General features: G+C 50.0%; 49 protein-coding genes and 8 pseudogenes. 25 read left to right on the top strand and 32 right to left on the bottom strand.

The window, feature by feature from the left end; translation table 11 throughout:
• The first annotated feature begins 334 nt into the window (after nucleotides 1-334).
• Nucleotides 335-1531 carry an NnrS family protein gene (locus AB5Z09_RS17720; protein WP_368195871.1) on the top strand — a complete coding sequence of 399 codons (1197 nt, stop codon included), beginning with the start codon at nucleotides 335-337 and terminating at the stop codon, nucleotides 1529-1531.
• 16 nt (nucleotides 1532-1547) lie between these two features.
• Here the strand turns inward: AB5Z09_RS17720 and AB5Z09_RS17725 are convergent, their stop codons facing one another.
• Nucleotides 1548-2117, bottom strand: a complete 570-nt coding sequence (locus tag AB5Z09_RS17725) for a helix-turn-helix domain-containing protein (protein WP_368195872.1) — start codon at nucleotides 2115-2117, stop codon at nucleotides 1548-1550.
• 119 nt (nucleotides 2118-2236) lie between these two features.
• Here AB5Z09_RS17725 and AB5Z09_RS17730 point away from each other — a divergent pair, with 119 nt between their 5' ends.
• Together AB5Z09_RS17730 and AB5Z09_RS17735 are read left to right on the top strand one after the other, a co-directional pair.
• A complete protein-coding gene (locus AB5Z09_RS17730; protein WP_368195873.1) occupies nucleotides 2237-3412 on the top strand; it encodes a benzoate/H(+) symporter BenE family transporter in 1176 nt (391 codons plus the stop codon).
• 122 nt (nucleotides 3413-3534) lie between these two features.
• Nucleotides 3535-4599 (top strand): DUF3103 family protein, encoded by a 1065-nt coding sequence (locus tag AB5Z09_RS17735; RefSeq protein WP_159164398.1) that lies wholly within the window; start codon nucleotides 3535-3537, stop codon nucleotides 4597-4599.
• 69 nt (nucleotides 4600-4668) lie between these two features.
• On the opposite strand, the gene metF is transcribed toward AB5Z09_RS17735, so the two are convergent.
• Nucleotides 4669-5559 carry a methylenetetrahydrofolate reductase gene (gene metF, locus AB5Z09_RS17740; RefSeq protein ID WP_005340191.1) on the bottom strand — a complete coding sequence of 297 codons (891 nt, stop codon included), beginning with the start codon at nucleotides 5557-5559 and terminating at the stop codon, nucleotides 4669-4671.
• Between the two features lie 329 nt (nucleotides 5560-5888).
• Between metF and AB5Z09_RS17745 the strand changes: the two genes are divergently transcribed.
• Nucleotides 5889-6689, top strand: coding sequence for a GNAT family N-acetyltransferase (locus tag AB5Z09_RS17745; RefSeq protein ID WP_368195874.1), 801 nt, complete (start codon nucleotides 5889-5891; stop codon nucleotides 6687-6689).
• 72 nt (nucleotides 6690-6761) lie between these two features.
• Here AB5Z09_RS17745 and AB5Z09_RS17750 read toward each other — a convergent pair whose 3' ends face one another.
• From AB5Z09_RS17750 to AB5Z09_RS17805, 12 genes are all read right to left on the bottom strand, one after another.
• Nucleotides 6762-8231: an ABC transporter substrate-binding protein gene (locus AB5Z09_RS17750; protein WP_368195875.1), complete on the bottom strand. Its 1470-nt coding sequence runs from the start codon at nucleotides 8229-8231 to the stop codon at nucleotides 6762-6764.
• A gap of 8 nt (nucleotides 8232-8239) precedes the next feature.
• On the bottom strand, nucleotides 8240-10219 hold the full coding sequence (locus AB5Z09_RS17755) for a methyl-accepting chemotaxis protein (RefSeq protein ID WP_368195876.1): 1980 nt from the start codon (nucleotides 10217-10219) through the stop codon (nucleotides 8240-8242).
• 222 nt (nucleotides 10220-10441) lie between these two features.
• The gene (locus AB5Z09_RS17760) at nucleotides 10442-11035 is read right to left on the bottom strand and encodes an OmpW family outer membrane protein (protein WP_139403468.1); all 594 of its coding nucleotides are present in this window, start codon (nucleotides 11033-11035) and stop codon (nucleotides 10442-10444) included.
• A gap of 458 nt (nucleotides 11036-11493) precedes the next feature.
• Nucleotides 11494-13167: a diguanylate cyclase gene (locus AB5Z09_RS17765; RefSeq protein ID WP_368195877.1), complete on the bottom strand. Its 1674-nt coding sequence runs from the start codon at nucleotides 13165-13167 to the stop codon at nucleotides 11494-11496.
• A 121-nt stretch (nucleotides 13168-13288) separates the two neighbouring features.
• Entirely contained in the window at nucleotides 13289-16117 is a 2829-nt protein-coding gene (gene uvrA / locus AB5Z09_RS17770) for an excinuclease ABC subunit UvrA (RefSeq protein WP_368195878.1), read from the bottom strand.
• 89 nt (nucleotides 16118-16206) lie between these two features.
• A complete protein-coding gene (gene csgH / locus AB5Z09_RS17775; protein WP_368195879.1) occupies nucleotides 16207-16521 on the bottom strand; it encodes a curli-like amyloid fiber formation chaperone CsgH in 315 nt (104 codons plus the stop codon).
• A 110-nt stretch (nucleotides 16522-16631) separates the two neighbouring features.
• Nucleotides 16632-18221, bottom strand: a complete 1590-nt coding sequence (locus AB5Z09_RS17780) for a curlin (protein ID WP_368195880.1) — start codon at nucleotides 18219-18221, stop codon at nucleotides 16632-16634.
• A gap of 34 nt (nucleotides 18222-18255) precedes the next feature.
• On the bottom strand, nucleotides 18256-18777 hold the full coding sequence (locus AB5Z09_RS17785) for a curlin (protein ID WP_368195881.1): 522 nt from the start codon (nucleotides 18775-18777) through the stop codon (nucleotides 18256-18258).
• Nucleotides 18778-18964: 187 nt separating this feature from the next.
• Nucleotides 18965-19804: a CsgG/HfaB family protein gene (locus tag AB5Z09_RS17790; protein ID WP_005355003.1), complete on the bottom strand. Its 840-nt coding sequence runs from the start codon at nucleotides 19802-19804 to the stop codon at nucleotides 18965-18967.
• 7 nt (nucleotides 19805-19811) lie between these two features.
• Nucleotides 19812-20213 carry a curli assembly protein CsgF gene (locus AB5Z09_RS17795; RefSeq protein ID WP_019445195.1) on the bottom strand — a complete coding sequence of 134 codons (402 nt, stop codon included), beginning with the start codon at nucleotides 20211-20213 and terminating at the stop codon, nucleotides 19812-19814.
• Nucleotides 20214-20224: 11 nt separating this feature from the next.
• The gene (locus AB5Z09_RS17800; RefSeq protein ID WP_368195882.1) at nucleotides 20225-20668 is read right to left on the bottom strand and encodes a curli production assembly/transport protein CsgE; all 444 of its coding nucleotides are present in this window, start codon (nucleotides 20666-20668) and stop codon (nucleotides 20225-20227) included.
• The gene (locus AB5Z09_RS17805; RefSeq protein WP_042080923.1) at nucleotides 20668-21315 is read right to left on the bottom strand and encodes a LuxR C-terminal-related transcriptional regulator; all 648 of its coding nucleotides are present in this window, start codon (nucleotides 21313-21315) and stop codon (nucleotides 20668-20670) included. The genes AB5Z09_RS17800 and AB5Z09_RS17805 overlap by 1 nt, the downstream gene beginning before the upstream one ends.
• A 426-nt stretch (nucleotides 21316-21741) precedes the next feature.
• On the opposite strand from AB5Z09_RS17805, the gene AB5Z09_RS17810 reads away from it, so the two are divergent.
• From AB5Z09_RS17810 to AB5Z09_RS17845, 8 genes are all read left to right on the top strand, one after another.
• Nucleotides 21742-22329, top strand: coding sequence for a single-stranded DNA-binding protein (locus AB5Z09_RS17810; RefSeq protein WP_005340181.1), 588 nt, complete (start codon nucleotides 21742-21744; stop codon nucleotides 22327-22329).
• Nucleotides 22330-22510: 181 nt separating this feature from the next.
• Nucleotides 22511-23683, top strand: coding sequence for a tyrosine-type recombinase/integrase (locus AB5Z09_RS17815; RefSeq protein ID WP_368195883.1), 1173 nt, complete (start codon nucleotides 22511-22513; stop codon nucleotides 23681-23683).
• Complete coding sequence (locus tag AB5Z09_RS17820; protein ID WP_368195884.1) at nucleotides 23649-25187, top strand: tyrosine-type recombinase/integrase; 1539 nt, start codon at nucleotides 23649-23651, stop codon at nucleotides 25185-25187. The genes AB5Z09_RS17815 and AB5Z09_RS17820 overlap by 35 nt, the downstream gene beginning before the upstream one ends.
• A complete protein-coding gene (locus AB5Z09_RS17825; protein ID WP_368195885.1) occupies nucleotides 25184-25939 on the top strand; it encodes a hypothetical protein in 756 nt (251 codons plus the stop codon). Before AB5Z09_RS17820 ends, AB5Z09_RS17825 begins: the two co-directional genes overlap by 4 nt.
• Entirely contained in the window at nucleotides 25914-27248 is a 1335-nt protein-coding gene (locus AB5Z09_RS17830; RefSeq protein ID WP_368195886.1) for an integrase, read from the top strand. Before AB5Z09_RS17825 ends, AB5Z09_RS17830 begins: the two co-directional genes overlap by 26 nt.
• Nucleotides 27245-27664, top strand: coding sequence for a hypothetical protein (locus AB5Z09_RS17835; RefSeq protein ID WP_131730289.1), 420 nt, complete (start codon nucleotides 27245-27247; stop codon nucleotides 27662-27664). Before AB5Z09_RS17830 ends, AB5Z09_RS17835 begins: the two co-directional genes overlap by 4 nt.
• Complete coding sequence (locus AB5Z09_RS17840) at nucleotides 27661-28167, top strand: hypothetical protein (RefSeq protein ID WP_368195887.1); 507 nt, start codon at nucleotides 27661-27663, stop codon at nucleotides 28165-28167. Before AB5Z09_RS17835 ends, AB5Z09_RS17840 begins: the two co-directional genes overlap by 4 nt.
• Entirely contained in the window at nucleotides 28164-30413 is a 2250-nt protein-coding gene (locus AB5Z09_RS17845; protein ID WP_368195888.1) for an AAA family ATPase, read from the top strand. Before AB5Z09_RS17840 ends, AB5Z09_RS17845 begins: the two co-directional genes overlap by 4 nt.
• A 101-nt stretch (nucleotides 30414-30514) precedes the next feature.
• Here the strand turns inward: AB5Z09_RS17845 and AB5Z09_RS17850 are convergent, their stop codons facing one another.
• Nucleotides 30515-31432, bottom strand: coding sequence for an IS5 family transposase (locus tag AB5Z09_RS17850; protein WP_368195889.1), 918 nt, complete (start codon nucleotides 31430-31432; stop codon nucleotides 30515-30517).
• A gap of 110 nt (nucleotides 31433-31542) precedes the next feature.
• The gene (locus AB5Z09_RS17855; protein WP_368195890.1) at nucleotides 31543-32109 is read right to left on the bottom strand and encodes a hypothetical protein; all 567 of its coding nucleotides are present in this window, start codon (nucleotides 32107-32109) and stop codon (nucleotides 31543-31545) included.
• Between the two features lie 118 nt (nucleotides 32110-32227).
• Between AB5Z09_RS17855 and AB5Z09_RS17860 the strand changes: the two genes are divergently transcribed.
• From AB5Z09_RS17860 to AB5Z09_RS17870, 3 genes and pseudogenes are all read left to right on the top strand, one after another.
• Entirely contained in the window at nucleotides 32228-32434 is a 207-nt protein-coding gene (locus tag AB5Z09_RS17860) for a helix-turn-helix domain-containing protein (RefSeq protein WP_368195891.1), read from the top strand.
• Between the two features lie 401 nt (nucleotides 32435-32835).
• Nucleotides 32836-33069: pseudogene (locus AB5Z09_RS17865) on the top strand (DUF4172 domain-containing protein); the annotation flags it as partial.
• Nucleotides 33070-33135: 66 nt separating this feature from the next.
• On the top strand, nucleotides 33136-33963 hold the full coding sequence (locus AB5Z09_RS17870) for a Fic family protein (RefSeq protein ID WP_368195910.1): 828 nt from the start codon (nucleotides 33136-33138) through the stop codon (nucleotides 33961-33963).
• A gap of 75 nt (nucleotides 33964-34038) precedes the next feature.
• On the opposite strand, the gene AB5Z09_RS17875 is transcribed toward AB5Z09_RS17870, so the two are convergent.
• The 4 genes from AB5Z09_RS17875 to AB5Z09_RS17890 all read right to left on the bottom strand — a co-directional run bounded on the left by AB5Z09_RS17875 (nucleotide 34039) and on the right by AB5Z09_RS17890 (nucleotide 35732).
• The gene (locus AB5Z09_RS17875; protein ID WP_368195892.1) at nucleotides 34039-34299 is read right to left on the bottom strand and encodes a hypothetical protein; all 261 of its coding nucleotides are present in this window, start codon (nucleotides 34297-34299) and stop codon (nucleotides 34039-34041) included.
• Nucleotides 34300-34360: 61 nt separating this feature from the next.
• Complete coding sequence (locus tag AB5Z09_RS17880; RefSeq protein WP_368195893.1) at nucleotides 34361-34768, bottom strand: H-NS family nucleoid-associated regulatory protein; 408 nt, start codon at nucleotides 34766-34768, stop codon at nucleotides 34361-34363.
• A gap of 352 nt (nucleotides 34769-35120) precedes the next feature.
• Nucleotides 35121-35420 (bottom strand): hypothetical protein, encoded by a 300-nt coding sequence (locus AB5Z09_RS17885; RefSeq protein ID WP_107683376.1) that lies wholly within the window; start codon nucleotides 35418-35420, stop codon nucleotides 35121-35123.
• A 108-nt stretch (nucleotides 35421-35528) separates the two neighbouring features.
• Nucleotides 35529-35732 (bottom strand): hypothetical protein, encoded by a 204-nt coding sequence (locus tag AB5Z09_RS17890; protein WP_368195894.1) that lies wholly within the window; start codon nucleotides 35730-35732, stop codon nucleotides 35529-35531.
• A 111-nt stretch (nucleotides 35733-35843) separates the two neighbouring features.
• Here AB5Z09_RS17890 and AB5Z09_RS17895 point away from each other — a divergent pair, with 111 nt between their 5' ends.
• Complete coding sequence (locus AB5Z09_RS17895; protein ID WP_368195911.1) at nucleotides 35844-36296, top strand: antitoxin Xre/MbcA/ParS toxin-binding domain-containing protein; 453 nt, start codon at nucleotides 35844-35846, stop codon at nucleotides 36294-36296.
• Between the two features lie 213 nt (nucleotides 36297-36509).
• Here AB5Z09_RS17895 and AB5Z09_RS17900 read toward each other — a convergent pair whose 3' ends face one another.
• Together AB5Z09_RS17900 and AB5Z09_RS17905 are read right to left on the bottom strand one after the other, a co-directional pair.
• The gene (locus AB5Z09_RS17900) at nucleotides 36510-36851 is read right to left on the bottom strand and encodes a multidrug efflux SMR transporter (RefSeq protein ID WP_368195895.1); all 342 of its coding nucleotides are present in this window, start codon (nucleotides 36849-36851) and stop codon (nucleotides 36510-36512) included.
• Entirely contained in the window at nucleotides 36848-37204 is a 357-nt protein-coding gene (locus AB5Z09_RS17905) for a multidrug efflux SMR transporter (protein WP_368195896.1), read from the bottom strand. Before AB5Z09_RS17905 ends, AB5Z09_RS17900 begins: the two co-directional genes overlap by 4 nt.
• A 437-nt stretch (nucleotides 37205-37641) precedes the next feature.
• Between AB5Z09_RS17905 and AB5Z09_RS17910 the strand changes: the two genes are divergently transcribed.
• Complete coding sequence (locus AB5Z09_RS17910; RefSeq protein WP_368195897.1) at nucleotides 37642-38292, top strand: transcriptional regulator; 651 nt, start codon at nucleotides 37642-37644, stop codon at nucleotides 38290-38292.
• Complete coding sequence (locus AB5Z09_RS17915; protein WP_368195898.1) at nucleotides 38264-38722, top strand: hypothetical protein; 459 nt, start codon at nucleotides 38264-38266, stop codon at nucleotides 38720-38722. The genes AB5Z09_RS17910 and AB5Z09_RS17915 overlap by 29 nt, the downstream gene beginning before the upstream one ends.
• Before the next feature lie 825 nt (nucleotides 38723-39547).
• Here AB5Z09_RS17915 and AB5Z09_RS17920 read toward each other — a convergent pair.
• On the bottom strand, nucleotides 39548-39694 hold the full coding sequence (locus AB5Z09_RS17920; RefSeq protein ID WP_368195899.1) for a transposase: 147 nt from the start codon (nucleotides 39692-39694) through the stop codon (nucleotides 39548-39550).
• Nucleotides 39695-39998: 304 nt separating this feature from the next.
• Between AB5Z09_RS17920 and AB5Z09_RS17925 the strand changes: the two are divergent.
• The 5 genes and pseudogenes from AB5Z09_RS17925 to AB5Z09_RS17945 all read left to right on the top strand — a co-directional run.
• Nucleotides 39999-40259 (top strand): annotated as a pseudogene (locus AB5Z09_RS17925) (transposase); the annotation flags it as partial.
• Between the two features lie 223 nt (nucleotides 40260-40482).
• A complete protein-coding gene (locus tag AB5Z09_RS17930) occupies nucleotides 40483-41829 on the top strand; it encodes an IS110 family transposase (protein ID WP_368195900.1) in 1347 nt (448 codons plus the stop codon).
• A 243-nt stretch (nucleotides 41830-42072) separates the two neighbouring features.
• Nucleotides 42073-42222: pseudogene (locus tag AB5Z09_RS17935) on the top strand (DDE-type integrase/transposase/recombinase); the annotation flags it as partial.
• Nucleotides 42223-42504: 282 nt separating this feature from the next.
• Nucleotides 42505-43587, top strand: coding sequence for an IS110 family transposase (locus AB5Z09_RS17940; RefSeq protein ID WP_368195901.1), 1083 nt, complete (start codon nucleotides 42505-42507; stop codon nucleotides 43585-43587).
• Nucleotides 43588-43606: 19 nt separating this feature from the next.
• Nucleotides 43607-43945: pseudogene (locus AB5Z09_RS17945) on the top strand (integrase core domain-containing protein); the annotation flags it as partial.
• 4 nt (nucleotides 43946-43949) lie between these two features.
• On the opposite strand, the gene AB5Z09_RS17950 reads toward AB5Z09_RS17945, so the two are convergent.
• From AB5Z09_RS17950 to AB5Z09_RS17960, 3 genes and pseudogenes are all read right to left on the bottom strand, one after another.
• Entirely contained in the window at nucleotides 43950-46085 is a 2136-nt protein-coding gene (locus tag AB5Z09_RS17950; protein WP_368195902.1) for a hypothetical protein, read from the bottom strand.
• Nucleotides 46086-46540: 455 nt separating this feature from the next.
• A pseudogene (locus AB5Z09_RS17955) lies at nucleotides 46541-46762 on the bottom strand (IS5/IS1182 family transposase); the annotation flags it as partial.
• Nucleotides 46761-47320 (bottom strand): annotated as a pseudogene (locus tag AB5Z09_RS17960) (IS110 family transposase); the annotation flags it as partial. The pseudogenes AB5Z09_RS17955 and AB5Z09_RS17960, both read right to left, overlap by 2 nt.
• Before the next feature lie 538 nt (nucleotides 47321-47858).
• On the opposite strand from AB5Z09_RS17960, the gene AB5Z09_RS17965 reads away from it, so the two are divergent.
• Nucleotides 47859-49421, top strand: coding sequence for an EAL domain-containing protein (locus AB5Z09_RS17965; protein ID WP_368195903.1), 1563 nt, complete (start codon nucleotides 47859-47861; stop codon nucleotides 49419-49421).
• A gap of 715 nt (nucleotides 49422-50136) precedes the next feature.
• On the opposite strand, the gene AB5Z09_RS17970 is transcribed toward AB5Z09_RS17965, so the two are convergent.
• Nucleotides 50137-51120 carry an IS5 family transposase gene (locus tag AB5Z09_RS17970; RefSeq protein WP_368195904.1) on the bottom strand — a complete coding sequence of 328 codons (984 nt, stop codon included), beginning with the start codon at nucleotides 51118-51120 and terminating at the stop codon, nucleotides 50137-50139.
• A 480-nt stretch (nucleotides 51121-51600) separates the two neighbouring features.
• On the opposite strand from AB5Z09_RS17970, the pseudogene AB5Z09_RS17975 reads away from it, so the two are divergent.
• Nucleotides 51601-52413, top strand: a pseudogene (locus AB5Z09_RS17975) (helix-turn-helix domain-containing protein).
• A 71-nt stretch (nucleotides 52414-52484) separates the two neighbouring features.
• Here AB5Z09_RS17975 and AB5Z09_RS17980 read toward each other — a convergent pair.
• From AB5Z09_RS17980 to AB5Z09_RS18000, 5 genes and pseudogenes are all read right to left on the bottom strand, one after another.
• Nucleotides 52485-52724, bottom strand: coding sequence for a DUF6500 family protein (locus AB5Z09_RS17980; protein ID WP_368195905.1), 240 nt, complete (start codon nucleotides 52722-52724; stop codon nucleotides 52485-52487).
• Between the two features lie 238 nt (nucleotides 52725-52962).
• Nucleotides 52963-53346, bottom strand: a complete 384-nt coding sequence (locus tag AB5Z09_RS17985; protein ID WP_368195906.1) for a hypothetical protein — start codon at nucleotides 53344-53346, stop codon at nucleotides 52963-52965.
• A gap of 1490 nt (nucleotides 53347-54836) precedes the next feature.
• Complete coding sequence (locus tag AB5Z09_RS17990) at nucleotides 54837-55244, bottom strand: hypothetical protein (RefSeq protein WP_368195907.1); 408 nt, start codon at nucleotides 55242-55244, stop codon at nucleotides 54837-54839.
• A 665-nt stretch (nucleotides 55245-55909) separates the two neighbouring features.
• Nucleotides 55910-56485: a hypothetical protein gene (locus AB5Z09_RS17995; RefSeq protein WP_368195908.1), complete on the bottom strand. Its 576-nt coding sequence runs from the start codon at nucleotides 56483-56485 to the stop codon at nucleotides 55910-55912.
• Nucleotides 56486-56821: 336 nt separating this feature from the next.
• A pseudogene (locus AB5Z09_RS18000) lies at nucleotides 56822-57665 on the bottom strand (IS5 family transposase).
• Nucleotides 57666-57671 lie beyond the last annotated feature (6 nt).

Raw genomic sequence — 57671 nt, forward strand, 5'->3', positions numbered from 1 at the left:
AGAGCGTCACGCTTGTCGCGTTGAGGAGGCGCATATTACGCTTCTCACTTCGAAAGTCAAGCGATTGTTTTCGCTTTTCTTTCGGCGCCCACTTCACTAGGAAGCTGGCTCATCAGGTTGGCGTGTTCCGCCGTGCTGGTAGGGGCGCATTATAGGGAGCGGCGCTGCGATGACAAGGGCTTTTTCAGCAAAAGAGTTCGTTCGCTCAGATATCAAGCAACCACCTCTTTTTTTGCTCAAAATGGCATCAATCCTGACTATTGCCGGATTTAAATTGAACATTTGAAAAGCCAATTTATAATTGCCATCTCAAATGTTTAATTGGAATACCCTCATGCATCAAATCCTCGATAGCCATAAGGAAGAGCAAATCGTCCCGCTGTTCCGCTTGGGGTTCCGACCCTTCTTCTTGTTCGGGGCTCTGTTTGCTGCCGTCGCCATGTTGCTCTGGCTGGGGCAGCTCAACGGTTGGCTAACCTTGCCAGGGATTGCCAACCCGATCTGGTGGCATGGTCATGAGATGCTGTTTGGTTTCGGGGCTGCCATCGTCGCGGGTTTTCTGCTCACCGCGGTGCAGAACTGGACGGCCCATCCCGTTGTTCGGAGCTGGCCATTGGCAATGGTGGTGGGGTTGTGGATGTTGCCAAGGACCTTGTTACCCTGGCTGGGTGAAGAGAATACGCTTCTGATGTTGGCAGACCTGCTCTGGTTGCCGCTTTGCACTTGGTTCCTTGCCAAGCCTATCTTGATAACCCGGCAATGGCGCAACCTCTTCTTCGTGCCCCTGTTGTTGATACTGACCCTACTCAATGGCGCCAGCTGGTTATGGCAGGCCGATTGGATCACCGTTGAGCACCTATTGATCACCACTGTGCTGTTGTTTACCACCCTGATCGCCGTGATGGGTGGAAGGGTGATTCCGTTCTTCACCGCCCGAGCAACCGGTCAGGATAAAGCTGCACCTCAGCTCTGGCTGGAGCGGGCGGCGCTCGCGACACAGTGGCTTATCTTGCTCTGCTGGCTGCTGCTCCCCACCCAATGGGTCACCAGCATATATATAGTGCCTCTCTATATAGTGGCGGCGAGTTTGCATCTGTGGCGGCAACTGCGTTGGCATATGCCATCGACCCTTGCGCATCCCCTGCTGTGGTCACTCCATCTCGCCTATTTGTTTATCCCTCTTGGCCTGCTCGCCCTTGCGGCACATAGCACGGGTCTGCCCATCACGTTGTCGATGGCCAGTCACCTGCTCAGCGCAGGCTGTATGGGCACCATGATCCTGGGCATGATTGCGCGAGTCTCCCTCGGCCATAGCGGTCGGGCCTTGCAGGTAGGACGCAGGATCACTGGCGCATTCGCCCTGGTTATCGCTGCCGCTACAATGCGGGTGGCGATTCCGCTGCTCTGGCCTGCTTATACCCTGCATGGCTGGAACCTCAGCGCGCTTGCCTGGATCGCTGCCTATGGTCTGTTTGTCTGGGTCTATACCCCGATACTGATCCGCCCCAGAGCAGATGGTCGACCGGGTTGATGACTGCGGAACATGTTCAGGGTGTTGCCACCGGATAGTGGATGAGGTTGTGGAAAATCGCCGGGGCTATGCCCAGATTGCGATAACCGTGGGGACGGTCGGCAGCAAAACGCACCGCCTCCCCTTGCACCAATGAACGCCACTCCCCTTCCACCAGCACCTCCATCATGCCGCTGATGACGATGACATGTTCGGTCACTCCCGGCTCATGGGGCTCGGATTCACGCTGGTAACCCGGCAACAGGGTCAGCTCAAGCAATTCGAAGCCAAACCGGTTTTCATAAGGGAAGAGCGGCGCCACTTGCATGCCCTCTCCCGCAGGCTGCTGGCGAATGGCATCGGCGGTGCGATAGAGCACCTCCTCCTGCACGGCTGGTGTGGGCTCAATGAAACTGGAAAATGAGACTCGAAAACCGGTGGCTATCTTCCATAGCGTCGCCACCGTCGGGCTGGACTCTCCCCGCTCAATCTGCCCCAGCATCGCCTTGCTGACGCCCGTTTCGCGCGCGGCGGCATCCAGGCTCCAGCCGCGCTCGCTGCGCAGCCCCCTCAGTCGAGCAGCCAGATGCTGACTCATCTCTTGCATAACTGCCTCTTTATTACTCTTGCACGATGCGCCTTGTGCGCTATAGCGCACGGCGATATAGTCAAAGTTTTATTGTACGTAATAACGCACAGCGCGTCACAACGCCAAGAGGAAGAGTCATGCCCTTCGCCATCCCCCATTTGGTCGCAGGCTTTATCGCCGTGATGGTCGGCTACACCAGCTCCGTCATCCTGATCATCCAGGCCGCCACGGCAGCGGGTGCTGATACTGCCCAAGTCGCCTCCTGGCTCTGGACGCTGGGGATCGGCATGGGGGTGAGCTGCATCGGCCTCTCTCTCTATTACCGCATACCCATACTAACCGCCTGGTCCACACCGGGCGCGGCACTGCTGATCACCACGCTGGGCAACTTCACTCTGGCGGAAGCCATCGGCGCCTTTGTGATCTCGTCCCTGCTGATCACTCTGTGTGGCATTAGCGGCTGGTTCGACCGTTTGATGAAACATATCCCGGCTCCACTGGCCGCCGCCATGCTCGCTGGCGTGCTGCTCAGATTCGGATTGGATCTGTTCAAGGTCGCCCCGCAAGATCCCTTGCTGCTTGGCACCCTGCTGCTGGCCTTCCTGCTGGGTCGTCATCTCTGGCCCCGCTATACCATGGTGCTGGTACTGGGAGTGGGGATGCTGATCTGCAGCGTGCGGGGGGATTTGCAAATGGGCACCCTTCACTGGCAACTCGCCAGCCCGGTCTGGACATGGCCAGCCTTCTCCCTTGATGCTCTGTTTGGTATCGCGCTGCCGTTGTTCATTGTCACCATGACATCGCAAAACATGCCGGGGATTGCCATCTTGCGAGCCCATGGCTATCAGCCTGCCACCTCCTCGCTGATCAGCTGGACTGGCCTGACTGGCCTGCTGCTCGCCCCTTTTGGCGGTTATGCCTTCAATCTGGCCGCCATCACTGCCGCCATCTGCATGGGAAAAGAGGTCGACCCGGATACCAAGCGCCGCTGGCCTGCTGCGGTTTGGGCGGGTTGCTTTTATCTCGTGACCGGCTGCTTCGGTGCGACCGTCGCGGCCCTGTTTAGCGCCTTTCCGGCAACCCTTGTCACCTGCGTCGCCGGATTGGCCCTGCTAGGCACCATCGGCAGCAGCCTGCACTCTGCCTTGCAAGAGGATGAAACGCGAGAAGCTGCGCTGCTCACCTTTATCATTACCGCGTCCGGGATCAGCCTGCTCGGCATCGCGCCAGCCTGCTGGGGTCTGCTGATTGGTCTGGCTATCTATCAGTTCCAATCATATCGACAAAGGAATCAATTGAACCTCAAACCGTGAACCTCTGCACACTATCCAGATAAAATGATTCACAAGTGAAACTAATTTCCTTCTAGTGGCGTCAGGGCACCAATCTTCCCGGACATGGTGCCCTGTCAGGTTCCATGCAACGGAGTATAAAAATGAAAAATCAGGCTGTCTTGTTACTACTGGCCATACTGGGTGCTACGAGCGTCCAGGCTGCCGATACGGATCGAGAGCTGGCTCGCCAGCTCGCACTTCAGCAGAAAAACCTGCTGCCTCTGCTGAGCAATCAGCAATACCAGAGCCCGCTTCCCAACCTGCTGCAGAAGGCCAGCCCACGCCTTAAACGGCAGGCGAGCGATGCCAACCAGGCGGCCATCAGCCGGCAAGGACTGGATGGCGAGGTCAAGCAACTGATGCAGTTGCGGCTGGCCAACACCGATCAGGCCACCGCACTGCAACAGGGTGTCGAACCGCTGGTCGCCTATGTTCCAAGTGGAGATGAGAAGAGCTGGAGCGCCATTGAAGCGTTCGACAGCGCTGGCAATCCTGTCTATCTGGATGTGGACAAGGCACCGGCCCGGCCGGTTCTGGTAGTCGAAGCCGATCCCGTCAAAGCCAAGAACGCAGGCTTGAAGGTGATGCGCAAGGCGCTGGCCGATGCGGATCTGCAAAGCGCTCCGCGAGTGGCGGCCAGCACGGCGCCGCTCAAGACCAGTATCCTGAAAAAGATCAGACTGAAGGATGATCAGGAGCCCTGGCTGCTCGGCGCAGCCGAAGTGTATGCAGTGGTCGCAGGGGTTAATCCCAGTCGGGATGAACCAGTGGTCGATATTGTCGACATGCCCTACCTCGACTATGACAACACAGACTACACCCCCAACCAAATCCTGGTTTACTGGGATCGCTATCGCTGGGGTGCCGTCGATGTGGTGATGATGGAGCAGGATGACAACGTCAACTACAAGGAGCTGAGCGCCCTGCTGATTGAAGCTCTCAAACTCGGCTTTACTGCGGGTGGCGTGCCGGAAGCCCTGCCCTTCCTCGATCTCGGCGGTCGCATCGTCAAGGCTCTGCCCGACTCCTGGATGACCAACAACGACGACTATCTGGATACCTTCTACACACTGGAGCAGGATCAGGTCTATCGCCAGTATCCGGGGGCTGCCGGTAATGCGGTTATCGATCTTGAGCCAAAAGAGATCGCCCCGACCAGACCTTGATAATCGGCCATAACGAAAGAGCCAATGAGCAACTCATTGGCTTTTTGCTTTTATCGCGGTGACCACCGGTCAACCCTTGGGACGAACCCCCAGAGTATGGCAGATGGCATAAGTCAGCTCGGAGCGGTTCAGGGTATAGAAGTGGAAATCCTTCACGCCTTCCTGACTCAGCACGCGCACCTGATCGATGGCGATGCTCGCCCCCACCAGATTGCGGGTCATCTGATCGTTATCCAGTCCCTCGAAACGCTGATGCATCCAGCGCGGGATCTTCACGTTGGTAAAACCGGCAAACTTGGCCAGGGTCTGGTAGTTGGAGACCGGCAGGATCCCCGGCACGATTTCGGCATCGATGCCGATGGCGGCGCAGCGATCCCGAAAGCGCAAGTAAGTTTCCACATCGAAGAAGAACTGGGTGATGGCGCGGTTGGCACCGGCATCAATCTTGCGCTTGAGGTTGAGCAGGTCGGATTGTGCACTCTTGGCCTCCGGGTGCCCTTCCGGATAGGCGGCAACCGAGATATCGAAGTCCGCCTCTGACTTGAGCAGAGCAACCAGATCGGTGGCATACATATCCGGCTTCTCCAACCCCTGCGGCAAATCACCGCGCAGAGCCACAATATGGCGAATGCCGCTGTTCCAGTAATCGCGGGCGATGGTGCGCAATTCGTCGCGGCTGGCATCGATACAGGTCAGGTGAGGCGCTGCAATCAGGCCGGTCCGCTCCTTGATGTCCTTGATCACCTTGTGGGTGCGATCACGGGTGCCGGAGTTGGCGCCATAGGTGACGGAGACGAACTTGGGTTCCAGCACTTTCAGCCGTTCGATGGACTGCCAGAGGGTATTTTCCATCCCTTCACTATTGGGCGGAAAAAACTCGAAACTGACCGATATATCGCCATTCAAATCTGCCAAGCTCTGGTTGAGCGCCTCAACCTGACGTGCACTGTGAAATCCCATCTGCTCTTCTCCCTGTCCTGCAATCCATCTGCCTACGTCAAAACGGATGTTTGGACGTCTAAACGTCTTTATATTTATGAGCAAAACGACACAAAGTCAACAGAGATTTACCTCACATCCGATCTGACGAACTTCATATTTACAAAATTAACGGTACGTAACCGAAAAGTGCCCATCCCAAAATTGCCCCAGTCGAGTTATGATGGGGGCAGATCGTCCTGGACGTTCTGAATCTGCGTGTGATTGTTTGGCCGGAGGTTTCTCCGGCCCCTTTTCATCTATTTCCCACTCCTGCCGATAACAGAATGAGTCTTTGCAGGAGCACCGTCATGGATACCCACCCCGGCTTTGCCACCGACTTGCTGTTTGATCGCTACCAGGGCGAGGTCATCCAGCATGAGCAGTTCTGGGCGGTTCGCACGCCGGATGCTCCCGACTACTACTTCGGCAACTACCTGCTACTCCCCAACCCACCCAGCGACCGTGACAAAGGCTGGCTGGAAGCCACATTCGATCAGCTGATCGGCCAGGAGCCTCGAGTGCGCCACCGCACCTTCCAATGGCCACTGGCCGCCGGGCAAAACAGCCGGATCGCCGGTTTTGTCGCAACGGGATACCAATATATGGAGTGCGTGGTACTGGCGCTGGATGAGCAGAGCTGCCCACCCCCTCACGACGACATGGGCAAGGTTGAGGCACGTACCTTCACCACTGCTGATTGGCCTGAGTGGCTCGACTTCGAACTCAATGAACGGGATGAGGGACACTCGGAACAGAGCTATCTTCCCTATCTGCGATCCCGCCAGGCGCTCTATCAGGCCATGATTGCCGATGGTCTCGGGGACTGGTGGGGGATCTGGCAAGAGGGGCAACTGGTCGCCAGCTGCGGCCTCTTCTTTTGCGGCACACTTGGGCGCTTCCAATTGGTACGCACGCACCATGCGTGGCGCAACCAGGGGTTATGCCGCCAGCTGCTGAGTCAAGTGGCTCGCGCTGGATTGTCCCGCGCCAAACAGCTCATCATAGTGGCCGACGAGCACTACCATGCCCAGCGCATTTACCGCTCTTTGGGGTTCGCCCCGGTTGCCCGGATCGGCAGCCTCTGCCGCTGGCCCCACGAAGCACAATAAAGCGATACCTGCTGGCCGCGAGCCATAAAAAACGGGAGGCCGATGTCTCCCGTTTTTATTGATGCCGATGACCTATTGCTGTGGCTGCTGTGGCGCTTCCAGCTCGTTGGAGAGCGCCTGCTCTACCTCATCCGACTGCGCCGGTAATGGTGCAGCGGCCGCTGATGCGGGTGCTGTGGGAGTCACAACAGATGACACCACGGCAGGCGTTTCACTGGTCGCGGGAGCTGCGGACACCTCAGTCGTCGGCGCTGAAACAGGAGCAGGGACAACCGCATCACACTGACAATCCGCGCTCTTGGCCTTGCTGCCCTGATGAGGGGCATACCAGCCCTTCAAGCCACCTTCCAGTCGATCCGCGGCAGCCTTGGGCTCCATCTTGCCAAGCAGCACAGCCTGACTCACCTCTGCCAGTTCATCCCCCAACTTGGGCGTACCACGGGAGAGGATCTGGGTCGCCACCCGAATGGTCGAGTCACACTGATCGCGCCACTCCATCATCTCTTTGGCCGCCGGATTGGTGACATCGAAGAAGTGGTTGGAGAGTGAGAAGAATCCCGGCAGCGAGTTGGTATAGAGCTCGGCAAATTGCGGCGTCGTCAGCCACTGCAGAAAAGCCATTGCCCCCTCTTTGTTCTTGCTGGCCGGGTTCATCCCCATACCGATATCGGTGTGATCGGTAAAGAAACAGCCATCACCCTGTTTGGCCACCGGCGGGCGCATGACGCCAAAATCGACCTTGCCGGTGAAGGGGGCAATCTCCCAGGAGCCCGCCACGTAGAAGGCGGCCTTGCCCGAGGTGAACAGCTCGTTGCTGGTCGCATAATCGCGGCTCTCGCCACCTTCACCGAGGTAGGAACGCCAGCGGGCCAGCTCGTCGAACACCTTCACATATTGGGGGTTGTCCAACCGCTCCTGCCCGCCGATCAGTGCCAGACGGCCGTCCTCTCCCTTCCAGTAGTTGGGGCCAATGTTCTGGAACCCCAGTTCGGAGGCAACCCAGCTCTCTGAACCGCTCATAGCCAGCGGCACATAGCGCCCGTCGGCCTTGATCTTGTCCAGCACGGCGAAGAACTGATCGCGGGTTTGCGGCAAGGTGAGCCCCAACTCACTGAAGATCTTCTTGTTATAGAAGAAGCCATGGATCACCGAGGCCATCGGCACACAGAAGGTCTGGGCACCGGAGTCGGTCTGCCAGGGTGACTGGGCAAAACTCGGGAAGTTCTCCATCCCTGCCATTTCGGTCAGCTCGGCCAGATGGCCCGCCTTGAACAGGGCGAGCGAGTCATCAAACGGACGACAGGTAATGAGATCCCCCGCCTTACCGCCTTTCAGGCTCTCCCAGAGAGTGGGCATGTAGTTGACGTTCTGCACCGGATGAAAACTCACCTTGATGCCGGGATGCGCCGCTTCAAAGGCCGGGATGATTTTCTGCTCCCACAACGCCTTGTCATCGGTTCGCCAGCTTTCAATCACCAGCTCGCTGGCCATCAGCTGGCCACACAACAGGAGACTCAGGGCTCCAATCCACTTTTTAGACATAAGCCCTCCTAGACCTTGAAATGTGCGATCAATCGCTGCTGTTTGGCGACCAGGTCGGCCAGCACTTCGCTGCTGCTGGCGGATTCCCGCGCCTCCCGCTCTGTCTCGTATGCCACATCGGCAATACCGGCGATATGACGAGCGACCCCCTGACTGACGGAGATCTGCTCCTGAGCGGCATGGGCCACCTGATCCGCCATCGACTTGATGGCCCCCATCCGCTCGGCAATGGATTGCAGCGCCACATCCATCTCGCGGGTCTGCTCGACACAGCTCTGGGTCTGCTCCTGGCTGCGCCCCATCACTTCAACCACATGCTTGCTGGAGCTCTGCAGGTTCTCAATCATCCCCTGGATCTCTTCGGTCGAAGTCTGGGTGCGATTAGCCAGCGCCCGCACCTCATCGGCCACCACCGCAAAACCACGACCTGCATCACCAGCACGGGCCGCTTCGATGGCGGCGTTCAACGCCAGCAGGTTGGTCTGCTCGGCAATACTGCGGATCACATCGAGAATGCTGCCGATGTTGTTACTGAATTCCCCAAGTTTGTAGGTGATCCCGACCGCCTCTTCCATGGCGCCAGCCAGCTGCTCGGTGATCCGGCGAGTGGTGGCCACTTTCTGGCGACCATTGCGCGCCTCTTCATCGGCCAGATCCACTTCCCGCTTGGTGCCATCGGTAGAGCGGGCCACCTCGGTGGCGCTCACTTCCAGCTCGGTAATGGCGGCGGCCACCTGATCGGTCTGGCTCTTCTGCTCCTGTACCCGGGACATGGCCCGTTCGCTGATCTCGGCGGCGCGGCTCGCCTCATCCACCAGATGGCGAGAGCCTGCATTGATTTGAGAGAGCAGCTCACCAGTCTTGCCCGCCAGCGTATCGATGGAGCGAGAGAGGCTGCCAAATTCGCAACTGCTGCGGTAGTTGATGCGCCGTGTCATGTCACCGGCCGCCATGTAATCGAGCTCCTTGTTGATCATCTGCAACGGGCGCTGAATGCTGCGCGCAGTGGTATAGCCGATCACCAGCGCGGCAGCGGCCGACATCGCGGCAACCACCAGGATCCAGAAGCTGGCACTGCTGACCGCCGCATCGGCGTTGATCCTGCTGTCGCTGGCGATGGCACCGGCGGACTTGCCCATCTCATCGAGCAAATTGAGGCTGTTGACCAGACTGGCATCCAACTGCTGATTTTGCGTGGCCAGCGATAGCGCCAGTTGCTGAGCCTGACGCATGGTTGCCAGCAAGCCCTGAGCGCCGAGCGCCAACTCCTGCATCCGATCCAGATTGGAGACAAAGCGCGCTTTCACATCATCGGGCACCAGCACCCGCTCCAACCGCTTGCGGGCCATCTCGATGTCCTTGCTGAGTACCTTTTCCAGCTCGTTCAGGTCGGTTTTGGCATCGGCACGGCGGATATTCTTCAGATCGCGGGCGATACCCGAGGTAATAAGCTCCGCCTTGTTGCGCATGGAGCGTTTGCTGGCGGTCTGTTGCAGCAGCAAATCCGCCGCCCACTGATAGGTATCCTCAAGGCGGATAAATTCCATCTCCAGCTTGTGGCGCTGCTCCAGTGCACTGACCCACTGTCGATGCTGTGCCAACACCTGATCCGCCAAGCCATAAAATTGAGTGGTAGCACTCTCGACCTGCTGGAAGCGGGCACGAGCATCCGCTACATCGGTAAATTTACCCATCTCCTGACTCAGCTGGGCGAAGCGGTTCTGCTGCTCCTTGAACTGATTGGCCAGCTGCGGCAACTGGGTGGCATCTTCACTGGTGCGGTAGACCAGCACCCAGCGGTTGCTATCCTGCAGTGCCCCCTTGAGACCTGCGACAGCAACCACCAGCGGGGTTGCGCGGTCAGATACGGCAGAGAGGCCGTCATTTATACCCTTGATTTTAAAGGTACTGATCACACCAAGCAGGATCAGCAACAGCAGCATCAACACGAATCCGGCGATGATCCGCTGCACGATAGATAAGCCCATGGAGACATCCTCACTCATTGGGGGAAGGTAAAGTGAACATAGTCACTATCGGCAGGGGTGGCGAATAACTGAAATAAAGCGGCAGGTATTTAATTGATTTGTATCGGGTTGGATCACAGTACAGACAAAATCAGCCATACGAAAAAAGCCCGGCACAAGCCGGGCTGAAAGAGACGTACTTTGCTATCTTCCGCGGTCCGTTCAGAACCGCAATCAGAATCATTAGAAGCGGTAGCCCGCACCAACCATGAAGACCATTGGGTCAATCTTGGTTTTGATTCCATCTCCACCGTTTACATGTACATCAGTGTCGATATCCATGATCCAGGCTGAGCCGTTGACAAACCAGCGGTCAGTGATCGCCATATCGATACCCACCTGACCAGCAACACCCCAAGAATCATCCAGGCTCACATCGCTGTTGGTCAGAGGACCACGACCTTTCTCGTCAAAGAAATTGGTGTAGTTCACACCAATACCGACGTACGGACGAACTTTGCTCTGGGCATCGCCAAAATAGTATTGAGCCATCAGGGTTGGCGGCAGATGCTTGACCTTGGCTACTTCGGTATCGCCAATCTTCACTGAATGGGAGAATGGGGTAGCAGCCAGCAGCTCAACACCGAAGTTATCTGTAGCCATATAGGTCAAAGTCAAACCCAGCTGGGCATTGTCATTGATTTCAAAGCTGTTACCACTGTCTTGTGGAGACACTACAGCCAAACCACCACGAACCAGAATATCACCAGCCTGATGGGCCATGGCGAATGGAGAGGTCACTGCAGCGGCAATCATCAGAGGAAGTAATTTTTTCATCACGTAATCCCTTTTTTTGTTTTCATTTGATGCTGTAAGCCCGCTGACTATATGCCCTTGTAAATGCAAAGTTATTGATTTGGAGCAAAGGTTGCACAGAAATAAATCGATTGGTGTGACATCTTTGCGCGCCATCCCAATCTCGTTGCGTCCCCAGACAACAAGCCGAAATGCCTGTTTGGACAGGTTGTAACTACCCGCATCCAGAGACAAAAGGAGCAAACAAACCACATCTTATTGCGCGGCAGAGTGGCTATTAATTGTTGTTAATATGGGCAAATCAGCGTATTTTTTGCGCCATACAAGTTACTGGGAAGTAATGGTTTATTTATGAAAAATGAGTCGAAATGGCAAAAGGTGGGGGCTTTTCTCGCGGCCGTGTGGGGAATCGGATCCTTTCTCTTTATCCTGCTCGGTTTTATTGTCGCCCTGGCCTATCTGGTATTGGTACGGCAGGGTTAATCCGGATTGACAGAGTGCAGCAGGGTGATATGCCCCCCTTCGGCAAGCTGTTCCGGAGTCTGGCCCATTCCCTCCGCAGAGAGGCTACCAGCGTAGCCACACCACCGATTTCGCCCACCGACTTTGGCCTGATACAGCGCCATGTCCGCCAGTTTGAAGCTATGACTCCAGAATGAATCCGTGTACTCCGGGTGCAACGGATAGCGGCAGAACCCCAGCGACACCGTCAACCAGAGTGGCGCATCCTCTCTGCCAAAGCGGTGCTGAGCGACACGCTGGCGCAGATATTCGACCCGCAGCGCCAACTCTTGCTCGTCATCCACTTGTAGCAGCAACAAGAACTCCTCCCCGCCCAGCCGGATGATCGGCTCGCGCTCTCCTGTCACCACCTTGCGCAGCAGATCCGCCAACTGTTTCAGCACCAGATCCCCGATGTCATGGCCAAGGCGGTCATTGATCCGCTTGAAATGATCAAGATCCAGCAGCAATAACAGACAAGGTTTGGCCCGGTTGGCCTGCAACCAGCCATCGAGATAGCGACGATTGAAGCAACGGGTCAAGGGATCGGTGAATGCAGCCATCTCCATCTGGCTGGATTTTTCCAACAAATCATCGTGTTGCTGACTAACCTTGCTGGCCATCTCCTTGAACTTGCCGCTCAGGGTCGCCATCTCGGCGCTGCTGTCGATATAGGGGATCAAGGTGGCATCTGGCCGATCGCCAAAGCGTTGCAGCGCCGACACCAGCTGCTGCAACGGGGTAAGCACAATGCTGTTGAGCCGGTACATGGCGATCATGACGCAGATAAAACTGATAAACAGCATGCCGATAAAGGTCCAGAGCGCCCCCTCCATGACGCCACTCAAGATCTTTCTCTCCTCCTCAATCACCAGGGTCAGCACCGGCTGGTTATCGCTGTTGAGCAGTCGCACCTCTCCCCTAAGCCGGGTGAGCCCGAGATCAATCAGGCGATACGTTATTTGCGGTTTCAGTGGTTTGAAGGTAGCGGTGACATCCAGATTGGCGTGGGAAATTGCCAGAGGCAGCGCGGTACGCTCCGATACCTGCTCGAGATAGTCTTTGTCGAGCCAACGTACAACCAGCAAGAAACCGTTGAACGGTGCCGACTCGTCACTGTTTCTGATCGGCTGCCACGAGTACATCAGCGGCCCCCACTGGGAAGCTCGGATCCCGTGCAGATTGATGCCCCCTTGCGCCACCGAGCGCGCACTTAACTGCTTTTTCAGTTCATCAAGGAAGTAGGGAAACTGGTCCGGATTGATCCCCGGCGCATCGGGTAGCAGGGTGCGCGTCCAGATTTCGTAGCCGGTGAGATCCATGAAGCTCATCAGGTTGAGACTAAAATCCCGCATCGGCATATCACTGAACAGGTTGGATTCGATGTACCCCCTGCTTTTGTTGTCCATAAAACGATGGCTGTCATCCCAGATGCCCCAATCCCGACTGAATGCATCCAGAGCGGCCACATCCGCCTGCACCGCCTTGGTCACGCGCAGCAGATGCTCCTTCATTCGTTGCTCCTCAATCCGGCTGGCAGCCGGGATCTGGGCCCACGCCAGCAGGACCAGCAATAGCAGGATCGCCCCCAGCCAGATGGGGAACATGGAGTAAGCCAACTGATGATCAATCGTGCGCGGAGCCTGAGCCATAACCCGATATATCCATTACCATGATGCTGAGATGCCAAGCCTGCCCACACTTGACGAGCTTCCCCCTATGCTCCCGATTTTTATAACAAAAAGGGGCCAAAGGCCCCTCGATTATAACGGCTTATCGCGCCAATAGTGGCCGCAAAAAACGAGCTGTATGAGACTCTTTATTGGTGCAAATCTCTTCCGGCGTCCCCGTCACCAGAATGCGGCCCCCACCGGCGCCTCCCTCCGGTCCCAAATCTACGATCCAGTCGGCAGTTTTTACCACATCAAGGTTGTGCTCGATGATGACGATGGTGTTGCCGCGATCCCGCAGCTGGTGCAGCACCTTGAGCAACTGCTGGATGTCGTGGAAGTGCAGGCCGGTAGTCGGCTCATCCAGAATGTAGAGGGTCTGGCCGGTATCCCGCTTGGAGAGCTCCCGCGCCAGCTTGACCCGCTGTGCCTCACCGCCAGACAAGGTTGTGGCCGACTGGCCGAGGCGGATATAGGAGAGGCCCACGTCCATCAGGGTCTGCAGCTTGCGCGCCACAGCCGGCACCGGGTCGAAGAAATCCCTGGCATCTTCCACTGTCATCTCGAGGATCTCGTGGATGTTCTTGCCCTTGTACTTCACCTCCAGGGTCTCGCGGTTATAGCGCTTGCCCTTGCAGACATCGCACGGCACGTAGACGTCCGGCAGGAAGTGCATCTCCACCTTGATGACGCCATCCCCTTGACACGCCTCGCAGCGGCCCCCCTTCACGTTGAAGGAGAAGCGGCCCGGCTGGTAGCCGCGTGAACGCGCCTCCTGAGTGCCGGAGAGCAGCTCGCGGATCGGGGTAAACAGGCCGGTATAGGTGGCTGGGTTGGAGCGCGGGGTACGACCGATGGGGCTCTGGTCGATATCCACCACCTTGTCCAGATGCTCCAGCCCTTCCACGCTGCGATAGGGCGCCGGGGTGGACTCGGTCGCCTTGTTGAGCTCGCGATGAGCGATGCGGAACAGGGTGTCGTTGATCAGGGTCGACTTGCCGGAGCCGGAAACACCTGTAACGCAGGTCATCACCCCGATGGGCAGATCCAGGTTGACGTTGCGCAGGTTGTTGCCGCTTGCCCCCTTGAGTTTCAACCACTTGCCGGTGAGCGGCGTGCGCTCGGCCGGAATGGCGATCTGCTTGCGACCGGAGAGGTAGTCACCGGTCAGCGACTCCGGATTGTCGATGATCTGCTGGGGGGTGCCCTGCGCAACAATCTCGCCACCGTGCACGCCAGCCCCCGGGCCTATATCCAGCACATGGTCGGCGAGGCGGATGGCATCCTCGTCGTGCTCCACCACGATCACCGTGTTGCCCAGATCGCGCAGATGGGTGAGAGTCTTGAGCAACCGCTCGTTGTCGCGCTGATGCAGACCGATGGAAGGCTCATCGAGTACATACATGACGCCCACCAGCCCTGCACCGATCTGGCTGGCCAGTCGAATGCGCTGCGCTTCGCCGCCTGAGAGGGTCTCGGCGCTGCGCGACAGGCTCAGGTAGTTGAGACCGACGTTAACCAGGAAGCCGAGCCGCTCGACGATCTCTTTCAATATTTTCTCGGCAATCTGGGCGCGCTGACCGGTGAGGTTCAGCCCCTCGAAGAAGGCCAGCGCATCGCCGATGGACTGCTCGGCGATGGCCGGCAGGTTGCGGTTGTCAACGAAGACATGACGCGCCTCTTCCCGCAGGCGGCTACCACCGCAGCTGGTACAAGACTTGTTGGCGATGTATTTGGAGAGCTCTTCGCGCACCGAGTTGGACTCGGTTTCCCGGTAGCGCCGCTCCATGTTGTGCAGGATCCCCTCGAACGGGTGCTTGCGCACCACCACGTCGCCGCGGTCGTTCATGTAGCGGAACTCGATCTCGGTGCGGCCAGAGCCGCGCAGGATCACCTCCTGGGTCTTGACCGGCAGATCTTCCCACGGCGTTTCCAGATCGAACTTGTAGTGCTCGGAGAGGGATTTCAGCATCTGGAAGTAGTAGAAGCTGCGCTTGTCCCAGCCACGGATGGCGCCATTGGCCAGACTGATGGCCGGATCGCCGATCACCTTGGCAGGATCGAAATATTGCTGCACGCCCAAACCATCACAGGTGGGACAGGCACCGGCCGGATTGTTGAAGGAGAAGATGCGCGGCTCCAGCTCCGACATGGAGTAGCCACACTCCGGGCAGGCGAAGTTGGCGGAGAAGGTCATGGGGGCAACCCCCTCTTCCCCGTCCATTGGCACTACCAGCACGATGCCGCCGGAGAGGGTCAGCGCCGTCTCGAACGACTCGGCCAAACGCAAGGCAAGGTCCTCGCGCACCTTGAAGCGATCCACCACCACCTCGATGGTGTGCTTCTTGTGCAGCTCCAGAGTCGGAGGATCGGAGAGGTCGCACACCTCGCCGTCGATACGGGCACGGATGTAGCCCTGGGCCGCCAGATTCTCCAGCAGCTTGGTGTGCTCCCCCTTGCGATCGCGCACCACCGGGGCCAGCAGCATCAGCTTGCTCCCCTCCGGCTCGGCCAGCACCTGATCCACCATCTGGCTGATGGTCTGGGCGGCGAGCGGAATGGCGTGGGTCGGGCAGCGCGGCTCACCAACCCGGGCAAACAGCAGACGCAGGTAGTCGTAGATCTCGGTGATGGTACCGACGGTCGAGCGCGGGTTGTGGGAAGTGGACTTCTGTTCGATGGAGATGGCGGGCGAGAGCCCCTCGATATGGTCGACGTCCGGCTTCTCCATCAAGGAGAGGAACTGGCGGGCATAGGCGGAGAGGGACTCCACATAGCGGCGCTGCCCCTCGGCATAGAGGGTATCGAACGCCAGAGAGGATTTGCCCGAACCGGAGAGGCCGGTGACCACGATCAGCTTGTCGCGGGGCAGGGTCAGATTGATGTTCTTGAGGTTGTGGGTGCGAGCACCCCGGACCACGATCTTTTCCATCTTGTTGCACGCTCGATACAGAAACCTGAGCGAGTCAGTATGGCATAGAGACTACTGGATGAATAGACAGTCATGAGAGGAAATGCGCATCATCCGGCGCACGCCATCTGCTCCTTTTTCTCCACCAGCAGCCGCTCGTTTTGCCATATCCGGGCGGTGACCTCGACCCGATAGGGGCAACGCAAACCCAGCCCTATTTTGCCAACCGCCATGACCACTCCACCCTGCAGCGACAGATTACGGCTCTGGCGCTGAGTCGTGCTCCCGGCGGCCCCTTCGCCATGCACCAGCAACCTGACACTCACCGTCACGTCGCGCTTGCTGAGCAGCGTCGGCGCAAGTGACAGCCCCTGTTCGCTCTGCACCATATTGAGGGACAAGCGGATCGACGGATCGGGTTCCACCTCGGTGTTTCTTGCGCTTGCTGGTGACGCGACGCGATAAACAAGCATCAACCCACAGAGCAGCACCAATAAAAGAGGGGCCCGCAGGCCCCTGAATCCGGAGATAACCATCAGTTGCTACCAGAACCCTGATAGACATAGGCCATGTTATCGCTGCCATAGACAGTCACATTGGCAGTGTTGAGGCTGTCGGTTTGTGCAACGTCGACTTCGTTATTGCCACCGCCCATGCCGCCATTGACGTAAACGTTGGCCACGTGTTTTTCACCTAACTGGCTTACGGTGAGCGTGTTTTCGCTCCCCAGATAGGATTCGACCTTGGCGCTGTTCAGTTTCCCATCCTGAGTCACTGTCACCACAGAGTCAGAGTGAGACGCATCGGCATAAGCCCAGTTGTCAGTGCCTTTCTGAGCCACGACCAGCTCATTATCCGAGCCCCAGGTCCAGGCTCCTTTGCCCTCAACGCCACGCGCGGTGGCAACCTGGTTGCCAGTGCCGTTCTGGTCAATATCGACCTTGTTGCGACTACCTTCCTCTTGCACTGCATTCGCATAGTTGTCGCTACCCAACTGATCGATAGTGACAAACCCACCCACGCTGCTGGCCAGCTGATCAACCACCGCCTGGTTATTGCTGCCATTCTGAGTGACCTGTGCAGTGTTGCCAGACCCCTGCTGGTTGGTATCGGCCTGGTTGCCATTACCCAGCTGAGTCACGACCGCCGTTTCACCAGTTCCGCTCTGTCTGGCGTTGGCGATGTTGTCGTTACCATTCTGGGTGATGGTCAACAGATCCTCAGAACCTCTCTGCTCAGAGTCGATCTGGTTACGACTTCCGGTCTGGGTCAGAAGGGCGGTTTCACCGGAACCAGCCTGCTTGGCCAGCAGGTTGTTCCCTTGTCCGGCGGTCGCACCAGACTGCTGGGCTGTCACGCTGCCAGTGGTCCCGCTTTGCTCCACCGTTGCCACGTTGGCCAGCCCCAGCTGAGTGACCTCGGCAGTGTTGTCATTGCCACTTTGTTTGACGACCGCAGAGGTGCCCTCGTTTGCGCCGTAACCGAAGTTGCTTGTACGTTGTGCGACTAAGGCCGTGTTATTGCCCCCCTCTTGAGCCACGCTGGCAACGGCACCATCGGATTCGCGTTGATCGACATCCGCAATATGCCCGCCTTCTCCTGACTGGGTAATGGTCGCGCTGGCATAATCAGACCAGTAGTTATTGATCTGCGCACTGTTATCGTTCGATTGCTGCTCAATCACTGAATTGGCACGGTCACCATCATCCTGCTTGATGCGGGCATCGTTACCATCACCAAGCTGGCTCACCCTGGCCGTGGCCTCACCGTTGTAGTACTGCTGGGCAATCGAGGCCTTGTTCAGCTCTCCGCTGGTATCAATGGTCGCGGTCGATTTATTGGTCACCCCCTGCTGCAATACCTCCCCTTCGTTCTTGCCACCGGCTTGCTTGATATCAGCAGTGGAAGCACCGGTATTGCGCTGCTCGGTCGAGGCGAGGTTGTCGTTACCCTGTTGATAGATCGCCGCCTTGTTAGCCGTGCTCTCCTCGACCTGCTGGATGTACGCCAGGTTGCCGGTGGAGAATTGAGCCTGAGTCACCTCAGCCTGATTGCCAGTAGATGCCGCCCAGGCGGTGCTGGTCGCCAGAAGAACTGCCGAGGCAATGATGGTACGTTTAAACATGATTTCCCTCTCGTGCTAATGGTTGAGCCTAGGCTCAGTTGGTTTGAACGACATTTACTTGCTGATTGGCTCCCGTCTGAATAACGGTTGCCGCCAATCCGTTACCGTTTTGCTCGATGCTGGCCTGATTGCCATCACCCAGCTGGATCGCCCGGGCCTGATTGTCTGCCCCTTGCTGACTGATCCAGGCTTCATTGCCGCTGCCTTGTTGCAGCAGCCAAATCCGGTTATTGATGCCCGCCTGATAGAGCTCGGCGCTATTGCCCTCGCCCAGTTGCGCACCATTGACCCAGTTCTCATCTCCCACCTGGGAGAGCGACAACTCATTGACCCAACCCTGTTGCAGCAGACGCGCCTGATTCAGCTCCCCTTGCTGGGTGAGGTGCAGTAGCTGCTCGCTACCGAGTTGCCACAACAGCGCCTGATTCCCATCGTTCTGCACACCGGCATCCAGCTCGCTTGCCATCGCCAGCTCGTCGAAGACGGCAGGCTCTGCGGCGAGTTGCGGGGCGCCCGATATCAGCAGGAAAAAGAGAGCACTCAACAGGTGTTTCATCGCGCCATCGCCTTGTTGGAAAACGCCCACAGTATCCCTGTCAGACCAGAGGCGGCCTATCAGGCACTCCGCTGATTCGAGGATGAAAAGCGCCGCCCTGTCGCTGAGCAGAAAGTCTTAATTCGTATTCGATGGAGGCCAAAAAAAATGCCCTCCACCAGGGAGGGCATTGCGCGAGCGGGAAAACTCAAAGTAGCGGGGCATTGTCTTGCAGGTACTCCTGCAGGATCGGATTGTCGATATCCCGCTGGTCAGCCAGTTGCCACAGATTGTCCCGCACACCATTGGCTATCAGCCGGATCACCCCGGACTCGATAGCCGACATGACACACATCTGTACCGGCTCATTGGTGCTGAAACCGGCCTCGGCCTCCAGCAGGCGCTTGTACTCGACGAAACGGAATACCCCTGCCTGCACCTGTTGCGACAGAACTGTCTTGGAGGTGGTGACACTGTTCAGGATCCGGCCTGAACGGATATCGACGGCTCGCAGATTGACCGTCACCTGATCGACGCGGTACTCCCCGCTGGCACCGATGCCGAAATACTTGGCCCCCGCCCCGCCGGTTCGTACATTGCTGTCATAGGCGACTATCCCCCCCTCGATCAGGATGTTGGCGGCGACCAGAGAGGGCAGTTGATTGGCATTGTTGCCGGGAACGTTGGGCTTGTTCTGGGCCGCCCGCACAATCTTGCGTTCAGTCAGCAGGTTCTGCAGCCCTTCCCGCTCCAGCGGCACAAACCATTGAGAGTCCCACAAGGCCGTGCTCAGCATGGCCACCCCACCCTGGGTGACCGCCGTGGAGAAGTTGGACGCCGGTGCAGGCAGGTACTGACCTGTCTGATCGCGAAAATCGTAGACGGCCGCGACAATTTTCCCTTTTGGCTTGGGCAGACTGATCAGCTCCTTGTAAGAGACGGATCGCGGCATCAGGGTTGCCTTCTCATCGGCAACGGGTGAGCCGATATGGGTCGCACAGCCAGCCAGCGCAAGCAGGGGCACTATCAATAACAGTTGTCGTTTCATCGCGCCCTCAGTCGGCAATCAGGCCATTCACTTCGATCATGGTGGTCTGGTTGGTCACCCGGTCGGTGATCGAAACCACCAGGGTGCCATCTTCATCCACCACATTGATGGCAAAATCATCGGTCACCAGACTGCCGCTCTGGCTGCCATCCTTGCCGATATCGGCCAACAGCTGGCTGATCAGGCGGGATTGCAGGTTGGAGGTCAGGCGATCCAGCGCCGAGGTGCCGCTGCTACCGCTGCCACTGGCGGGATCCTTGTAATCATTCTGCGCATTGGCGGTGCCAAGCAGATGACTGCTGTTGAGAGGGTTACCCCCAAAGCTGGGGTTGACGGGGCGATAGACAAGCTCCGACGCATGGAGCGTTGGCGCTATCAGTGCAGCAACTAGCCATAACCGGGCACGCATGAGAAATATCCTTATAGTTCATCATGTTCCAAATCGAAGGTATCCATGAACAGGGTCGCGATCTTCTGCTGTTCGAGGGTCTGCCTGACCTGTGACCAAGCCAGTTTGGCGCTCTGCTCCTGCTGATTGCGGCCGGGAGAGAGTGCGGTTTTAAAAATCACCTTCCGGTTATGGGTGATCCAGATCAGGCTGCCCCAGCGGGCTGTCGGGCGCTCATGAATCGTCAGATTCTCTCTGGCATCCGGGTCTTCATCGCTGCGCAACCGGGTAAATTCGTTATAAAAGCCCTGACCGAAACGGGTAAAGGTGCGATCAAGTACCAGACCATCCACATCCAGCCGATCACTCTCCTGCTCCGGCTGCACCGACTCCAGCGGTGCATCGGCCTCGGCCGCCACAACGGTCGTGCAGCCCCAAAGCAGCGTGAGGCAACACGCCACAGAGAGCGCTTTCATCAGTGGGAGTCCGGAGCATCGAGATACTCTTTGGCCCAGCTCACCGCCTGGATCCGGTTCTTCACATTCAGCTTTTTAAAGACGTTATAGAGGTGGGATTTGACTGTGTGCTCGCTGACAAACAGGCTGTCGGCGATCTCGACATTGGAGGCGCCCGTCATCAGATAACGGATGATCTCCTGCTCTCTGGCGGTCAGCAGGGTGTCGTTACGCAGCAGGTAGCTATTGCCCTGGCGATAGTATTCGACCAGCTCGCACAGCAGGTGACGCGGCATCCAGTACTCGCCCAACAGGATTTTCTGCAACCCGGCAACCAGTCGGTCGAGCGGATCCTGACGGAAAAACAGACCACAGATCTGCGGCCACATCAGCAGCAGGTCGCGATCCGTCGCAGTAGGAGCATTGAGCAGCACGGTGGTCGCCATGCCAAAGCGTTCGGAGATCGCCCGGTTCCAGCCCAGTGACTGGCCAGAGCGGATATAGTCGAGATCGATGAGAAACAGCGTGCCGTCACACTGGTTATCTAGCTGATTAATCTCGTGGATTAGCTGGACGGGACGGCTCAAATGAGAGATGAGGTATGCAGCAAATGTGCTGGCCTGCACATTATTTTCAGTGACCAGTGCGATCGGGCATGCGGCTTTCATTGTGTGCTCTTCCTTGAACCTGTAAACCACCTAATCTGGCCGACTGAGTCTACCAAGGAGGTATGGGAGCACAATATTAAAAAAGTATGAGAATGGATCTCATAAATATCATAACCATATGTTTTTAGTCGATTTAAAAACCGATTCCAATTCGCCAATCGGCCAGCATAACAGGAATATATGGCAGAAATGTGATGCCGGACGCGCCGGAAACAGCTGCAACCCGACCATCACTACAGCAGGAGCCAACAGTTACCTTTGGCGCATCAAGCCGGTTAAGGATGCTGCCAATCCGCTTCGCAACTGTTACTATGACCGTCACATGCGTCTGCGGGACATTGCGCCCCGCACACAGCAACTAATCAGGTATCTAGTCGTGTTGGACCAGGTTTCGACCTGGCCGGTAAATAAGGTGGAAGAGAGATTATGGCCAGTCGAGGCATCAATAAAGTCATTCTGATCGGTAACCTCGGGCAAGACCCGGAAGTACGCTACATGCCGAGTGGCGGTGCTGTGACCAACATTACTCTGGCTACCTCTGAAACCTGGCGCGACAAGCAGACCGGTGAGCAGAAAGAGCGTACCGAATGGCATCGCGTCGTCTTCATGGGCAAGCTGGCCGAAGTGGCTGGCGAGTACCTGAAGAAGGGCTCCCAGGTCTATGTGGAAGGCAAACTGCAAACCCGCAAATGGCAGGATCAGAGCGGCCAGGAGCGCTACACCACTGAAGTGCTGGTCGACAGCTTCACTGGCGTGATGCAGATGCTGGGTGGCCGTCCGCAAGGCGGTCAGGGTATGGGCCAGAACATGGGTGGCCAATCCCAGGGTAACTGGGGTCAGCCACAGCAGAGCATGCCTGCCCAGCAGCCGATGAATCAGCAGCGCCCGGCACCGGCTCCGCAGCAGAATATGCAGCCGCAAGGCGGTTATGGCCGTCCTGCCCAGCAACCGCAATCTGCACCGCCGGTATATAACGAGCCGCCGATGGATTTCGACGACGATATCCCGTTCTAGGGCCGGATTTTTTAAAATGTAAAGCACTTTGTAAAGCGAAATGCCTAAAAACCCCGATATTTCGGGGTTTTTTCATTTCTAAACATGTAAAGATTGCTCATTCTGAAAGCTCGGAGTATACATTAGGAATAGGTGTCTAAAAGTGTAAAGGAATGATGCAGTGAAGCTCAGAACCGTCAACATGAAGCAGTACAATGAACGTAAGTATCTAATCGTTGATGAGAGAGGACTCCCCATCCCGAGGCTATGTGAGTTCACACTGACACACCTGTATGGTGCGGAAAAAACACAGGAGAATAATGCAAACCACCTAATCCATATCGAACGATGGGCAGCAATGCTAAAAGTAGATCTAGCGGAAATTGTTGCTGGCACAGGGTTTGCTGATACTGGCTTATACCAGAGTTTTCTCAAACACCTTGAGCATCACTCATACGATATCAACGGAGCAAGACCCCTCCGGCCAGATATTGTTAGTCCTGATTATTTCAATCAACGCCTTGACCTAGTATTGGTTTACTTTCAATTTTTAGCCGATAAAGCAATTTCCAAGCGCCGTAATACAGATCCTCTATTCCATCAAATACCCAAGATGATGGAAAAACTTCAAGTCAAACTATCCAAGCTGAGAAGACCAAAGACAGCTCAAGGCCGCGCCCTTGGTTTGTCATTAGTCCAACAAGCAACACTGTATGATGTCATGGAAATGCCAAGTTTGCTTGGCTGGAATAAAGCTACTCAGTTACGTAACAAGCTAATTCTTAGATTACTTTTAGAAACAGGAATTAGGAAAGGTGAACTGCTATCACTTACAACATCAAACTGCCATACGAGCAAGCTGGTACATGGAGTTTACCCATTTATCCTGACACAACAGAATGTCGAGCATAACGATCCTCGTGGTAGATCACCTCGCGAAAAAACAGTTGGCCGGATCATACCTATTTCATTTCCTCTAGCATCACTGATTGATGAATATAAACAGGCCAGAAAATCTCTTGGCGACTCAGCTATGAAGAGCCCTTATCTACTCTTAGCGACAACCAAACCACATAATCCGCTATCAATAGCAGCACTGGATGATGTTTTCTCAAGTATTAAGAATAAGATTTTAGAGTTGTCAGATATCCACCCGCATAAATTAAGACATACCCTCTTTGAAAATCTTGACAGAATGCTCACCAAAATGGGAATTGATGCAGCTCAACAGAAAAAGCTAAAAAATAATGTTGGGGGGTGGACGTATAACTCAGATAGTAGTCTAATATATGAAACTGGTTCAATAATGGAACAATGCAACTTAGTTCTAAACCAACTTCATGCTGAAATGGAATCACATAGAAAACTATCATAATATGATTGCCGAGGTGCTGGCTATGCCGACAAAAAAATTAGATAAAAACGATATTATGTTGGTACAAATAGACCAGCATCCACGATTTGCTTATGACCCATATCCTGTAAGCCAGTCAGGCCAACAACTGGATTTAACACAAAGTAAAATAGTTTTGGAATCGGAGAGGGAGACCTTATTCTTTGACAAAATCTCTCCCCAACTAAGAGAGCATGCCCGTGCATGGATTTCTTATGCTTGTCATATCTACTCTAACTATGCTCTTTTCTCACATCAACATTGCTGGCGATTACTAAACATCCCTGACGATATTGCAGCAGAAGACATCGCTGAAAAGATGCAAGAGATCTACAGAGAACTTATGAGTTCTGAACGTAGTGCGAGCACTAAATCTATTTTAAGAATGATGTATAAATGGTGCGTTGAAGAAGGTCACCCATACTTTGACGAAGACTTTTATGATTACTACCTAGCCAATATAAAGTTTGGTACAGACGAAGGTAAAGGTCTTGATGTCATTATGGAAATCCCTGACCGTGGCCCACTCACGATCAAGGAAGAACGCATCTTCATCTCCACATTAAACGCCATTTCCCCAGAAACACTAACCACGCATGCATTACAGGGATTGGTGTCACTGAAATGCGCGCAGGTTCTGGGCATGAGAAATATTCAAGTGATGAGGCTGAAGTTCTCTGACTTACAGCTCTCAGACAAAGGTGCATATACACTAAACGTTTTGAGGGCAAAACAAAGAGGGCAGGCCAATAATAATGTATATAAAATTCGCCCCATAACAAAAACACTTGCAAGACTACTATCATTAATGAAAGCACGTTACGAAGATATACTAGGTACAAAAATTACTGATGATTGGCCTGTTATCTCAGAGTACTATAGTGTTAGAGATGAATTAGTTAAGCAGCAAGTAAAGATAACAAAGATGACATACATCACCAATCTGTTCAGAATGGTTGTTGGATTGGACTTCAAGGTAACAAACCGTAGACTTCGTAAAACCTTCTGCTCACGGTTAATCGCCAAAGGCACTCCTATGTCTGTTGTTGCTGAACTAATGGATCATAGTGATTTACAACAACTAGAAGTTTATTATAGACAATCGCATACTGTTGCCAAAAAACTAGATGATGTACTGCGAAGTGAGGCCATGGATATACTCGATGCATTTGCAGGTAAAGTTGTCACGCCTGATAATGCCTCTAAGCGAGGACAAGGTATTTTCGCGCCATCGAAAAATCTAAATCTTGTTCAAATTGGTAGCTGCGGTAGCGCTACCCCATGCTCTCTGCAACCCCCGCTTTCTTGTTACAACTGCTCTTCTCTAGAGGCTTTTGAAGATGTTGATCATAAGGCAATTGTAGATACGATGGTAGAAGAAGTAAAAACAGCATTTGGTGATGCACACGCCATAAATATTCTTCAACATAAAAACTTTTTAGCTGCTCGCAAGTTTGCTGACATGTTTGACAAGGGTGAACTATGAATACCAGTCTACAATTATTACCATCAATTGGTGTAGATGCTGATAGCAATCTGGCACAATTAGTTCACTTTTACAAAAAAAACACTCCCTTTGCAACATTAGAAGGTTGGGAATGGGATGCCCTTAGCTGGGATGCTAAAGGTATTTGTAAGACTCAAGCTAGCAAAGCTGGATACAATATATCCATCAATTTCAATCGAGATAATAATCTCGGCAAAAGAGTTAAGTCATCACGCGATGACATGAAGCCATTTCACAACCTGGATTTATCTGATATAGCAAAATGTCATATTTCAGCCTTGCAAATTGAGAAGTCAAAAGATGTAGGAACACTCAATTTTTATATTCTTGCATATCGGTATTTAGATAATGTGATGCTAAAAAGAAATATTACAGCAAGCACTCTGACTACTTATGACTTCAAAGTCGCAGAGGCGGAAGCACACGATAAAATAGAAGGTTCTACCTTTTACCGTGTTGGTCAGAGACTTGAATCCATTGCGAAATTCATTAACCAGAAGCGACTCTCCATCCAAAAAATTGTATTCAAAAAGTCATCTAAACGCGGAGAAACCCATACCCCTAGTGATACAAGAATCGATTTTGAGTCAACTACCAAACGGCATGAGAAGCTACCTACCCATGAAAGCCTGATTGCAGTAGCAGCAATTTCTAACTCGAATCTAGAAGGTGATGATGCACTGTTTCAGTGCTATGGTAGAAATCATGTTTACAACAGGTCTGCGATTTGATGAGGTGATCTGCCTGGATGTCGACTGCTTACAGGTTAGGGAGATTGAGGAGCAAAACGTCTTCACAGGTGAAATGGAAATATTATCCATTCATGAGATCCGCTACCGAGCCAAAAAAGGTGCTGGATATCAAACCAAACCAATCTCCTTAAGCATGTTGCCAATCCTAAAGAAAGGTCTGACTAGCGCCCTTGAAATATTAGCACCTGTACGTGACACGATTAAATGCGTTGCTAATGGGAAATACGACTTCTTCCCAATTATCACTGAAGATTGTGAGTTGTTTGTCACTGATATTTGGGAAAGATTAAACTGGTCATCACGTCCAAATCTCACATCCTACCTAAAGAAAAGAAATATCAACCTGACGAATAAACGGAATCCAAACACAGGTAAAATTGCGGTCGCATTCCACCCATCCGACTTAAAGGGAAAGGCATTTTCATTAGCACAGGAGTCTATAGATCAGTTATGGAAACAGACTTCAGAGTTAACTGTGGCTGATTCCCTAGATAAACTAATATTTGTTACCCAACATCAGCAACATCATTCTGAGAAGAGAGCTGAGCCATGGGAATTCACAATGATAACGTATACTCAAATATCAGACTATATTGCTGGCCGTCCTGAATATGGTATAAAGAATGTATTTGAACGCAAAAACCTGTGCTATCAAGGTGAACAGATCCGGCTGACATCACATCAATTCCGTCACTTTCTAGACACTATGCTAGAGCTCTCAGATTCAGTAACCCCTATAGAGGTTGCTCGATACTTTGGGCGAAAGTATACTCTAGACAATGTAGCCTATGACCACACTAATCCAGCTAAAAGAGTCATGGATAACGCAGACATACTCTTTGCCGCCTCAAATATAACACCAGAGCAAGCAAAAGAGGCATCCGTGATCTTTACACTGGTTGACCGTGATGAGGTTCTTGAAACGATAGAAGACATTGGTACAACACTCATCACTGCAATTGGCTTATGCAAACATGACTATAGTGACTCTCCATGTGGAAAATACTATGCATGCGTCCGTGGATGCTCTGAGTATTATCGTATAAAAGGAAATCAGGAAGAGATCATCCATTTACAAAAACTTCAAGCTGAACAAGAAACTCGAATTCAACATGTTAAAGCAGCAGTTGACGCTGAATATCATGGTTCCAATAACTGGCTACGCTCTAATGAAGAACTATTAAATGGTTGTCGTATAGCCCTCGCCATTGAGCAGGATAATTCAATTTCAGATGGTGAATTAGTGCAAGTTTTCCCTAATGGTAATAATGGGTGCGTTGCAATATGAAAAAAGAACAGAAACAAATTACAGCGGCACTAGAACAAGACTTCTGCAAACTCATCGTAATCCTAGCTGCCCGCAGTGGGAAGAATAAGGTCACCTGGAAAGAGCTAGAACAAGAGACAGGGTTTACTCGGCAAGCATTATCCAAAAAAGAAGCTATTGTTAAGGCTTATAAAGAAGCCAATCAAAGTAGCAACATATTAGAAGATATCGGCAGGCGTGCAGAAGAAACCCAATCAAAGCTTGATAAAATAAAAGAGGAAAATATCAAGTTAAAAAAACTATTGGCTGACTATGATGAGACTTTTGTTCGCTGGTTCGCCAATGCAACAAGTCGTGGTATGTCCATTGAGGAGTTGGAAGCACCGCTCCCACACTCTATGAAGACAAAAGCCAGATTGAAAGATCTTAAACAATGAATAGAGCATTCAGTATTAACCATGAGCTGGAAGATTTCGATCTTGATAAAATGCATGCCAAGGCGCGTGAAAATCTAGTTAAGGTGGCTAATTTAGTCGGGCCACTTGACCTTGCTGAATGGCAAAACTTCATAGAAAATGGCAGTTTAAATGCAACTGCAATAATAAAAGAGATTGGCATATCTCGCTCTAGCTATTACCAAAATAAATACATTGTTGCGTACCTTAAAAATAAGGCTCAATGGCTAGCTGAGCAGAATACCTTGCAGGAACTTCCCTACCAGGCTAGGGATACTTCAAAAGCACCCGCAAAGCGATACAGCCCGCAAGAAAAGATCATTCAAGAGAAAGATAAAATGATTCGCCAATTACAGCTACGGGTTGCAGAACTTGAATCTCATTTAGAAGGCTTAAAGCAAGAATATAAATCTCTTCAATCAAATTCACATCGAGAACAGGATCGTATGGAATTGCTAGAAATATTTAAGCGGGTGCCTAGATGAATGACTTCGAGCAAGAGAAGTTTTTTCGCATCACGAGACCACCATATTCATCCAGAAAAGGTCGCTCATTTCATGCTGTGCAGATAGATCCTGACACTCTACGTAATTGCAATTACAAGCGCAATTACATCATTCACATAATTGAAAATAACAGTGATCGCCTGTCACTAATATTAGCGAAGGGTGCATTGGTTAAATTAGCTGTCAAAAAGCAGTATAGTAGACGTGTAGAGCACGGAGGCATTCTCACTGTAATCACCCCTCAATACCTAGATCTAATTAGGCCATCAGGGGAGCAAATCGTAATCATGTTAGGCAGTCACGCCAGATTTAAAGGTGTTGGCCCAGTAAAAGCCCGTACATTATGGTCTACATTTGGTGAGTCCTTATTTGAAATCTTGGACAATGGTGATATTGTAAGCCTGCGTAAGATATTAAGTGAAAACACCGCAAAAAATACTATCGATGCATGGCGTAGCTATATAAATATTGATGCTATGCGTTTCTGCAATGCACATTTGGGATTATCAGTATCCACCTCATTTTTGGTATCAGATTATTATCAACAGGAAACCATAAGTAAGGTAAGCGAAGACCCTTACCGATTATTAGCGTTTGGTGTTGATTTTAATGAATGTGATCGAATCTCAGTGGCTCTAGGCTTTCAATTGGATGCTCCTATTAGGCTCGCAGCAGCAGCCGAGGAGGCATTGTACTGTCACCTTTCTAGCGGGAGTACATTAGCAACACGATATGATCTAGACATATGGCTGAAACAGCTCTTACATATCCCCAATAATCAAGAGAAAACAGAGTGCTATGTTAATCAAGCATTCGCACTCGCCACATCGTGTGAAAATATCCTTGATGTTGGTGACAATGAATTACAGAGCGCTGGTGCTTTCACCATGGAAGCATATGTTGCTCAGCGATTGGTGAACCTCATCACAAACCCAAGTAAATTATCCATCGATGAAAAAAGGATAAACTTTTATATCAATCAATACGAAAGTAAAAAGTGTTTTAACTTAAACTCTCTTCAAAAAGAAGCTATCTTTGGGGCTATAAAACATCGCTTTTTAATTATTAATGGTGGTGCAGGTGTAGGTAAAACTACATTATTAGATGCGCTTTATTCAGTGTTTCATAAGTTAGATATAATACCAGTACAAGTCGCACTTGCAGGCAAAGCAGCAAAAAGGATGGCAGAGGCAACAAATCAAGAGGCTCATACTATCGCAAGATTTATTAAAAACTTCAATGCTAATAATTATGAAGGCAGACAACTTGTTATTGTTGTCGATGAAAGCTCAATGGTAGACTTGCCTAGTATGTACCGCCTATTGAGATGTGTTCCTAATTCTGCACATGTAATCATGTTAGGCGATATTGGGCAGCTTCCACCTGTAGATTTCGGTCTTGTTTTCCATGAACTAGTGCCAATGCACGATATTCCAAAAATCACATTAACAGAGGTTCGTCGACAAGATAAACACTCAAACATCCCTGCTATTTCAGCTTCTATCCGTAATGGTATTCTTCCAACATTTAGCTACGATGATGTCGTCCATATTGATATCAATGGAGCCAATGCAATTCAAAAGAGAGCAGTCTCAATATATGTAGAAAAACCTGATGAAACACAAATAATTTGCGCTACAACCAAAATGGTTAATGATATAAATAAACGCTGCGTAGCATTGAATAACAGTAAACCATTAAAGGTATTTATAGAAGAAGCAAATCACTATTTAGATACTGAGTTTAAACTACATGACAAAGTAATGTGTTGCTCCAACCTTTATGATCATGACCTGATGAATGGTTCCATAGGAACCATTTGCCAAGTTTACAACGTAATGAAAATTATAAATAATGATGACAACGATGAGCCTTTGTCTAGCTTTGGCAAGATTCTATGGGATGACGGCATAGAACGAGAGATCTCTTTGGAGATAATCAATGCCCTTCGCCACGCTTATGCTATGACGATTCACAAGAGTCAGGGTTCACAGTTTAAGCAAGTCATCATTGTTCTGGATAAGGCCCCAAATATTGATCGAACAATGTGTTATACCGCGATTACACGAGCCGTAGAAAAGGTCTACTTGATCGGGCCTCTGAATATTCTGAGCCAAGCACTAACACATGAGTCAGCGAGCAAACGAAATGTTGATCTTGGACATAAGGTTAAAGCGTTGCTAATACAAGCAATGGCTGATTCTCCTTTAGATGCTGATAGATAACGGCTTGAAATTACTAGCCCTTTGATTCTGAGACACGTCTATCGAGGCGTTGTTTCCCAAATAAACCATCAAGCAGCAACTGCCCCAGCCCCTGGTGACCGCTACACTCGGGGCTTTCTGACAGGTAGACCAAGGGTATTCAGCTTGTTTATGGCGCTAACATACGCCATGACTTCTCCCACTTGGCCGTTGTAGTTACGCAGACTGATTTTCCCCGCCAGCAATTGCTTGAGCCGATACATCGCCGTCTCTGCCAGCGAGCGACGGTGATACTCCGATATCTTCTTCCAGTGCGCCAGCCCTTTCTTGCGCATCACCAGCACGGCCTCATTTCTTGGATGCCCCTTTTTCCATAACCCCGCGCTCTTACGAGGCGGGATACAGGCTGTCGCCCCTTTGCGCGAGATAAGCTGATGGCTGGCTTTGCTGTCATAGGCACCATCCGCATAAACATGTCCCAGCTTACGCCGCAGAGGGTTGAGCAAGGTGGGCAACACCTCGGCATCATGGACATTTTCCAGTGAGACTTCCGCCGCCACGATATCGTGGGTCACCGGGTCTACCGCCAGATGCAACTTGCGCCACACTCGCCGCTTCTCCGAACCGTGTTTTCTGACCTTCCACTCGCCTTCCCCAAACACCTTCAGCCCGGTTGAGTCGATAACCAAGTCGGTAATACGTTCCTTTGGGGGCTGTCGATAAGCCACAGTCACCGAGCGTGCTCGCTTGCTGACGCAGCTATAGTCCGGTGCGCACAACGGTACATTCATCAACTCGAACAGGGAGTCTAGTAGTCCCTGAGTGGCCCGCAGAGTGAGGTTGAAAATCCCCTTGAGCATCAGGAAGGTACAGATGGTCTGGTCGGTGTAAAGCTGGCTGCGACCTCGGCGCCCATGATGGTCGTGGTGAAACCAGCTGTTCATGGCTTCGGCATCAACCCAGAAGGTGAGTGAACCACGGTTAATCAAAGACTTGTTGTATGTAGGCCAGTTGGTGATGGGGTGAAGCGACGTGCCCATGATGCAAACTTGAAGAGGATGGTGGTGATCAGATCTCCGAGTCCTCAGTAAGTTCCCTTCAAACTGCATCGATTTAGGCAACAACGCCGTCTATCGATTCTGGCCGTTCATCAAGAGGCACTTCTAAACGCAATCAACCCCCTCAAAAGCCTCTCCACGGCCTCCAGCCTGCCCCGCAAATCGCGACTTTCTGCAACGGTATTGCTGATGGCACTTTCAATCGCTGGATCCAATATGGAGAAGTCCACTCTTAATTGCTGGTACTCAGCGAGCATTGAATCACATTCCTGCAACCCCTTACGGTAGTGCTGTGCTCTCGCGATCAGTCCTTCCAGAACGGATTCATACGTTTCCGGCTCACGCTCTTTACCCGATTCCGTTACAAGCGCATCCGGCCCAATAAATTCCTCTTTGAAATGCACTTCATCGAACTTGGGAGTCCTGATGAAATGAGAAAAGCGTCTCCCATCATCAACGTTCTTCCTTTTTAGAAGTCCCTGATTTACGAGCTTGATCAGATGCCGATAAATGAAGGTATAACGCCGCTTACGTATCTGCGATTCTGCTTTGTCACCAAAAATGGCATTTACAAATCCTATCGCAGTGAAGTCATCCATCTGCCATCGAATGAGTGCGGTGTAGAGCGCGGTTGGTAACCACACGGTCTGGGAGCTCATAAGCAATCCTGGGCCTCGAACGAAAACATTTAGTGGAAATCTAAACTCGGTTGCGGATTATAATCCGTGGTCGTTAGCCAGACAACCAGAGATAGTGCTCGCCAGCGAGAGGCGAGACATGCAAGAGCTAGCAAAAAAATTTGGTGATGCTGTACGTGATAGACGGCTTCAATTGGGCGTATCGCAAGATGCACTCGCATATGCGGCCGAAATTGATAGAAGCTACGTAGGACGAATTGAGCGTGGTGAGGTCAATATCACCCTGGAGAAAGCTTATCGCCTTGCCAGGGTACTGGGGTGTGACATTCGCGATCTGCTGCCATAGATATATTTGCCAAATAATTATCTCTTCACCCAGATAAAACTAAATTTCCCTATAATTATTCACAGTGATGGCATAGCGAGTACCATCAGGCATATGAATGAGCAGACCAGACGGCATCTGCTTGTGCGTGGCTTTATGCAGCGCAAGCTGCAAGCTCACATGAACCATTCGAAACGAAAACGAGCTCCCGCCTTGTCTATCTACTGATTGCTGTAGCGCCACCCAGCAGCAATAAATCCAGTTTTTCATCAGCTCCGGTCTGAGATGTTCAGCCTGTATCTCCATCCTCATTACCAGCTCTGCTGGTCTGCTGCATGTGTTATATTCGGCTCAAACATTGAGCCGAATGATGGGCTGGGTCGGCTCATTATTGAGACCCTAGCACGTTGGATGAGGAAATAATGGAACCATTTTGGATTTGGCAACAAGCTGATTGGCCCCATTTTCGTTGGCAGGATAGCGAGATATTGCCCAGATTACGGCAGGTTCAACGCAGGCAGGGAATTCTAATCGGTAGTCATTCCAGGTTGGGGAACCCCGACCAAAAGTTGGACACGTTATTGGCTAACATCATCGCCTCGTCCGCTATCGAAGGCGAACGTCTCAATGCCCAATCCGTGCGATCTTCCCTGGCTAGGCGGTTAGGGAGCTCACAAACTCAGTCCTATCCAGTATCAGAGCGCTCAGAGGGGCTCGCGGCCATGATGCTGGATGCCATCGACAACCATGAACAACCACTGACAATTGAACGACTTTACCAATGGCATCGTTGGCTGTTCCCTGTCAACGAATGGTCGGTACAGCCAATGAACGTAGGGCAGTTGCGAGGAGATAAGCCGATGCAGGTTGTCTCTGGGCGTGTTGATCGCCCCATCGTGCATTTTGAGGCACCACCCAGAGCGGCCCTTGACGATCAACTGGCCGAGTTCATCCCCTGGTTTAACCAGACTCGGCATGACCCCACGATTGATCCCCTGCTTCGTGCGGCGATTTGCCATCTCTGGTTCGTGACCCTGCATCCCGTTGATGATGGTAATGGGCGGCTCACGCGGGCATTGACCGATCTCGCGCTGTCACAGGCTGACAGCCACAGCATCCGGCTGTATGCCATGTCAGTTGCGATTCTAGAGCTGCGGGGTGACTACTATCGAGCGCTTGAGTCAGCGCAGAGGGGCTCGCTAGATATTACCTCCTGGCTATGTTGGTTCCTCGACACACTGGATTACTCCATAGAGCTGGCGTTACAGGTTATTGACCGTTCTCTTGCCAAAAAACATTTCTGGTTGCAGCACTGTCATGATGGTCTGAGTCCAGAGCAAACCAAGGTTATTAACCGTTTATTGGATGGCGGCCAACAAGGTTTTGAAAATGGCATCAACGCCAACCAATATCAAAAAGTCGCCGGAGTCAGCAAGGCGACGGCTACACGCCATCTGGCCGAATTGGTGGGTAGGGGGTGCATTGAGAAATTACCTGGTGGCGGACGCAATACACGCTATCAGATCCGCTCGCACACCGAGGGAGTTTGAAAAAGCATCGCCATGGGGTGTTATTTTTATTTGGTAGATAAAATCTGCGATTAACGTACCAATGACGATCTTTAGTTAAATATTGACACCATGATGAGTGCCGTCCGGCATATGAACGAATAAACTCAACCGACAGTCATGGCTCTCAACTGATTTTTTGAGCGACAACAAACCATCGAGAACATCGGGATCTATTTCAGGAACATCACCTGTCCCGAGACTTGAAAGCAGTCTGGTCACACTGAGACGTACCAGTTGCTCTTCGGCCAGCACCTTGGCTTTCTGGACTACCTCGGGTGATTCAGATGCGATGATATCCTCTAATGTCCTCCCCATACGGTGCTCCTACTACAGATAGAATTAAAGGCCCACGCCGAGCTGGCATGGGCTCTCAGCACTAGATCAAGAACTCTTCCAATGCTCGACCACTCGCCACAGCTTCCGCAATGGCCTTAGGCATGCGCCCCTGACCAGTCCAGGTCTTCTCCTGACCATCCTCAATGTACTTGTATTTTGCAGGACGAGGAGCACGTTTGGCTTTGACTGAACCGTCAGATTTCACCGGAGCCGCAGTACCAACCAGCTCACTCGGATCTATGCCAGCGTCTTTCAGCAGCTCGGCAAACTCAGCCAGTTTTTGCAGGCGTTCAGCGGACTCTTCTCTCAATTTGCTCTCTTGCTGCTCACGTTCGGCATAGATTTCGTCAAATTTGTCTTTAGCCTCGACCAACTGCTCAAATGACAACTCACGCAATGCAGCTCGCAGACTACGGATATTCAACAAAGTTTTCAAAAAATCGTTCATTTTTATCCTCATGTATCACATTTTTATATCAGTGAAATTATCTCTCAACCCAAGCATTAGCACCACTGTTTTTGGCACCAAGACGATTAGATAAATAGCATTATTCAAAAAGACGTGAGCGAAATCGCGTTCGAATCTGTTTAGTGGCCTAGCTCCAATCTGCTATGAAACTATGTAGCTAAAAATTAAATCCAAGTGGTAGTGAGCGTTGAGACCACCTCACCAGATGAGCCGATGAACGATCTTGATCGGCTCACGAAATGAGCCGATTGAAAAATATCATTGGCTCACAGAATGAGTCGATGATAAGAGATTTTATCTCCACACAAACTAGAGTATGGGAGCATATTACTCATATTATTTCCCTATTAGAATAATCACGCCCAAATGTGTCTGGGTTTGCAGCCTCATAGTCATCGTCAAACATATGTTCCCCGCGATGCATCTCCCTCATTGTTGCGAGTGTACCGAAAAAGCACATTTCACACAGATGCACCAGATAACGCTCACCATCGTGACGGGAACCATAGCCAAAATCCGCCGATAACGAACCGTATTGGTTGGTTCCAAAATTCGTTTTTGTACTACGACCACAGACATCACAGAGAATGTCAATAACCTGCTCTGTTGGCACAATCCCTTTTACGAGCATGCTAAGCCCCTTAAGTAATAAGTTATGAAATCTATAATATTCTTCTGTGGTGGATATAGGAATAACCTGCGCAGGTTACATATCACAGATGTCACCTGTATTGAAAAATTATTTGAAATTTTGCTTTTGGATATCTTTGCACTCAAATTTTGGAGGTGTTTTCCAACCTGTAACGCGCCCGCTGCGTTTGTTGATCCTGCGGTATTCATTACCCAACAGGATTTCCCATTCAGAGCCGTTCTCCGATAGAACCTGTAAAGTAGTCCCCAGCTCAATGCCTAAACCTGGTTCAGTACAGACCAACTCGGTCATCAGCCCTCCTCAATGCAGGGGCATTTGGTTATTAATTTTCCACTCAAAACGACAGTTTGGGGTAGGATAGCTCATGAGAGGTCGTGTTTGTACAATGAGGAGTGCTACATGATGCCCTATGCAACCTATCATCCTAGTAGTGACGCAGTTACTCCGAACCGTCTCCTAGAAGGTCTTGGTATTCCTCGTGACCCACTAGGAGCACATCAATGGATCGTGGCTGGCGTAGCACCGGACATACTCTATCGGCTCGCGGAATTGATGAAGACTGATGTGGGGATGGTTTGCCAGTGGGCTGGTATTAGCCGGAGTACACTGGCCCGCAAGCTGCGGATTACAGCCCACCTATCAATATCTCAGGGTGCCAGGGTATACGGAGTTGCACAGGCCCTCGATGCGGCACTCGTCTTCCACAGGAACGATACCGTCAAGACACTGTCGTGGTTAAACCGCACCGCCTGGGGCCTCGGTGGCGTAGCCCCAGCTAAGTTGTTGGTTACACCAATGGGGGTTCAGGCTGTTGTCGATCTAGTGGGACGGATTCGGCATGGGGTGTGCCTATAAAACGAAGAGTGATACTGGCTATTATGTGATGGATTACTACAACTGGCGGTGCCCACAACATCACAATGATGGGATACCGCCCTCAGAATCAGAGTATCGCTCGAACCAAGTGTCCGGATTTAGTTGACCACTACAGTAGTGTCCACACCAATATAAGGAGAGTCAAAATTTGTGAAATTGCCCTCCTGTGCTAGAGGCCTGAGTATACATTATTTAGCCGATGTGTTCTTTGTGCGTGAGTTTTAACCCAATAACTCCTAAGATTATAATAAAAACAAAGATTAACTTTTGTATGCTCAATGGCTCATTAAAAGAAAAATAGCCTAAAAATACTGTTCCAACGGTACCTATCCCGACCCATATAGGATATATTAAACTGATAGGCAACCTCTTGCTCGCTAAAGTGAGAGAGCCCATGCTGATTAACATAAACAACAAAAACACTAAGCTTGGATATATTAAAGTCAGGCCATTAGATTTTTTCATGTAGTAAGCCCATATCACTTCACTAATACCGGCCACAATAAGGTAAAACCAACTAGTTCGGTAGTTCATGATAATTTCAACCCTATTACACCGACGCAAACCATTGAGCACAAGAAAAACTTAACCGTAGACAGTCTTTCATTAAACATTAAAACACCTAAAGTAACTGCACCTACAGAGCCTATGCCAACCCAAACGGGGTATGCAATACTGATCTCTATGCTCCTTAGGGACAAAGCCAAAAAAATAGTACTCAGAACATTAAACATTAAAAACAATGTTGTTTCTTTGGGCTTTGAGAAACCATCACATTTTTTCATGTAATACACCCATAAAACCTCACACACCCCAGCAACAACTAAAATACACCAAGGACAATTAATTTTCGATAATAATTCAGATAGTAATTCATCAGGCAGCATTATAAAATATCCTTGCTTAGCTTACTCGCTTAAGTTTGATATGACAGAATTAAATAGAAGGACAAGAGTTATCACTAACTCACCACAATAAAAATGGTAGCTTTGTTTTTGGTTGGTGTGGTCTACTTAGAGATCATCAACAAGCAACATCTATCGTCGGTAGACTTGAAGTGGCATATGTTGAAAGTCTCAACTCTAAGCTATTCATACCATGTCACCACATTAACAAAGAAAGCAAAAGAGGCAAAAGAAAAAAAATAATGAATTATAATTAATTTTATTTTCTTGTTTTTTTTTTGGTTTTTTACTAAACTCTTAAGTATCAATACAAGAGTATTTTAGTGTATTGGGTGGAGGATCCGAATAAAATGAGCGTGAATATATATTTCGATCTAACTTCAGGCCGGATATTCTCAAACAGCACTGAGGTAGGACGGTTGAATTATAGTGAGAGACTTGTTTTTGAACTTCTTGTTAAAGAGAAAAACAAGATTGTTCCGAAAGATGACTTGCTGGCAGCCGGTTGGCCAGGCCGAGTGGTAGTGCCCAACTCTCTCAACATTGCTATTAAAAGCATAAGAGGAACACTGGAAAGGGCTGGGGTCCACAGCGAACCAGAAACCATACCTAAAATGGGTTATAAATTAAGCGCAGATATTATCTTTATCAACAGTGAGTTAGAGATCCCACAAAAAGGGCCAACTCATTCAAAAAATGAATCTGATGATTCATACAATGGAAAAAGCAGCGAACACTTAACAACTAGACAAAACTATAGTGAAAATATTTTATATCTAAAAATGTTACACTCTTTAGAATCTTTTTTTAGACGAGCATACTGCTTTGCTTATAAACATATATATTATTTTTATGTTTCAACCATCTTTATATTATCTGTAGCGTTATATTTAACAAGGATTATAGCTGAACCTGAAATTCATTGTGTAGAGTATGAGAAGTCTAGATTTTGTGGTTCGCACACAATTAATAAAAATGACATCCCTGGTGAAATTTTGAACAGCGATACAGGGGAGACTTATTGGTTTACGGAGCGTGATAATGAATTCACTTTTTTTAAAGCTTCTTAAATGGTTGTGGCCAGCATTATTTTTAATCCCTAGCACATACCCATTTATTAATGGCATAGGGTGTAAGTTTACTTTCATACATGATGGGAAGTATAATCTGCAAGAGGGTGTTTGTAAGGCAGGAATTCTTGATGTTTATATAAAGAACAAGATTGATGGGTCTGTATTTTTGAAGCGATTTATTTGGGGGGCTTCAAAAAGCCATATATACACCTACAACATAAAACAACAAGAAATAAAAGCACCAAATGATCACGCTATAGACAGAATAAACATATTATATGATACCTCAAGGCTCATTTCGGGATATAAAGTCAAAGTAGGAGATACTGGAGATACAGGGGGTACATATTTGACCTTTTATGATCAACCTATTGAAATAATTTATGTCAGTAGAGTCAAGGGGAGAATGGGGGCGATAAATAGATAGCTCGTGCCGTTCAATAAATAGCAAATTATATTCAATTGGTGAGACAAGAATAATCAAATTTCTTAATTATGATGTGTAAATATATAAGTATAATTTGTGTTGAGATAGACATCATCTGACTGTTTGCCTGCGTTGTGGCGTTAATGGAATGGTCGCCCCTCCCCAAAACGGCATCTTAGTGCCAAAGTGGCGAATGTAAGTTCCCACTGATGAGAGAGGCGATCACCATGAAGAACGCGGCTATCGATATCGATCTGGCAAACATCTCTTCCAATTACATGGCGTTGATCAACATGGCAAGGCGGTCATCAAGCGACAGTTTAAGCGGGAGCAGATGCTCTCATTCTTTAGCAATCATCCTCTAAGTCTGATCGGCATTGGAGGACTCGATCGTTCGCTGGCATAAGGACAGTGTCGCCAGCCAAACCTTAGCCCAGCTGCCAAGTATAAGTCCTATGAACAACTCGATCTCGTTAGATCCTTGTCCAAAGCGAGTTTGCCCCATCTCGGTCTGACCTCTCTAGCCATCACTTCATACAGCCTGAACAATCGCTGGTACTATCTGCTGGGCTTCCCTTGGGTCTGTCTCGCTTATTGCCGAGGGCAATATTCTTGGCTTTTGGTCAAGAGCGCCTAGACCGTGCGGGCATTCTTGTTGGCCAACGCCACAGCCGCAATATTGCTATTCCTACGCCCTAATAACCCGCTTGCCCAGCACGAGACGATATCGTGTTTACGCCTTAGTGACTGCAAAACTGCCCTGGCAACGTGGATTAGCAAGGATCTCAAATAGGTTTCGCCCCGTTTACTGATCCCCAGCAAGGTTTACTTACCGCCGCTCGAGTGCTGGCGTCGCACCAATCCGCTCCAAGCGACCAGTTGCCTGCTATTTTCGAAATTGTTGGCATTGCCAATTGTCGCAACTACGCACTGGCAGTGATGGGTTCGATGCCGGGGATCATACAGATGCATTGGGACAAGGCGTTCTGCTTATGACATTGCTCGATTTGCTTGTCGAGTGTCACTGTTATCTTGAACAGGTGGTCCAGATAATCCTGTAGCAGGCTCAACTGTTGACGGAACAAGGCTGGCAACCGGTTATCGGCATCCTCCAGTATGTCGTGTGACTTGCGCAGTATTTGCGTGATGCCTTGGAGGATTATGATTGCAAACTCCCCTCGTAATCCCCGGCGCAGATTGGTCTGATCTGTAGTGGTCTAATCATCCCGGACACCATTTTAGGTGGTACAGTCGCCACCATGACCTGAGGTGTTCAATGACAAGATTACGTCGCTCATTTACTGCCGAATTCAAACTCGAAGCCGCATCCCTGGTGCTCGACCAAGGATATTCTGTCCCTGAAGCCAGTCGTTCACTGGATGTCGGTGAAACCGTACTTCGCCGCTGGGTTCAGCAACTGCAATCCGAACGCAGTGGCACTACCCCCATCGGAAAAGCACTGACTCCGGAGCAGCAAAAAATTCAGGAGCTGGAAGCCCGCATCAACCGACTCGAACGTGAAAAGGACATTCTAAAAAACCGCCTCCCCGGCACTCCGTGGCCCATGGAATTAGAAACACGTCCACTACACTGATCTCACCGGACAGTGGTCGTTTGCTTTTTGGAGGCTTAGTCCCCGTCAAAAAACCTGACCCAGGGGAAGCTGCGGACCCGTGAGTGGTGGCACCTTGGTGACCCCGTTTAGGAATGTGATCGAATCCGAGTCCCCGTCCGGCACTATTTGTGATGGAGGGGTATTCATGAAAAAGCACAACACAGAACACGGTTTGCCGATCATCCATGCCCGCGCCGCGGGCATTGATATCGGTTCACGGTTCCATGTGGTTGCGGTGCCCACCGCGCTCGCCGAAGAACCAGTGCAAACCTTTCAGGCTTTCACGGCAGACCTGGAGCGTATGGCTGCTTGGTTGGTCGAGCTTGGGATCACTACCGTGGCAATGGAATCAACGGGTGTGTATTGGATACCCGTGTACGAGATCCTGGAGACCCATGGCTTACAGGTCATCTTGGCTAACGCCCGGGATGCCCGGGCCGTACCTGGGCGCAAAACTGACGTCAACGATGCGCAATGGATCCAGCGCCTGCATGCTTGCGGTCTACTGCGCGCCAGCTTCCATCCTGAGCGGGAGATCGCCGCGCTGCGCAGTTATCTGCGGCTACGTGAACGTCACCTCGATTACGCTGCGGCCCATATCCAGCACATGCAGAAGGCGCTAACTCACATGAACCTGCAATTGCAGCATGTGGTGAGTGACATCACCGGCGCCACCGGTATGCGGATCATCCGTGCCATTGTCGCAGGAGAGCGAAATGCCACGATGCTCGCCGCCATGCGCGACTTGTGCTGTCAGTCGAGCGTCGAAACCATCCAACGTGCGCTGGTTGGCAATTACCAGCCCGAGCATGTGTTTGCCTTGAGTCAGGCACTGGCCATGTATGACGCCTACCAGGCCCAGATTTCTCTCTGTGATGAGCAGATTGCCCAAAGCTTGCAACAACTCTCTCGTGGTAAGCCCCGTCCCAGCGAAGCGCTACCCAAGCCTCGCCACCGTACCCGGCAGCCGAACGCACTCAACTTGGATGTCCGCACCTTGCTCTATCAACTGGTCGGTATCGATCTGACCCAGATCCATGGCATTGGCCCTTACCTGGCACTGCGTCTGGTGGCCGAGTGTGGAACGGATCTGAGTCGCTGGCGAACGGCCCAACACTTCACCTCATGGCTGACACTGGCTCCGGGCTGCCGGATCAGTGGTGGCAAGGTACTGTCAGCTCATACTCGCAAGACCAAGAATCGAGTCACCGCCCACCTACGACTGGCAGCGGTGACCATCGGCAGAACAAATACAGCGCTGGGGGCATTCTACCGACGGTTGTCAGCGCGCATCGGCAAAGCGAAGGCGGTCACCGCCACGGCCCGCAAGATTGCGGTCTTGTTCTATAACGCCATGCGTTTTGGTATGGAATATCAGGATCCTGGCGCCGATCACTACGAGCAGCAGTACCGCGATCGGGTGGTCAAGGGATTGCACCGTCGGGCCGCCGAATTTGGTTTTACCCTACAGGCAATCGAGGGTGTTTCTTAGGAATGTATGGTCTGCTCCTTATCTGCAAGCGTGAACTGATTTCCAGAAGTCGTTTGCGTTAATGTATCCGGCCTGTCTGTGAGCCGTTTTCCGGCTCTGGCCTTGATGGGATCCGCACGTCATCGTCCTAATAAAGCTACCAGTCACGAGAGACTGCTTTTTTAGCCAGGCTGCAACGTCGTGGGGTAAACGCTTATGTCATCTGTTTTTGGCTCGCAAAACCGGGTATGAGTTCTATCAGTTAATTACCTTGCAGCAGTGCTTGACCTGCATACCCGGCGGGTCGTGGGCTGGGCGATGTCAGATAAACCAGATGCAGAGCTGGCCGTCAAAGCACTGGAGATGGCCTATCAGCAGCGGGGTTGCCCATCCGGTGTGCTGTTTCACTCTGACAGTAATAATGTCACTGTCAGTTTTCATCGCCATGCTTGCTGTTTTGCCTGACTGGTAAGATCACTGATGCAGTGAAGACTCCCCGGTTTCCTGACACTGACTCTGAACGACCAGAAATGTGTCTTTCCCTGGACCCGTCAGTTACCGGGAAGTATTTCATGCGAGGCATCTCCTCACCGATGCGCGTGACTCAAGAAGGGCCTGACGGCTTGTCTCTTTACTGTCCTGTCCAGGTTATCGTCAGGAGAAATGACGGATAGTTTCCGAAGCAGGAAATGACTTATGGCAAAGACAAAATCAGCTCAATCACCGTCCGTTGTTGGGGGCGTTGATACGCATAAAGATTTACATGTCGCGGCTGTAGTTGATCAAAACAACCGAGTTCTGGGGGATGAGTTCTTCGCGGCAACACGCCAAGGATACCGACAAATGCTGGCCTGGATGGCATCTCTTGGTACGATTGAGCGCATCGGAGTTGAATGTACTGGCTCCTATGGCGCAGGCTTGCTGCGCTACCTCCAGAGTTCAGAGATCGAGGTACTGGAGGTCACCGCACCGGATAAAATGGAACGTCGTAAACGTGGTAAAAGCGATACGATCGATGCCGAAAGTGCTGCCCACGCCGCTTTCTCCCGCATACGCACCGTCACGCCCAAAACACGTAGCGGAATGATTGAAGCGCTTCGCGTCCTGAAAATCTGCCGTAAAACAGCTGTTGCAGCCCGACGCATTGCACTACAAATGATCCAGATGAATATCGTGTCAGCTCCTGATGAGTTACGTGACCAGATCCGTCATCTCACGAGGATGCATTTGATCCGCACACTGGCCTCGTGGCGACCTGATGTTACCGCCTACCGCAATGTTCAGGATGCCTATCGTATTGCACTGAAATCACTGGCTCGAAGATATCTGGAATTACATGACGAAATAGCCGATCTGGACGTTATGATAACGTCGATTGTCGATGAGCTAGCGCCAGAGCTTATCAGGCGAAAAGCTGTAGGGTACGAATGTGCTTCTCAACTGCTGAACACTGCTGGTGATAATCCTCAGCGCCTGACCTCTGAGTCTGGTTTTGCGGCTTTATGTGGCGTCAGCCCAGTCCCCGTATCTTCCGGTAAAACAAACCGTCACAGACTGAATCGTGGTGGTGATCGTGCCGCCAATAATGCTCTGCATATTATCGCTATAGGGCGATTGCGCACCGGTACGAAAACACAAGAATATGTAGCCAAACGGGTAGCTGATGGTCACTCAAAAATGGAAGCGCTACGTTGCCTAAAACGTTATATCTCGCGTGAAGTCTATAGGTTGTTACGCAATCAAAACCGGTTGATCAACAGCACTCAAATAACGACTTGACTCTTAGAAGGGCGTCTAGGGTAGCCAATATGGTAGTGACGACTGGCAGCGTTTCTGACGGGCCAACAACCTGGCAACAAGTATGAACCGACGTGGCAACTGCTGGGATACTGCCCCGATGGAGCGACTATTCAGGAGCTTGAAGTCAGAGTGGCTCCCGGCTATGGGATATATGAGCTTGTGAGAGGCGAAGCGGGATATCAGTTACTACCTGATGGATTACTACAACTGGCGGCGTCCACATTGCCAAAATGACGGGATACCGCCAGCAGAAGCCGAAGAACGGCCTAACCAAGTGCCTGGATGTAGTTGCCCACAACAAAAAGACCCTGGAGATGCCCCAGGGTCATATTGCTGAATAATTAGGGTTCAAGCACGATGGAACTCAAAAAACCATTGGTAGAATACTCAACCTCCTTCTCTGCGCTGGTTATTCTAGTCGTGACGTTCTCTCTCTTGTCGCTCTCTTGATAACGAACCTTCAAAGTCAAGGGCTTGCCCACATCCTTTTGCTGGATAACATAGGAAGGCAAAACCCCTGGCGTCACCACAGGAATAAACGGCCCACCATTCCAGGATGCGGAGGTGACATCTTGCATGCCTGGTGAAAGAGTAAAGCCAGTGTAGGTGGCATCAATTTGGCTTCCGACAAACAATTGAGCCCCAGATGAGGTGAAGTTAATCCTCGGATTGACAATAGAACGTATCGCGTGCGTGTCGTAGCAATATCCGAGCCCTGCTGGACCAAGACCAAGGTCTGCTGTTGTCACTGTCACTTTATCACCTTTAATGCCAAGGTTATTTATGGGCTCAAAAGTCATAGATACAAGCCAATTTAGATAGCAAGGAATAGTCAAAATGCCCTGCCCAAGCTTAGATGAACCTGCCGCAAGCCGCTCACCAGTGAAGATATTTTTGCGCTCGTAATAGACCACACTATTGTCCCCCAGCCCGCCACCGTTGGGCATGAAGGTATAGTAGGCTGTGCCATGAAAATACTTCATATATGCACGTTTCTCGAGAGTTATGGCTACGGGGATAATCGGCTTTGCAGATGGATTAACCGCAGGCGCAACACCTGGCACTATCGGTGTTGGGCCGGAACTTGCAACTGTTGTAGCAGTCCCCCCCTCATTATTCATGCCCAAGACAAGCAACTCAATGCGCTTACCAATCATGGATTGAGGTACCCGATAACGCCCTATCTTGCCAGTGGTGGATGTGCCAGGCGGGTAATTGGCACGCTGGCCATAGGTGTTAATCCAGGATAATTTTTCGGTATTACTATCAGCACGGAATTCGCGCCAGGCATACGTTGTGTTCGGGCCATCACTGTATAAGGCATCAGTAAAGAGATAGCCTCCATCAAGCAACTCGCCAGCAGCCAGCTTGGCATAGGTGATCTTCACATCACTCACAACGGGCCTGTTATTTGGGTCAGGTATGAAAATAGTCGCAAAGTTATTCGTATTGAATTTTTTTCCGCTCACACCCAGGCCGTTGACTGGGGTTATCACAAAACGGGGGCGGCCGTAAACGCCAGCAGGGATGGACTGTGATGGGATCACCCCATTGGCGGTTTTGCCGCTCCTAACAAGGGTATTGTCCAAATAAAAATCATACGTGGAGTTGTCCCCGTCAGCACCACCTGCACGGTCAAAGACATAGGTGGTAGCTGGAACCACCCCCCCCACAAGCCCGGTAGTGGGGGGAGAGTGACTTGCAATCAACGGCGGCAAGTTGGGGTTGTAGATATAGGAGTCGATGGGCGTGGTCACTATGCTGCCGATGCCACCGTAGTGGCTCTGTGGCTGAATGCTGAGCTCCAACTTTTTTCCGGCATAGCCAGCAAGCGAGAAGTCAGGAACAGTGCCCCCGCTGGTGTTGGCACCAGCGCCATTTTGCAGCAGGGTGGCTGATTGTCCTAGTGGGCCGTATGAGTAGATGGAGGTGTCATTGCCGACCCCTTCCCAAGTGTATGTGGCAGCCAAGTTGTTGGCCTCAACAAACAGGCCATCAGCCTCCTTGACCTTCACATCCACATTTTTGACCAGCGGTGGCGGAGGCTGTACCGTGGTGGTGGCACACTTCTGATCGCCTGATGATGGGTCGGTGATGATGTCGCTTGTCTTTGGGGTGACACACGCCGTCAGCGGTTGGTTGATGGCCGCCTCTGGTACGACGGGTATCGATTGCGTGTTACCAAGATCTATGGGATTGCCAGCGCCGTCAGTGGTCGCCCATGAGAAAGCAGAGCCCAACTCATCATCGCCATCCGGGTCATTGAATCGGTAGTTGAGCTTCACATTCTTGCTCTCGACGCCGTATACAGTGGCAGGCTCAAACTCGAGATTTCCGACAGTCGGTGTACGCCCCAACACACCAGTGGGTGTTGGGTTAGATGTCACAGCGATTGCCGCACTGGCCAGCAGGGCACTCATGCCAACGATTAAAGCGGCGCCGTACCGTCTGGTTGCAAATAACGTCATTTTGCTCATTCTCAGTATCTCGGTAGTTATCTTTTGTCTTCTGACACTTAGCGTAGGGATGTGCACTCGTTGCCATTTAACTGTAGAGTGTCTAGATACCAACCACACGCTAAATAGATACATTTTTTCTCAACGGCAACGCAGTCTCAAAATAAAAAAAAATAAATAAATATAAATGCAGCATTAAAAATACAACATCAGCATCAACACCGATTGCCTAAGAGTAATTAAAACACCGCTCTACAAGCCTCAATCACTGGCTTTTACTATGATGTCGTCAGGCTACCGGACTGGTCATTGGGACTCCATCCTTTCCTTGACTCAGCATAACCTGTTCGGCATCAGACCATCTTCAACCTTACCTCCAGATTCACCACCCCGCTACACACCGTTTTTGTGGATAAGTGCGGCGTTTTTGCCCAAATCAGCCAGCAAGTCATGACTTCCCCAGCGCTGGGTGACCGCTACACCCGAGGCTTTCTGACAGGTAGGCCGAAAGTATTCAGCTTGTTTATGTCGCGTACATACGCCATGACTTCTCCCACCTGGCCGTTGTAGTTACGCAGACTGACTTTCCCCACCAACAACTGTTTGAACCGATACATTGCCGTCTCTGCAAGTGAGCGACGGTGATACCTCCATATCTTCTTCCTGTGCGCCAGTCCTTTCTTGCGAATCGCCAGCAAGGTGCCCCCCTAAACGCTCAATTAATTGACGAAAAGTTCCGGGTAGGTCGTTCTCTGCGTCCTCCAGGATCTCGGGCAATTGTGGGTTAATGTATGCAATACCTTTCGGAACAATGATGCCATGTTGAGCCAGCAGGCCCCTTATTTGATTAGCTTGTGCCGTTCTGGCTTTGATGAACCCTTATCTTGCGCGATGTAGCGCCGACACGGCTAACTGCTCGCCATTTTTATGGGCACAAACCGCATATTGGGTCGGGTGACGGCTTCGCAGATAGCTTCTGCATCCGCAGCATCATTCTTGTTGGTCTTTACATAGGGTTTCACGAACTGCGGCGCCATCAGTTTGACGGTATGCCCCATTCCTTGCAGTGTATTGGCTCAGTAATGGGCACTGCCGCATGCCTCCATGCCGATCAGGCTAGGAGGAAGATTGCCAAAGAATGAGAGCATCTTATCCCGCTTCAACTGTCGCTTGAGGACCGTCTTGCCATGTTGATCAACGCCATGTAATTGGAAGAGATGTTTTGCCAGATCGATGCCGATAGTCGTAGCCTTCATGGTGGTCGCCTCTCTCATCAGTGGGAACTTACATTCGTCACTTGGGCACTCAGATGCCGTTCTGGGGAGGTGCGCCTCCCATAAAAATATAATTATTATTTTTTTTACTACACATCAGTGTCCAAATCGTCAGAAGGTGCAATAACTTGATAATTTAATAATGGTACTAGCATGTCATTTTCAGTTATTGCCTTAAATACCGCTAACTTTCAACTCATGATATTGGAAAACGCATCAAAGAATGAATTAACGCAGGTGCCAGGAAAACACAACATAAAACACCATATACAGCACGGCACCACGTATGAATTAGAAATTAAAATATCAGCGTATCCTCTTGGTACAAAAGGATGGCATCAAAAATAGAATGTTCAGTGCATAGCATATAATTCATACCATTTACAAACATTGATAAAGGGCTGATTGTTTTAACAAACGCTCCTACTAGAAAATTGATAATGTGCTATAGTTTGTTTTGACCATTGTAGCGACGTTGATTGATGTGCGTTTGTAAGTATACACATTAAGGAGCGAAACATTGCTAAGAAATAAAATTAACTCACCAAATAATGCCACGGCGTTAGCCTTTATATTTTTAATTTTCATCAATACTTTAGGAGCATTTGTCTTCTATCATCAGCTCGTAAAGGACATAAACCAACAGTTAAGTATTTCAATATACAAAGCCGTAGCCTTAATAGATCAGGTTTTTTCTTTTGCAGAAAAAGCAAGCATAGATGCATTATCTGAGTCAGATGATAAGTGTGATGCGATATTGTTAGTCCTGCGAGAAAAGGTTGCTCTTGTTCCCTTTGTAAGGACAATTACATTAGCAAATAAAGGGATGATGTTTTGTTCCTCATTACTTGGGGATGTATCACACGATCGCATCAAAATCCGTGATAAAGATTATCATTCTGGCAGGTTGTTTTTGATGGCTGGGAATAACATTAAAAAAAATCATCCATTGGTTATATTTAGGGAAAATAAGCCACCATTCACTGCTCTTGTTTCTGTAGATAGCGACTATATAGAAATGATATTGAACATATCAAGAGACAATACTGGCATGAAATTTCGTGTAGGTAATAAATCACTTGATGAGTCAGGGGACTACCATTACCATCAGAATGAAATAAAGTCATTTATTTCATTGGAACGTAGTTCAAGAAAATACCCATTTTCCATATATGGCTATACAACATTCTCCAATGCGAAGGATAAATTCAAAGATGAATATGGATTTTTAGCTATTACTTCATTTGTTCTCAGCATACTTGTAGCCTTATTAATTAGACGGCTATTGATGATGCCCGCAAATTTTTCAGATCAAATTAAATCCGGACTTCAAAATAACGAGTTTGTACCCTATTTTCAACCATTAATTGAATCCAACAATAACAGGTTCATGGGTGTTGAGGTACTTATGAGATGGAATCATTCAACGGATGGTATAGTTCCTCCAGACTTATTCATTCCACAAGCAGAAGCATCAGGATTAATAGTTGAGATGACGAGAAAGCTTATAATTGACACAGCTATCATACTTCAGTCTTATCAGCACGCATTACCTAGTGGTTTTCATGTAGGCTTTAATGTTACATCTCAGCATCTAGAGAAAGAATCATTGATTGATGACTGCTTGTATTTCTTTAAAATTTGTTCTAGGGAGAGGTTTACCCTTGTGTTAGAACTAACAGAAACTAGCATTCTGAATTATAGTGATGAGATTATGAAAAGATTAGATAAACTTTCATCTATAGGTGTTGTTTTAGCATTGGATGACTTTGGCACAGGTCACTCAAGTCTAACTACGTTGCAAAACTTTAATTTCAACTGCATTAAAATAGATAAATCATTTGTAGCAAGAATTGGCGATGAGCCTTGCTCGCGTCATATTGTCGACAGCGTTATTTCTTTAGCAAAAAAGCTAGACTTATTTATAGTTGCTGAAGGGGTAGAAACCAACGCTCAAGAAAAATATTTGCGAGAAAAAAGAGTTGATTGTCTACAAGGATATTTATACTCACCACCATTAGATAAGGACCAATTTGGGTTGTATCTGATAAAATCGCAATTTAATAATGTAGAGCGATTCTAAATTGTAGTCCCCCCCAAGTTTAACACATGACCGTGCTGAGTGGGAGCGTCCATCACATCGCTATAAGTGTATTTATTGAGGAAATGTCGGCTACTGTTTAAGACCAATCTATTAAAGATAATAAACGAACATTTACTATTACCAGGTAGCGCATGTGTTTATGTGTAGCTGCACTTCTCATGGCTACTTGATCAACAATAGTTCTAATTACAACACCATAACCTTTGAAACATGTTGCAACCTCATCAGATGCCCACATCATCTAAAATAGTAAAAATCCCCAGTTTTTGTTGATGATCTTTTTCCTATGTCGTTAACGTTCTATGCCTGCTCTTCTCTATTGGCGCGCTATTGAAACTTTTTTAGTCTGCCTGTAGGTTGGATTTTCTATGGCATAGTAAGTAAAATAGTACATATCCATGCTCACTCATGTTTATTTTCACCTAACGTGGCGAGTTCATCTGATATATTTTCATTAGCGCACCTATCTAGGTGTTTACAGCAACAAAAATCATTTTATAACAAAGAAAGCACTTACCGAAACGGTAAGTAATAGTGCTAATTTAACCAGTAAGCCTAGGGAAGGTGCGAACAAGTGGATCGCACCTTCACCACGAACTCTTTGTCCGCATTTGAAATACCCATCACTCTAAAAACCTGACTTTTTGCTTCAAGTGTTCGGCTATTAAGCGCCATTTAGCCTCATTTTCGAGGCTTATCTCGATTTTTGGGCACAGCTATCCCATGCCCGTATCATCTGGTCCACGCGAAACAGATTCGCCAGCGTAAACAACATCGCCAGTTGGTTGTCGTTCTTGCGCAGCCCCTTGAACCGCGCCTTCACAAAGCCAAACTGACGTTTGATGATCCGAAACGGGTGCTCCACCTTGGCGCGGATGCTGGATTTGAGCCTCTCAAAGGCAATCACAGCCTTGTTTTTGCGCGGATGCTTTTTGAGCTCCTTGAGCCTGCCAGGTCGCATTGCAATCGCCCATTGTGCCTTTACATCCGCCAGCTCTTCACGATTTTCCGCACCTTGATATCCTGCGTCAGCGAACACAAATGCCTCTTCGCTATGGAGCAGATTCCCCACTTGATTGAGGTCGTGCTCATTGGCTGCCGTGGTCTCCAGACTGTGCGTCAGGCCACTCTTGGCATCGACACCGATATGAGCCTTCATGTCGAAGTACCATTGATTGCCTTTCTTGGTCTGATGCATCTCGCCGTCACGCTTGTTCTTGGTCGAGCAAGGGGCCTCAATGAGAGTGGCATCGACCAACGTGCCTAGCTTCATCATGATGCCGGCGTCAGAAAGCCATTGGTTGACGGCGTCGAAGAGCTGCCGGGCCAGCTGGTGCAGCTCCAGCAGATGGCGGAAGTTCATGATGGTGGTGCGGTCGGGGATGGCCTGGTCCAGTGAGAGCTTGGCAAACAGACGCATCGAAGCAATCTCGTAGAGCGCATCCTCCATGGCTCCGTCGCTAAGGCTATACCACTGTTGCATGCAGTGAATGCGCAGCATGGTATCGAGTGGGTAGGGGCGACGGCCATTACCTGCCTTGGGATAGACGGGCTCGATGACCTCCAGCATCATTGCCAATGGGAGCAACGCCTCCATACGAGCCAAGAATAACTCCTTACGGGTTTTGCGGCGTTTGCCATTGAACTCGCTATCCGCGAAGGTGAGCTGATGATTCATGCTGAACCTTATCCATGATGCCAAGTGGGGCTCATGATCTCACATCAGGGACTTGTTCGCACCTTCCCTAAAGCGGCTAGGATTGCAGTAGAAAATGTAAAGTGATGGATGCTCTATACAGAGCGGATCTTTGTACGATTCATAGAGATCGTTTCAATTTGCTAAGCTGAAAATCCAATCTGTAATTAGGATCACAAAGCCTTTCCTTTTCAGGGACGTAGTGGTTATCCACCTCATCAGAGAATGGTGGTTGGTGAATCAATTCAAAAGGCGCTCCATGGGGCTGCGGCCCCATGGGCGCTATGTGTTCTGTCCCAGTTGTAGTAGTCTGCTAGCTGCTCATGAATGACCTCAGACTGAGTATCAACAGTATGTATGGAAATGGTATTCACCTGACGGCTGCCCACAAAAGGGAGTGGTCATACAGATTTAAACCGGATAACAAAACGGAACACCTACCGTGTTATCTGGAGTCACCGTATGACCACCAACGAGAAAGGCGCATGTCACAAACTCAGCCTGCTAGAGCTCGCCAAAGAGCTCAATAACATAAGCAAAGCCTGTAAGCTCATCGGCTACAGCCGCCAGCAGTTCTACGAAATTCTCCGTAATTACCAGACCTATGGCGCCGAGGGCTTGCTCGACAAATTGCCTGGCTGTCAAGGGGATCATCCCAACCGGTCGATCCTGAGATTGAGCGGGCCATCCTCGATTACTCCCTTACCAGACCAGCCCATGGCCCACTGCGGGTCGCGCAAGAACTAGCTCTACAAGGTATCAACGTCTGTGCCGGTGGAGGGCGTGGCGCGTGGCAACGGCACGACACCAGCAAGCAGCCAATTATCTCTGCCCATGTGCTCAACGAAACGGTGTTGCCGTTCTTTGAAGCCCATGAGGCTCGGGTCTATACCCATCCTGCCGGATAACGGGCGCGAATTCTGTGGGCGCCCTGACCATCATCCCTACGAGCTGTTCCTGCAACTGGAGGGAATTGAGAACCGGACCACCAAGGTGGTCGCAGAGCAATGGCTTTATCGAGCGACGGCATCGCACACAGCTGGATGAACAGTGCCGTATCAAGGGGGTACGACCCGGTATGAGTCGGTAGAGCAAATGCATATAGATCTGGATAACTACCTGAAGCACAGCAACACCCAGCTACCACATCAGGGCAGGGTGATTGAGGGTCAGAGCCACGACAGTATGTTCATGAAGAGTTTGAAATTGATACCGAAAGAAGTGCGTTCTGAAACAGAGCAAAAAATAGACCAGTTTGCGATCAGCAACGAATGATAACTAGATCTGTAAATCTCCAAAATGCTGGATCAGGCTGTTCACGTTGGCCGGAATGGCTGTGCAACTTCCTAGGAACACGCATCGGAAGCTGAATGACTGAGCTCTACGAGAGATATAATTTTTCTTGCTTTCTCAAAGTGATCTAGTTTCATTTCCATGATCCACCATTGGGCTACTTCCATGAGTAACTCAGGATCGTCATTCTTGTTGGCAAAGAAAGCATAAAATGACACGCCAACATTATGCCCTTTCGCCACAATTTTAGCTTCACACACATTCACAATCTTAGTTCGGATGCAGAGTCTCATTATGCTTCCCTGATGGTTACGGCCATCACACATACGAATATTAAGGAGAGAATAACACTCGGCTTTAGACGTACTATGAATTTCGATAAGCAATGTAATAAAAGACACCGGCTTTAGGCCGGTGTCGGGTGAGCAGCGTCATCATACTGCCAAAAAAGCAGCACATCCATGCTGTAGCCAAGTACCAGTACTTATTTTGCTAGTACAGCCTTAACTATGTTGCAGAAAACAATGGAAATTACAATTGAATTACTTTATTCAATTTTTTTTGAACCTCGACATATACAGAGTACTTAACCCTAGAACATACTTGGTTCATTTTTGATTCAAGCTCCATACTCATCAATTCTTTTGGGTCTTTTCCCATTCGCTGCTGCTCTGCTTTATATAAAACATAAACCTTATATATATCATCTAGCTGTTGATAGTATGCCCTGTACGCAACGCTGTTTAGTTCACGAAGAACTTGGAAATCCTTATGGCAGCGTTCGTCTATTGGTGCATTCAGGTGAGTTTCTTGCTTCTTTCCGTTCACCATCGCGTCTTTTGCTATCAAGGATGGTGATTTTGCGCATCCTGTAAGCATCAACAAAAATGCAAAAAAAATCGTTTTCTTTAACATTTATTCCAAACTCCCTGTAGTACAAGTGACAGTGGTCACCTAAACCAATCTTAAAGACAGCTTTATTATAAAAAAAGCGCATCAAAACATGATGCGCAAAGCACATGACATGGAGATGATACAAAACACAGACTATGGTTTGTTAGCATGTACACATGGAATCATTGCAACTCACAAATTTGTGAAATTAAATCTCACAATTGCGTGAAATGCATAAACCACAGCAACCACCAACAAGCGTCATAATGAACAAAAACTAACACCAAGCCAAATAAAACAATCTATTTATTTTTAATTAAACTTTTTCATCAGTTTGCTTATAGGCGACACCTTAAGTTAAGCGGGGTTCAGATTCATGGCGAAAAAATTAATCTGAGAGATCCTCCCCCTCGCAGATGATGGCCGCAGTTCAGAGGTCATGGGTAATTCAAGGCAAAGAGATCTGTGAACCTCAAGGGATGCGAAACGGGATGTCAGAAATTACTTGATTCATAACTACAACTGGCAGCGTTCAGAGAAACATACAATGACGAGACATAACCAGCACAAGCCGAAGATTGGCCTAACCAAGAACACGAGTTCATTTGGCCACCGCACCTCATCGCTTGACACTGTTTAAGGGGCGTAGAGGTCACTACTGGCATTCCTGCTAGCAGCAACTCGCTAAACGAATCTAGCATAGCATCCAAATACACACTGTTATGTATGTATGATGCAGTAACAATTTTACGAGATTTTGGGGCCGCAGGAAAAAGCATAACAGGTGAAACTGTTGGCGAGCCTCCAATGATGGTAGCTGTTGTGGGGGATTTTGGTGCAAGTGCGAGACCAACAATCATACAGAACTCTGTGGCTAAGATAGCCACAATCCATTTTCTGAACATGGTCACTAAATATCTCATACCTTAACATTTAAATATCATTAAAAATGCATACCCCATGACCATCAAATTCGATAGGCACAGCAAACCCTAATTAACGCCACCAAAAACAACCAGTGATTATCGTAAATAAAACGAAGTCAGACACATTAAGGGTCACGACTCATACTTTAACTAAATATAAATTCAATTAGTTGAGTTCATGCACTCTTAATCTTTATAGCACTGCCTTTAGCCAAGCAACCCCTATAGTAATCAGGCAGTTTTTTTACTACAAGTATGCTCAACAACGTAGCAATGACTAAGACTTAAAATTTCTAAGTATTTTTTATGGCTTTCGCATCTACTACCATCAGCACTACCTACGTAAATACTGACATAACTTTCAAGCCTTCTACTGGGCGTTAAGCAGAGATATGAAAAATGATATACATTGCTGAACTACGACATGCTTACATTCCTCAGCAAAGACAAGAGTAGCGGTGAAACCGTTAGGCTGTCAGTCTTAACTTAAAAAGGCCTCGTACTAACTCATCAGTATCTCAGTGTCAAAAATCAATATTTAGATCTACTGGCTGTAACTACAGCTATATTAATGCGGCGAGGTGTCTAGGGAAGTCTGGGTAATTCGGACAAAGGAATTACAGCTTGCTCAATCAGGCGCATCTGCCAACCGGTTACACAGTGGAGTATTTTTGATATGTGTGCAGTGAGCACGGAGAGCGAACCAGGTGTTATCCACATCAACTGTCTGCACTGGGTGAGCAAGGCCTTGATAGCCGTCATCGACCTGAGCACCTCTACAAGAAGCTCATGGGTATCAAAACAGAGTTGACGACCTTGACACTTTTGGTTGATGCTCACAACCGCTCGCAAGCTTGCTGTCATTTCCAACAGAATACTATCCCCCATGGCGAGCTGAGCGCACTTGGGTAGATTCTGATGAAGTGGCCAATAAAAAACGTAAAGTGCAACAATATCACCATACACTACTCTGTATTCATCACAATGACTCATGAAGTTCCCCTTCAATTACTCTTGTTACATACCTTGATTATTTATCTGACTCCCGAAAATGGGGAGATGAGAGAAGACCATACCACCGCTGAGGGTACTGGACAGGCAGCCTCCCCAGAGGCAGCCAAATAGTGGTCAGGTCATGAGGGTGAGCACTAATACTTATGAGGTGTCACCTCCGTTGCTGGAGATTATGTCAGAAAATAAATCAACGAGATACGCCCCCCCCACCGTTAAACAGAAATCAATCACGACGGAATTATTATTCAACAATATAGCCAAAGACATTGAATTTTACGAGTATTGTCGAATATGCGTTATCAACCTCAGCACAAATAGACGCTTACAAAAAGTCTCCTGGATCTGCTTCTTAATACCCTTTCCATCGAGCTGCATCAAGAGTTCGTAAACGAAAAGTCTGGATATTTGAAAATGCTCCGCCTTGCGACCTGTCGAAGTAGACAGGGAAATGCATGGAGAGGGAAGTTTGCAATTAGAGTCACCATGCTTCATGGCAACATCTACAGTCAGAGATAATTTTCTCCAGTGTTATTTGTGAATCTGTATGCCATATATTTATTGACATCAGCTGCGGCATGCATTCCCATTGCGTTAGCATAACCCTCCCTAAAGGAATACAGAAACGCCCCTGTTATAGTTGTGCCTCAAGAAACGCGCCAGTTCGAGGGGCCGTCCAGAAGAATAACTGGTTTTGTAGATAAGGGTGCTACAGAGCGATTATCCTTAGATGTATATCTGAATGTCCACATGTTGCCATCAACGTTAACAGATGGGTCTTCACTCTGTGGAAATTCAACAGATGTAACCGTGGCAACTTCTACATCTGTGAATTGCGCTATGCCCGAGGACGGAAGGGTAGTTAAAGGCTCTGTTCTCTGCGTTACACAAACTCGAAGTTTGGGACTTTCTTTATCGGCAACATAGCCATAATCAAGATCATCTAGAGAATTGAAACTCAAGGCAGCTCCAGACTTGAGAGGCTGAGTATTCTGTGAGGTTGTCCCATAAACGACCTGCAACTCCACCTGAGTAGAGTTGCTTTCTATTGCAGACACGAATTCATAATCTCTATCATCACTAAACACATACTCAACCTTGAGGGGAACAAAATCAGCATCTGGCATGATTTTTTGAGTGATTGGTGTTCCGCTAGACGCACTCACGAGTCTGACAGATACGGCTGCCGCCGCCCCTTCAATTGGCCCTGATGAATCCGACACAATAGCTCTCACGTTTGCGGAAAGCAGCCCACACAATAATTAAATAAATTAAATACTACTTGATACTTTATGCACATGAACACCTCCAGAAATGGAAACATATAAAAACCATTTGTCAATCTCTATGAAATGATTCAACTAAAAATTCAACATACGATTAGCATTTCACGAGCACTCGAGCAGAACTTTTGCTGCATCCCTAAGCTCACAATACCGCTTAGTGAGCAATGTACGACGTTCAACTCGCCAGCCACCATATTTAGCCAACCAGCGCCTCGGGCGTTGTGGATTCCAATTATCAACCGCTTCACGCAATCTGGCCTCTAGGCAGTGTTCTCAAAATGCTGGTTTTCTGTCCACCAATAGTTCCCGTAAGTAACGAAGGGAGAAAGCCAGCTTGATAAAAGCAGCAAAACTTCCCGCCAGCTTTTCATACCTCGTTGAGAATCGGAGAAACTTCTTCAGCCATCCGAAGCACCGTTCGACCACATTTCTCCTACGATAACGAGCTTTGTCTAACACCAGTGGACGTCCCTTATGGTGCCGTTGCTGGTCGCTGCGTTGCGGGATAACCGCTTTTATCTTTCTGCGCCGGAGTTCTGCCCGCAGAGCCCTGCTGCTATAGGCCTTATCTGCGGCAAGATGAGTTGGCCGAGTGCGATAACGGCCTGATGAAGTCGGGATCCTTGCCATGGCCAACGCACTTGTCGCATATCTGATTTCCGCTGATTGCCCCGGCGAAAGGCAGAACCCCAGCGGTAAACCATTACCATCAGTGACCAAGTGAATTTTGCTGCCAAAACCACCACGAGAGCGACCAAGGGCTTGATTCACCGGAGAGTTTTTTTACGCGCTCCGGCAGCATCTTTGGATGCCCTGACATTGGAGCCGTCAATGCACCACAGGTCGAAGTCGATAAGCCCTTCTTCATTGAGATGCAGTTGCAACGCAGCAAGGATGGCATCGATACGACCTGTACTCAGCCAACGTCGAAAGGTGTTATAGACCGAGCTCCATGGGCCGAAACGTTCTGGCAGGTCTCGCCAAGGTGCGCCGGTATGAAGAATCCATCAAGCACTTGGCGCGGCTCACGAGTAGGGCGTCCGCTTATGCGGCGGCATAGAAAAAGGGGCTCAATAAGCCCCCATTGTGCATCGGTCAACTGGTAACGACGTGACACTGCATA

The organism is Aeromonas sp. R2-2 (assembly GCF_040908355.1).
In the GTDB taxonomy this organism is placed as follows: domain Bacteria; phylum Pseudomonadota; class Gammaproteobacteria; order Enterobacterales; family Aeromonadaceae; genus Aeromonas; species Aeromonas veronii.

Coding starts and splice junctions, on each gene's coding strand:
- AB5Z09_RS17755 (WP_368195876.1), bottom strand. CDS start 10,219: ATGGGCTTATCTATCGTGCAGCGGATCATCGCCGGATTCGTGTTGATG.
- AB5Z09_RS17790 (WP_005355003.1), bottom strand. CDS start 19,804: ATGAAACGACAACTGTTATTGATAGTGCCCCTGCTTGCGCTGGCTGGC.
- AB5Z09_RS17970 (WP_368195904.1), bottom strand. CDS start 51,120: ATGAATCATCAGCTCACCTTCGCGGATAGCGAGTTCAATGGCAAACGC.
- AB5Z09_RS17900 (WP_368195895.1), bottom strand. CDS start 36,851: ATGAACTACCGAACTAGTTGGTTTTACCTTATTGTGGCCGGTATTAGT.
- AB5Z09_RS17830 (WP_368195886.1), top strand. CDS start 25,914: ATGTTTACAACAGGTCTGCGATTTGATGAGGTGATCTGCCTGGATGTC.
- AB5Z09_RS17825 (WP_368195885.1), top strand. CDS start 25,184: ATGAATACCAGTCTACAATTATTACCATCAATTGGTGTAGATGCTGAT.
- AB5Z09_RS17990 (WP_368195907.1), bottom strand. CDS start 55,244: ATGAGTCATTGTGATGAATACAGAGTAGTGTATGGTGATATTGTTGCA.
- AB5Z09_RS17870 (WP_368195910.1), top strand. CDS start 33,136: ATGATGCTGGATGCCATCGACAACCATGAACAACCACTGACAATTGAA.
- AB5Z09_RS17780 (WP_368195880.1), bottom strand. CDS start 18,221: ATGTTTAAACGTACCATCATTGCCTCGGCAGTTCTTCTGGCGACCAGC.
- AB5Z09_RS17905 (WP_368195896.1), bottom strand. CDS start 37,204: ATGCTGCCTGATGAATTACTATCTGAATTATTATCGAAAATTAATTGT.
- AB5Z09_RS17850 (WP_368195889.1), bottom strand. CDS start 31,432: ATGGGCACGTCGCTTCACCCCATCACCAACTGGCCTACATACAACAAG.
- AB5Z09_RS17815 (WP_368195883.1), top strand. CDS start 22,511: ATGAAGCAGTACAATGAACGTAAGTATCTAATCGTTGATGAGAGAGGA.
- AB5Z09_RS17735 (WP_159164398.1), top strand. CDS start 3,535: ATGAAAAATCAGGCTGTCTTGTTACTACTGGCCATACTGGGTGCTACG.
- AB5Z09_RS17885 (WP_107683376.1), bottom strand. CDS start 35,420: ATGCTCGTAAAAGGGATTGTGCCAACAGAGCAGGTTATTGACATTCTC.
- AB5Z09_RS17805 (WP_042080923.1), bottom strand. CDS start 21,315: ATGAAAGCCGCATGCCCGATCGCACTGGTCACTGAAAATAATGTGCAG.
- AB5Z09_RS17800 (WP_368195882.1), bottom strand. CDS start 20,668: ATGAAAGCGCTCTCTGTGGCGTGTTGCCTCACGCTGCTTTGGGGCTGC.
- AB5Z09_RS17750 (WP_368195875.1), bottom strand. CDS start 8,231: ATGTCTAAAAAGTGGATTGGAGCCCTGAGTCTCCTGTTGTGTGGCCAG.
- AB5Z09_RS17920 (WP_368195899.1), bottom strand. CDS start 39,694: ATGCATCTGTATGATCCCCGGCATCGAACCCATCACTGCCAGTGCGTA.
- AB5Z09_RS17725 (WP_368195872.1), bottom strand. CDS start 2,117: ATGCAAGAGATGAGTCAGCATCTGGCTGCTCGACTGAGGGGGCTGCGC.
- AB5Z09_RS17840 (WP_368195887.1), top strand. CDS start 27,661: ATGAATAGAGCATTCAGTATTAACCATGAGCTGGAAGATTTCGATCTT.
- AB5Z09_RS17875 (WP_368195892.1), bottom strand. CDS start 34,299: ATGGGGAGGACATTAGAGGATATCATCGCATCTGAATCACCCGAGGTA.
- AB5Z09_RS17915 (WP_368195898.1), top strand. CDS start 38,264: ATGAATTCACTTTTTTTAAAGCTTCTTAAATGGTTGTGGCCAGCATTA.
- AB5Z09_RS17985 (WP_368195906.1), bottom strand. CDS start 53,346: ATGTTAAAGAAAACGATTTTTTTTGCATTTTTGTTGATGCTTACAGGA.
- AB5Z09_RS17930 (WP_368195900.1), top strand. CDS start 40,483: ATGAAAAAGCACAACACAGAACACGGTTTGCCGATCATCCATGCCCGC.
- AB5Z09_RS17810 (WP_005340181.1), top strand. CDS start 21,742: ATGGCCAGTCGAGGCATCAATAAAGTCATTCTGATCGGTAACCTCGGG.
- AB5Z09_RS17895 (WP_368195911.1), top strand. CDS start 35,844: ATGCCCTATGCAACCTATCATCCTAGTAGTGACGCAGTTACTCCGAAC.
- AB5Z09_RS17795 (WP_019445195.1), bottom strand. CDS start 20,213: ATGCGTGCCCGGTTATGGCTAGTTGCTGCACTGATAGCGCCAACGCTC.
- AB5Z09_RS17820 (WP_368195884.1), top strand. CDS start 23,649: ATGCTGAAATGGAATCACATAGAAAACTATCATAATATGATTGCCGAG.
- AB5Z09_RS17980 (WP_368195905.1), bottom strand. CDS start 52,724: ATGAGACTCTGCATCCGAACTAAGATTGTGAATGTGTGTGAAGCTAAA.
- uvrA (WP_368195878.1), bottom strand. CDS start 16,117: ATGGAAAAGATCGTGGTCCGGGGTGCTCGCACCCACAACCTCAAGAAC.
- AB5Z09_RS17745 (WP_368195874.1), top strand. CDS start 5,889: ATGGATACCCACCCCGGCTTTGCCACCGACTTGCTGTTTGATCGCTAC.
- AB5Z09_RS17855 (WP_368195890.1), bottom strand. CDS start 32,109: ATGAGCTCCCAGACCGTGTGGTTACCAACCGCGCTCTACACCGCACTC.
- AB5Z09_RS17785 (WP_368195881.1), bottom strand. CDS start 18,777: ATGAAACACCTGTTGAGTGCTCTCTTTTTCCTGCTGATATCGGGCGCC.
- AB5Z09_RS17730 (WP_368195873.1), top strand. CDS start 2,237: ATGCCCTTCGCCATCCCCCATTTGGTCGCAGGCTTTATCGCCGTGATG.
- AB5Z09_RS17760 (WP_139403468.1), bottom strand. CDS start 11,035: ATGAAAAAATTACTTCCTCTGATGATTGCCGCTGCAGTGACCTCTCCA.
- AB5Z09_RS17835 (WP_131730289.1), top strand. CDS start 27,245: ATGAAAAAAGAACAGAAACAAATTACAGCGGCACTAGAACAAGACTTC.
- AB5Z09_RS17845 (WP_368195888.1), top strand. CDS start 28,164: ATGAATGACTTCGAGCAAGAGAAGTTTTTTCGCATCACGAGACCACCA.
- AB5Z09_RS17940 (WP_368195901.1), top strand. CDS start 42,505: ATGGCAAAGACAAAATCAGCTCAATCACCGTCCGTTGTTGGGGGCGTT.
- AB5Z09_RS17880 (WP_368195893.1), bottom strand. CDS start 34,768: ATGAACGATTTTTTGAAAACTTTGTTGAATATCCGTAGTCTGCGAGCT.
- AB5Z09_RS17720 (WP_368195871.1), top strand. CDS start 335: ATGCATCAAATCCTCGATAGCCATAAGGAAGAGCAAATCGTCCCGCTG.
- metF (WP_005340191.1), bottom strand. CDS start 5,559: ATGGGATTTCACAGTGCACGTCAGGTTGAGGCGCTCAACCAGAGCTTG.
- AB5Z09_RS17765 (WP_368195877.1), bottom strand. CDS start 13,167: ATGGCTCAGGCTCCGCGCACGATTGATCATCAGTTGGCTTACTCCATG.
- AB5Z09_RS17950 (WP_368195902.1), bottom strand. CDS start 46,085: ATGAGCAAAATGACGTTATTTGCAACCAGACGGTACGGCGCCGCTTTA.
- AB5Z09_RS17860 (WP_368195891.1), top strand. CDS start 32,228: ATGCAAGAGCTAGCAAAAAAATTTGGTGATGCTGTACGTGATAGACGG.
- AB5Z09_RS17890 (WP_368195894.1), bottom strand. CDS start 35,732: ATGACCGAGTTGGTCTGTACTGAACCAGGTTTAGGCATTGAGCTGGGG.